43 protein-coding genes (1 of these 43 only partly in view) are annotated in these 57,115 nt (G+C 71.2%); 19 read left to right on the top strand and 24 right to left on the bottom strand.

The window, feature by feature from the left end; translation table 11 throughout:
• Positions 1-756, top strand: a 756-nt coding sequence (locus ABIA35_RS22110; RefSeq protein WP_370359146.1) for an ABC transporter permease, incomplete at its 5' end; no start/stop codon positions are given.
• 115 nt (positions 757-871) lie between these two features.
• Here ABIA35_RS22110 and ABIA35_RS22105 read toward each other — a convergent pair.
• From ABIA35_RS22105 to ABIA35_RS22095, 3 genes are all read right to left on the bottom strand, one after another.
• Positions 872-2,017: a peptidase S8 gene (locus ABIA35_RS22105; RefSeq protein ID WP_370359145.1), complete on the bottom strand. Its 1,146-nt coding sequence runs from the start codon at positions 2,015-2,017 to the stop codon at positions 872-874.
• Positions 2,018-2,436: 419 nt separating this feature from the next.
• Entirely contained in the window at positions 2,437-3,237 is an 801-nt protein-coding gene (locus ABIA35_RS22100; protein WP_370359144.1) for an MFS transporter, read from the bottom strand.
• Positions 3,238-3,256: 19 nt separating this feature from the next.
• Positions 3,257-3,946 (bottom strand): FadR/GntR family transcriptional regulator, encoded by a 690-nt coding sequence (locus ABIA35_RS22095; protein ID WP_370359143.1) that lies wholly within the window; start codon positions 3,944-3,946, stop codon positions 3,257-3,259.
• Positions 3,947-4,026: 80 nt separating this feature from the next.
• Here ABIA35_RS22095 and ABIA35_RS22090 point away from each other — a divergent pair, with 80 nt between their 5' ends.
• Positions 4,027-6,927, top strand: coding sequence for an AAA family ATPase (locus ABIA35_RS22090; RefSeq protein WP_370359142.1), 2,901 nt, complete (start codon positions 4,027-4,029; stop codon positions 6,925-6,927).
• Positions 6,928-7,031: 104 nt separating this feature from the next.
• On the opposite strand, the gene ABIA35_RS22085 is transcribed toward ABIA35_RS22090, so the two are convergent.
• The 10 genes from ABIA35_RS22085 to ABIA35_RS22040 form a co-directional block, all read right to left on the bottom strand.
• Positions 7,032-10,223 (bottom strand): BTAD domain-containing putative transcriptional regulator, encoded by a 3,192-nt coding sequence (locus tag ABIA35_RS22085; protein ID WP_370359141.1) that lies wholly within the window; start codon positions 10,221-10,223, stop codon positions 7,032-7,034.
• 134 nt (positions 10,224-10,357) lie between these two features.
• Positions 10,358-11,008 (bottom strand): flavin reductase family protein, encoded by a 651-nt coding sequence (locus tag ABIA35_RS22080; RefSeq protein ID WP_370359140.1) that lies wholly within the window; start codon positions 11,006-11,008, stop codon positions 10,358-10,360.
• A complete protein-coding gene (locus tag ABIA35_RS22075) occupies positions 11,005-13,197 on the bottom strand; it encodes a tetratricopeptide repeat protein (protein ID WP_370359139.1) in 2,193 nt (730 codons plus the stop codon). Before ABIA35_RS22075 ends, ABIA35_RS22080 begins: the two co-directional genes overlap by 4 nt.
• Positions 13,194-14,459 (bottom strand): hypothetical protein, encoded by a 1,266-nt coding sequence (locus ABIA35_RS22070; RefSeq protein ID WP_370344140.1) that lies wholly within the window; start codon positions 14,457-14,459, stop codon positions 13,194-13,196. The genes ABIA35_RS22075 and ABIA35_RS22070 overlap by 4 nt, the downstream gene beginning before the upstream one ends.
• A 393-nt stretch (positions 14,460-14,852) precedes the next feature.
• On the bottom strand, positions 14,853-15,956 hold the full coding sequence (locus tag ABIA35_RS22065) for a serine/threonine-protein kinase (RefSeq protein ID WP_370359138.1): 1,104 nt from the start codon (positions 15,954-15,956) through the stop codon (positions 14,853-14,855).
• Between the two features lie 189 nt (positions 15,957-16,145).
• Entirely contained in the window at positions 16,146-16,592 is a 447-nt protein-coding gene (locus ABIA35_RS22060; protein WP_370359137.1) for a S26 family signal peptidase, read from the bottom strand.
• Positions 16,589-18,550, bottom strand: coding sequence for an ABC transporter ATP-binding protein (locus ABIA35_RS22055; RefSeq protein ID WP_370359136.1), 1,962 nt, complete (start codon positions 18,548-18,550; stop codon positions 16,589-16,591). Before ABIA35_RS22055 ends, ABIA35_RS22060 begins: the two co-directional genes overlap by 4 nt.
• On the bottom strand, positions 18,550-19,083 hold the full coding sequence (locus tag ABIA35_RS22050; protein WP_370359135.1) for a hypothetical protein: 534 nt from the start codon (positions 19,081-19,083) through the stop codon (positions 18,550-18,552). Before ABIA35_RS22050 ends, ABIA35_RS22055 begins: the two co-directional genes overlap by 1 nt.
• A 39-nt stretch (positions 19,084-19,122) precedes the next feature.
• Positions 19,123-19,656, bottom strand: a complete 534-nt coding sequence (locus ABIA35_RS22045; RefSeq protein WP_370359134.1) for a MauE/DoxX family redox-associated membrane protein — start codon at positions 19,654-19,656, stop codon at positions 19,123-19,125.
• 60 nt (positions 19,657-19,716) lie between these two features.
• The gene (locus ABIA35_RS22040) at positions 19,717-19,962 is read right to left on the bottom strand and encodes a hypothetical protein (RefSeq protein ID WP_370359133.1); all 246 of its coding nucleotides are present in this window, start codon (positions 19,960-19,962) and stop codon (positions 19,717-19,719) included.
• Between the two features lie 207 nt (positions 19,963-20,169).
• On the opposite strand from ABIA35_RS22040, the gene ABIA35_RS22035 reads away from it, so the two are divergent.
• Genes ABIA35_RS22035 through ABIA35_RS22025 form a run of 3 tightly spaced genes read left to right on the top strand, consistent with a single transcriptional unit; the run spans position 20,170 to position 22,399 of the window.
• Positions 20,170-20,745 carry a dihydrofolate reductase family protein gene (locus ABIA35_RS22035; protein ID WP_370359132.1) on the top strand — a complete coding sequence of 192 codons (576 nt, stop codon included), beginning with the start codon at positions 20,170-20,172 and terminating at the stop codon, positions 20,743-20,745.
• 13 nt (positions 20,746-20,758) lie between these two features.
• Positions 20,759-21,115 (top strand): YciI family protein, encoded by a 357-nt coding sequence (locus ABIA35_RS22030; RefSeq protein WP_370344136.1) that lies wholly within the window; start codon positions 20,759-20,761, stop codon positions 21,113-21,115.
• Positions 21,116-22,399: an RNA polymerase sigma factor gene (locus tag ABIA35_RS22025; RefSeq protein WP_370359131.1), complete on the top strand. Its 1,284-nt coding sequence runs from the start codon at positions 21,116-21,118 to the stop codon at positions 22,397-22,399. It begins immediately after the preceding gene.
• An 86-nt stretch (positions 22,400-22,485) separates the two neighbouring features.
• On the opposite strand, the gene ABIA35_RS22020 is transcribed toward ABIA35_RS22025, so the two are convergent.
• A complete protein-coding gene (locus ABIA35_RS22020) occupies positions 22,486-24,429 on the bottom strand; it encodes a hypothetical protein (protein WP_370359130.1) in 1,944 nt (647 codons plus the stop codon).
• A 356-nt stretch (positions 24,430-24,785) separates the two neighbouring features.
• Here ABIA35_RS22020 and ABIA35_RS22015 point away from each other — a divergent pair, with 356 nt between their 5' ends.
• The 4 genes from ABIA35_RS22015 to ABIA35_RS22000 all read left to right on the top strand — a co-directional run bounded on the left by ABIA35_RS22015 (position 24,786) and on the right by ABIA35_RS22000 (position 29,729).
• Complete coding sequence (locus ABIA35_RS22015; RefSeq protein ID WP_370359129.1) at positions 24,786-26,090, top strand: lipase family protein; 1,305 nt, start codon at positions 24,786-24,788, stop codon at positions 26,088-26,090.
• Positions 26,087-27,934, top strand: a complete 1,848-nt coding sequence (locus tag ABIA35_RS22010; RefSeq protein ID WP_370359128.1) for an amidohydrolase — start codon at positions 26,087-26,089, stop codon at positions 27,932-27,934. Before ABIA35_RS22015 ends, ABIA35_RS22010 begins: the two co-directional genes overlap by 4 nt.
• Positions 27,935-28,102: 168 nt before the next feature.
• On the top strand, positions 28,103-28,789 hold the full coding sequence (locus ABIA35_RS22005) for a hypothetical protein (protein WP_370359127.1): 687 nt from the start codon (positions 28,103-28,105) through the stop codon (positions 28,787-28,789).
• A 208-nt stretch (positions 28,790-28,997) separates the two neighbouring features.
• Entirely contained in the window at positions 28,998-29,729 is a 732-nt protein-coding gene (locus ABIA35_RS22000; RefSeq protein WP_370344130.1) for a hypothetical protein, read from the top strand.
• Positions 29,730-29,806: 77 nt separating this feature from the next.
• On the opposite strand, the gene ABIA35_RS21995 is transcribed toward ABIA35_RS22000, so the two are convergent.
• Positions 29,807-30,625, bottom strand: a complete 819-nt coding sequence (locus ABIA35_RS21995; protein WP_370359126.1) for a uracil-DNA glycosylase family protein — start codon at positions 30,623-30,625, stop codon at positions 29,807-29,809.
• Positions 30,626-30,756: 131 nt separating this feature from the next.
• Between ABIA35_RS21995 and ABIA35_RS21990 the strand changes: the two genes are divergently transcribed.
• Positions 30,757-32,490, top strand: coding sequence for an amidohydrolase family protein (locus ABIA35_RS21990; RefSeq protein WP_370344128.1), 1,734 nt, complete (start codon positions 30,757-30,759; stop codon positions 32,488-32,490).
• 29 nt (positions 32,491-32,519) lie between these two features.
• Here the strand turns inward: ABIA35_RS21990 and ABIA35_RS21985 are convergent, their stop codons facing one another.
• Entirely contained in the window at positions 32,520-33,692 is a 1,173-nt protein-coding gene (locus tag ABIA35_RS21985; protein WP_370359125.1) for an NAD(P)/FAD-dependent oxidoreductase, read from the bottom strand.
• 61 nt (positions 33,693-33,753) lie between these two features.
• Positions 33,754-37,326: a cell wall-binding repeat-containing protein gene (locus ABIA35_RS21980; protein WP_370359123.1), complete on the bottom strand. Its 3,573-nt coding sequence runs from the start codon at positions 37,324-37,326 to the stop codon at positions 33,754-33,756.
• A gap of 243 nt (positions 37,327-37,569) precedes the next feature.
• Here ABIA35_RS21980 and ABIA35_RS21975 point away from each other — a divergent pair, with 243 nt between their 5' ends.
• Positions 37,570-37,974, top strand: a complete 405-nt coding sequence (locus tag ABIA35_RS21975; protein WP_370344125.1) for a hypothetical protein — start codon at positions 37,570-37,572, stop codon at positions 37,972-37,974.
• Between the two features lie 59 nt (positions 37,975-38,033).
• Positions 38,034-38,249, top strand: coding sequence for a hypothetical protein (locus tag ABIA35_RS21970; protein ID WP_370344124.1), 216 nt, complete (start codon positions 38,034-38,036; stop codon positions 38,247-38,249).
• A 94-nt stretch (positions 38,250-38,343) separates the two neighbouring features.
• On the opposite strand, the gene ABIA35_RS21965 is transcribed toward ABIA35_RS21970, so the two are convergent.
• Both ABIA35_RS21965 and ABIA35_RS21960 read right to left on the bottom strand, forming a co-directional pair.
• Positions 38,344-40,296 carry an RICIN domain-containing protein gene (locus tag ABIA35_RS21965; protein ID WP_370359122.1) on the bottom strand — a complete coding sequence of 651 codons (1,953 nt, stop codon included), beginning with the start codon at positions 40,294-40,296 and terminating at the stop codon, positions 38,344-38,346.
• Between the two features lie 169 nt (positions 40,297-40,465).
• Positions 40,466-41,494, bottom strand: a complete 1,029-nt coding sequence (locus ABIA35_RS21960) for a LacI family DNA-binding transcriptional regulator (protein ID WP_370359121.1) — start codon at positions 41,492-41,494, stop codon at positions 40,466-40,468.
• 146 nt (positions 41,495-41,640) lie between these two features.
• On the opposite strand from ABIA35_RS21960, the gene ABIA35_RS21955 reads away from it, so the two are divergent.
• Positions 41,641-43,590, top strand: coding sequence for a glycoside hydrolase family 30 beta sandwich domain-containing protein (locus tag ABIA35_RS21955; RefSeq protein WP_370359120.1), 1,950 nt, complete (start codon positions 41,641-41,643; stop codon positions 43,588-43,590).
• Between the two features lie 3 nt (positions 43,591-43,593).
• Here ABIA35_RS21955 and ABIA35_RS21950 read toward each other — a convergent pair whose 3' ends face one another.
• On the bottom strand, positions 43,594-44,244 hold the full coding sequence (locus ABIA35_RS21950) for a TetR/AcrR family transcriptional regulator (protein WP_370359119.1): 651 nt from the start codon (positions 44,242-44,244) through the stop codon (positions 43,594-43,596).
• Positions 44,245-44,326: 82 nt separating this feature from the next.
• On the opposite strand from ABIA35_RS21950, the gene ABIA35_RS21945 reads away from it, so the two are divergent.
• Positions 44,327-45,325 (top strand): zinc-binding dehydrogenase, encoded by a 999-nt coding sequence (locus tag ABIA35_RS21945; protein ID WP_370359118.1) that lies wholly within the window; start codon positions 44,327-44,329, stop codon positions 45,323-45,325.
• Here ABIA35_RS21945 and ABIA35_RS21940 read toward each other — a convergent pair.
• A complete protein-coding gene (locus ABIA35_RS21940) occupies positions 45,315-46,301 on the bottom strand; it encodes a DUF5937 family protein (protein WP_370359117.1) in 987 nt (328 codons plus the stop codon). The genes ABIA35_RS21945 and ABIA35_RS21940 overlap by 11 nt on opposite strands.
• Positions 46,302-46,412: 111 nt before the next feature.
• On the opposite strand from ABIA35_RS21940, the gene ABIA35_RS21935 reads away from it, so the two are divergent.
• Positions 46,413-47,705: an MFS transporter gene (locus tag ABIA35_RS21935; protein ID WP_370359149.1), complete on the top strand. Its 1,293-nt coding sequence runs from the start codon at positions 46,413-46,415 to the stop codon at positions 47,703-47,705.
• Here ABIA35_RS21935 and ABIA35_RS21930 read toward each other — a convergent pair.
• A complete protein-coding gene (locus tag ABIA35_RS21930) occupies positions 47,702-49,510 on the bottom strand; it encodes a glycosyltransferase family 39 protein (protein WP_370359116.1) in 1,809 nt (602 codons plus the stop codon). The two genes, ABIA35_RS21935 and ABIA35_RS21930, sit on opposite strands and share 4 nt — an antisense overlap.
• 291 nt (positions 49,511-49,801) lie before the next feature.
• Here ABIA35_RS21930 and ABIA35_RS21925 point away from each other — a divergent pair, with 291 nt between their 5' ends.
• Together ABIA35_RS21925 and ABIA35_RS21920 are read left to right on the top strand one after the other, a co-directional pair.
• Complete coding sequence (locus ABIA35_RS21925; RefSeq protein ID WP_370359115.1) at positions 49,802-51,001, top strand: NAD(P)-binding domain-containing protein; 1,200 nt, start codon at positions 49,802-49,804, stop codon at positions 50,999-51,001.
• A 145-nt stretch (positions 51,002-51,146) separates the two neighbouring features.
• Complete coding sequence (locus ABIA35_RS21920) at positions 51,147-52,394, top strand: carboxylate--amine ligase (protein WP_370359114.1); 1,248 nt, start codon at positions 51,147-51,149, stop codon at positions 52,392-52,394.
• 79 nt (positions 52,395-52,473) lie between these two features.
• Here ABIA35_RS21920 and ABIA35_RS21915 read toward each other — a convergent pair whose 3' ends face one another.
• A complete protein-coding gene (locus ABIA35_RS21915; protein WP_370359113.1) occupies positions 52,474-53,643 on the bottom strand; it encodes a glycosyltransferase family 4 protein in 1,170 nt (389 codons plus the stop codon).
• Positions 53,644-53,887: 244 nt separating this feature from the next.
• On the opposite strand from ABIA35_RS21915, the gene ABIA35_RS21910 reads away from it, so the two are divergent.
• Entirely contained in the window at positions 53,888-55,120 is a 1,233-nt protein-coding gene (locus ABIA35_RS21910) for a cellulase family glycosylhydrolase (RefSeq protein WP_370344112.1), read from the top strand.
• A complete protein-coding gene (locus ABIA35_RS21905; RefSeq protein WP_370359112.1) occupies positions 55,117-55,905 on the top strand; it encodes a glycosyltransferase in 789 nt (262 codons plus the stop codon). Before ABIA35_RS21910 ends, ABIA35_RS21905 begins: the two co-directional genes overlap by 4 nt.
• 63 nt (positions 55,906-55,968) lie before the next feature.
• Here ABIA35_RS21905 and ABIA35_RS21900 read toward each other — a convergent pair whose 3' ends face one another.
• A protein-coding gene (locus ABIA35_RS21900) for an oligosaccharide flippase family protein (RefSeq protein WP_370359111.1) crosses the window boundary here: on the bottom strand, positions 55,969-57,115 show its 3' portion. 950 nt of this gene lie beyond the right edge of the window; only the last 1,147 of its 2,097 coding nucleotides appear in the window; the start codon falls outside the window, past its right edge; the stop codon is at positions 55,969-55,971.

Genomic DNA, 57,115 nt, shown 5'->3' with positions numbered 1-57,115 from the left:
GTCTTACCGCCGATCATCGCCGTCGCGTTGATCCTGGCCGTGTGGCAGATCCTCTACGCGGCGAAGATCTGGCCGGACTGGAAGCTGCCCGGACCTTCGGAAGTCTTCTCCTCACTGAAGGACACCTTCTCCCAAGGCGATGCCATGGGAGCCGTCGGTCACAGCATCGCCCACGGCGCCGTCGGCTTCGGCGCCTCCGTCGCCATCGGCACCCCGCTCGGCATCCTGGTCAGCCGCTTCAAAACCGTACGCGCGGGCCTCGGACCCATCCTGTCCGGCCTGCAATCCCTGCCCTCAGTCGCCTGGGTCCCGCCGGCCCTGATGTTCTTCGGCCCCACCCCGGCCATGCTCTACACCGTCGTGCTACTCGGCGCGGTGCCCTCAATCTCCGTCGGTGTCATGTCCGGCCTGGACCAGGTACCGCCGCTGTACCTGCGCGTCGGCCACAACATCGGCGCCCGCGGACTGGCCTCGGTGCGGCACGTGCTCCTACCGGCTGCTCTACCCGGCTATATCGCCGGGCTGCGCCAAGGCTGGGCCTTCGCCTGGCGGTCCCTTCTGGCCTCGGAAATCATCGTCCAGTCCGCGAGCCTGGGCCACTCACTGGGATTCCTGTTGAAGAACTCCCAGGACGCCAACGACATGTCCGGCGCCTTCGCGGCGATCGTGCTCATCCTGGCCGTCGGCGTGACGGTCAACCAACTGCTCTTCGCCCCTTTGGAACGGCGCGTCCTCAAAGCCAGAGGGCTGGCTTGAACGCGGTCCCGGCCACGTGCGGTGTGGTGGCGGCACAGATGCCGCCACCACACCGCTCATCGTTCGTCAGCGATTGCCGCTTGAATCAGAACACGCTGAATCAGAACACGCTGAATCAGAACCCGCCGACGCCGTTCGGCGTGCCCAGGCCCGTCGGGCCGTCCCAGCCCGTGCGCGCGTGGCACAGCTGGGTCGGCGAGCACGAGCCGTTGGAGCCGGTCGTGACGTCGAAGAAGGTGCTCGCGGAGTCGTGGGTGTAAGGGTAGTTGTTGTTGATGCTCGCGGCGTTGCCGGCCAGGGCGTACACCGAGGCGATGACCGGCGAGGCCACCGAGGTGCCGCCGTAGACCTGCCAGCCGCTGCTGCCGTTGTACGGGGTCGAGTCGTAGACCGCGACGCCGGTGTTCGGGTCGGCCACGGCCGAGACGTCGGCCACGGCGCGCCGCGCGCAGCCGGTGTTGAAGCCGGCCTGGCCGCTCAGGGCCGGGTTGTAGGCCGAGCAGCCGGAGCCGGCGCCGGACCAGGCGGACTCGGTCCAGCCGCGTGAGTTGGAGGCGCGGGTCAGGGTGGTGCCGCCGACCGCGGTGACGTAGCGCGAGGACGCCGGGAACTCCACGCCGTAGCCGCCGTCACCGGAGCTGGCGGTGATCATGATGCCGGGGTGGTTGTAGTACGGGGCCGAGGTGTCGGCCAGGTCGCCGCCGCCGTAGCTGTTGGAGATCGTGCTGGCGTGCAGCGCCGCCGCCTCGTTCACCGCCGCGCCCAGGTTGGCGTAGGACGCCGAGGTGGCCTCGACCAGCAGGATGTGGCACTTGGGGCAGACCGCCGAGACCATGTCCAGGTCCAGCGAGATCTCCGTGGCCCAGCCGGGGTCGGTCGGCGGGTAGCTCGTGCCGCCGGTCTGGTTCACCTTCTTGAAGCAGCCGTTGGCCGTGGTGCACGCCGGCAGGCCGTACTGCGCCCGGTACACGCCGAGGTCGGCCTCGGCGGTCGGGTCGTTGTTGGCGTCGACGATGGCCACGGTCCGGCCCGCGCCGTTGGTGCCCGAGGGCAGCTTGTACGCGGACTGCAGGTCGGACGGTCCGTAGCCGGAGGGCACGAGGTCCGGGTGCAGGCCGGGCGCGGCGTGCCCGGGCACGAACATCGGGTGCGCGAAGGTGGTGGCCGCGACCGAGGCGTTCGCGTCGGCGAACGAGGGCACGGCCATGGCCAGCAGGAGCGCGGCGAGCATGGAGAGCAGGAGCCTGATACGAGCTGTCACTGAAATCCTCCGAGTGGGCGGATCTGTGGGGACGACCGGGCTGGTGGCCGGGCCGCGGTGCGGTGTGACGAGTTCGAAACGGCCGCGGACGGGCCGGGCGAGCCTGGGCTTGCTCGGGCGGCGGTCCGACACCGGTGTCGGGTGTCCGGCGGCGAGGTCGGGGGCCGCGCCGGGGCATCGCGTCCGTTTTCCGGCACGCCGGCGGGCCGGAGGACTCACGATGCTTTCCGGGCGACCCGGAGGAAACCGTCAGCGGATCGACGGTGATGTGGGGATACGCCACCCTGAGAGAAAGGGTCGGGCCCCGGTCCTCGCCCGAGCGTTGCCCGAGGCTCAAGCGATTCAGGGTTCGTATTTAAGCGGAACGTAGCAGCGCGGCCCCGGAGGGTCAATGGCATGAGTCGCGAACCCCGGTGTTGTCAGGCCCTGAGAATCCGTGGGTTGCTCACCGTTTCCCCTGGTCGCTCGGCCCGGGCGGACCGGTCTAGTCGTGCACCTGGCGGTCGCGTCCCGCTCCGTATCCGGTGCCGGGCCATGAGGACACTGAGCACCACGAGCAGCGACAGCGGCAGCGTCCAGCCCTGATCGCCGTGGTGCAGGATGCCGAGCGGGAGCGGTCCGGTGGCGGCGACCAGGTAACCGATCGACTGCGCCATGCCTGCCAGTGCCGCCGCGTCCCCGGCGCTGCCCGCGCGCTGGCTCTGGAACGTCAGCGCGAGCACCAGCGTCGTGCCGCCGCCGAGTCCCATCAGAGTGCAGGCTGCCAGGTAGGCCGACGGTGACAGCGCCAGGAGCGCGAAGCCGGCGGCGACGACGAGCGAGGCGCCCAGCGCGGCGAGCGCGGCGGCCAGCAGCCGCGACGTGCCGAACCGATGCGATGCCCGGGCGACCAGCGGAGAGGTCGCCGCGAACGTCAGCAGTGGCAGGGTGTTGAGCAGGCCGCTCCAGCCCTCGGACAGGCCGCTGCCGTGCTGGATCGTCGGCAGCAGCGCGCCGACGCCGGTGAGCGGGGTGCGCAGGTTCGCCGCGACGAGGACGATGCCGATCAGCAGGCTCGGCGCCACCGCGTGGCGGGTTCGGCGGTCGGGGCTGTTCTCGCCGCCGGGGTCGTTGCCGTGGCCACCAGGGTGATCGCGGTCCAGGGAAGCGGTCGGCGATATATGGGCCGGGACTGAAAGGTCCGTGCCCGCGCCGGTGCCCCCGTTTGTGGTCGTGCTCATGTCCATCGTTCCGTTCCCCCTAGCGGTCCGGGGGGTGGTTCCGGGTGAGCCCGACGATCGCCGCGGCGGCGCGGCGCGCCTCGTCCTCGTCGCGGGCCTCGATGGCGTCGACCAGAAGGCGGTGCTGCTCGGCGTGCTCCGCGGCGGCGCTGTCGGACCAGGGCAGGCCGCCGAGGGCCGAGGCCAGGGCGGTGCCGAGGTAGTCGTAGACCTCGATCAGCAGACTGTTCCCGCTGGCCTGCACCACGGTCCGGTGGAACGTGCCGTCCGCTCCCGCCAGCGCGGCCATGTCGTCGGGGGTGCTGGCCTTCGCCATGACCTCCGAGAGCTCCCGCAGCCGCCGGACGTCGTCCTCGCTGCGCCGGAGCGCGGCGATCCCGGAGGCGTACTCCTCCAGGACCGCACGCAGTTCGAGCACCTCGTCCCGCCGCCCCGCGCTCGCCCGCCGCACCATCACCGACTGGAGCTCGCTGGAGGCGCGCACGTATGTCCCGTCGCCGACCCGCGCTTCCAGCAGCCCCAGATGCGAGAGCGCACCCAGCGCCTCGCGCAGCGCGGACCGGCCGACGCCCAGCTGCTCGACGAGGACCTGCTCGGGCGGGATCCGCATCCCGACCGGCCACTCGCCGCTCTCGATCAGTTCGCGCAGGCTGGCCACCAGCTGCGATGCCAGGCTCGCCACGCGCTGGGGAGGTTTGATCTCGTCCATGATCTGTATGGCAGCCGAATGTCTGACATTTGGAGAAGGGAGGGTCCCAGAGTCAGACAAGGCCCCGTCATCACTTCACGATGCACGACCGATGGCGCGCCAGTGTCACCGAGGTCCGACCGATGTCAGGGTCGTGCGATTCCCGGCGGGTGCCGAGCCACGGTGGCGTGGTGACTTCACTGTCTGCTCCGAGCGCACTCGAGCCGTCCCCGCCACCGCCCCTTTTCAAGCTAGCACCGCTGCCACCACTGGGACCCGTAGAACGCGAGGCCATCCTCACTGATCTGGACGCCTTGCTGGCCGCCAGCCGCGACGCCGGCCGGATCGCCTGGGTGACCGGCGAGGCCGGGATCGGTAAGAGCACCCTGATACACCGCTTTGCCGACCGGCACCGCGGGCGGGTTCGTTTCCTGGCAGGGTGCTGCGATCCGGCGGTCGGACGCCCTCGGAGCCGGGCGCTGTGGCGGGACCTCGCCCGGCAGGCCGGTCTGGAGGCGAAGGCCGCGAAGAATCCGATGGCCCTGGCGGACGGCCTGGCCCGCTTGGCCCGGGAACACGGCGGGCTGGTGGTGGTCCTGGAGGACCTGCAATGGGCCGACGAGGCCGCCGTCGACATGCTGACCGCGATCGGGCGCCGGTTGGAGCGATGTCCGGCCCTGTTCATCATGACCTGCCGGACCGAGCAGGTGCCGCCGGGGCATCGGCTCAGTGCGATGCTTGCGGCGGTTCCGGCGCACGCGGTCACCTACCTCGCGGTGCCCCTGCTCTCGCCCTTCGCCGTGGCCGAGCTGGCGCGGGACGCCGGACGGCCGGACCCGGGCCTGTACCGGCTCAGCGGCGGGAATCCGTTGCTGGCGAACGAGATCCTCGCCTGCGGGGCCGAACCGGATGGGCCGGGTGCATCGGGCATGCCGGACGCCGCGTCCCGGCTCGGCGCGTTGGCCGCGTCCCGCATGGCCGAGCTGCGGCCGGCTGCGCGGAAGGTGGCACACCTCGTCGCTCTCGCACCGGACGGCGTGGAGCCGTGGCTGCTGGAGACGCTGGAAGCGTCGGGAGCGTTGGAACCGCTGGGGACGCTGGGGACGCTGGGGACGCTGGGGACGCTGGGGACGCTGGAGGCACTGGAGGGCGGCGACGAAGCGGCGGCGGACGAGTGCCTGGCCTCCGGGCTGCTCGTGCGCAGGGCCGGCCGGATCGACTTCCGGCACGGGATCCTGAAGCAGGTCGTCCGCGATCTGACGCCGCTGTTCACCCGCCGCGCGCTCCACCGCGACCTGCTGCGAGCTCTCGTCGCCCACCCGGACCGGCCCGGCGTCACCGCTGCCCGCCTGGTTTTCCACGCGATCGGCTGCGACGACGACGACGTGATCCGGCGCCATGCCCCGCACGCCGCCCGGGAAGCCGCCGACTGCGGGGCGTCGGAGACGGCGATCGGGCTCTACGAGGCAGCGCTCGCGCACACCGATCCGCTCGATCACGCGGGTCGCGGCGAGCTGCTGGACGCGTTGGCCGAGCAGGCCTATCTGAGCGGTCGCCTGAGGGAAGCGTGTGCGGCGGGACGCGACGCGGTCTCGGCCTGGGAGGCCGCCGACCGGGCCGACCGGGCCGACCGGGCCGGGCGGGCACTGCGTCGCCTGGCGCGTGCGCTCTGGCTGGTCGGGGACCGGCCCGCCGCGTGGGAAGCCGCCGGCCGGGCCGCCGATTTGCTTGACAGGGTTGGGAATGCGGCCGCGCTCGCGCTGGCGCATGCGGAGCTGTCGCGCCTGGAGGTGCTCGTCCCGCATCCGGCGTCGGCGCTCGAGTCCGCCAACCGGGCGATCCGGGCTGCCGAAACCGCTGACGATCCGCGAGCCGGGTCCGCCGCGTTGATAGCTCTGGGTTCTGCGAAGCTCGCGGGAGGCGAGGCCGACGGCCGGTCCGAGGTGGCTCGGGGTTGGCTGATCGCGCTGGAGCACGGGCTCGGTGACGAGGCCGGACACGCGGCCGCCATGCTGGCCGGCCATGACATCGTGCACCGTGAGCACGCAGCCGCTGCCGCAGTGCTCGACGACGCGCTGCAACCGACGGTTCTCGCCCTCGCCCCGCCGCACCACTCCGGCCAACTCCTCGCCCTGCGCTCCTGGCTCCGCCTTGAGTGGGGCGACTGGAATGGCGCGCTATGCGACGCGGAGGAATCACTCCAGCGGATCGGGTTCACCGGCCCGACCGCCGTTCCCGCGCTGAGCACCCTCGCGCGGCTCCGTGCCCGGCAGGGCTTGGCCGGTGCGAGCGAACCGGCCCACCGGGCCGTCCGGATCGCCGAGGCGGCGGGCGAGCTCCAGGCCGTCGTGCTGGCCACGGTCGCCGAAGCCGAACACTTCTGGCTCTCGGACCGGGAGACCCTGCGCGTCGACCGGCTGGTGGCGGCCTTCGGCCAGGCCTGGCGCGCCCGCCACCCGTGGTTCGCCGGCGAGCTGGCCTGGTGGCTGCGCAGGGCCGGGACGCCGGCGCCGGTCGCCAGTTGGTTCGCCGAGCCCTACCGTCTGCTGTTGGCAGGGGATTGCCAGACGGCGGCGAAAGCCTGGGCTCTCCTGGGCTGCGGCTATGAGCAGGCCGAGGCTCTTGCTTGCAGTGACCTCCCCGAGGATCTGGCACGGGCTCTGGAACTGTCCAGCGCGTTGGGCGCCGACCCTCTCGCGCGCCGGCTGCGGCGTCGGCTGCGCCGGTTCCGCGGACTGGTCGTGCAGCGCGGGCCGCGCCCGGCGTCGGTCAACCACCCGGCCGGACTGACATCGCGGCAGGCGGAGGTGCTGATGTTGTTGTCCGCGGGGCTGAGCAACGCCGCCATCGCCGAGCGCCTGAGCGTGTCGACCCGCACCGCGGAGCACCACGTGGCGGCAGTCCTGACCAAGCTGGCCGTGACTTCTCGCCGGCACGCGGCCGACGCGGCGGCCCGCCTGGGGATGCGACCGGCCGGACCGGAGAGCGTCCGCTTCGGGTAACGGTGCGACCGAATAGAACGGGCTGCAGAGAACGGGCTACAGAGAACCAGCTACAGGGAACGAGCTACAGGGAACGAGCTACAGGGAACGAGCTACAGGGCTGATCAGCCCGCTGCCAGGGCCGCCGCCAGCACGGCGGCGGCCCGGTCGGAGTCCGCGTCGTGGAACATCGCGACGGCTTGGTCCGCGTAGTCGCCGGCGACCTCGGAGTCGCCGTCGCCGCGGGCGACCGCCGCCAGGCCTTCCCAGGCCACGGCCTCCTCGTAGCGGATGCCCCGGTCCCGGCACAACGACAGGGCCCTGAGATGGCTGGCGCGGGCCGCCGCCAGGTGGCCGAGTCCGAACTGGAGCCTGCCGATGAGGTTCCAGGTGGTGCTCTCCAGAATGGGGTTGTCGCTCTGCGCGGCCACGGCCAGCGCCCGCCGCGCCCACGGCAGCGCGCCGGCGTGGTCGCCGTCGCGGTGCAGCAGGTCGGCGATCGAGCAGCACACGCCGCCCTCGACGTGCCGGGCGCCGATCCGCGCGGCCAGTTCCAGGGCGCGGTGCAGGGCGGTGCGGGCGTGGACCCCGTCGCCGAGCCTGGACCGTGCCACGCCGATGTTCGTCAGGGCTATGACTTGCAGGTAGGGGTTGGCGAGTTCCTCGCTGCGGGTCAGGGCCTGCTCGTGGTGCCACAGCGCTTCCTCGTGCTTGTGCATGCACCCCAGCAGCGAGCCGATGTTCGCCAGCGCCGCCGCCTCGTCGCGGCCCGCGCCGATCTTGCGGGCCAGTTCCAAAGCCCGCTGGTAGTGGTGCAGGGCCTTGTCGAAGTCGCCACGCATGTGGTGGACACAGCCCAGGTTGCGCAGCGTTCGGGACATCCCCTGCAGGTCGCCGAGGGCGTCGAACTCCGCCAGCGCCGCCTTCAGCGCCTCGACCGCTTCCTGATGCCGGCCCAGGGTTCGCAGCGCCAGACCGGTGTGCAGTCGGGCCGCTGCCCGCCCTCTGAGGTCCGCGGCCGCGGTGGCGTCGCGGACCGCCAATTCCAGACTGGGCAGGGCCTCCTGGGCGTAGCCGCCGTGGACCAGCAGTGAGGCGGTCGCCACGGCCAACTGGCAGGTCTGTTCCGGGTGCGGGCCCGAGGCGGTCAGGCCGATGACGGCCGTCAGGTTCGCGCGCTCGTCCCGGAGCAGGCTGACGACGTCGTCGACGGTGCGGGGCAGGCCGCCGGTGTCCGGGGCGTGTGCGGTGGGTGGGGTGTGCGCGTTGCTTGTGTTGTTCGAGTCGTTCGCAGTGTGCGCGCCGGCCGGCGTTTCCTCGGCCGGGCCCCAGATCTCGGTCCACAAGCCCGAGCCCGGGTCGGCCAGCGTCATCGCCGCCACGGCGAGCCGCCGGTAGTGCGAGCGCAGCCGGTCCAGCGCCGCCTCGCGCCGCTCCGGGCAATCCGACCGCAGCGCCTTGCTCGCCGCGTACCGCCGGATCAGGTCGGGCAGCCGGTAGCGTCCGAAACGGTCCTGGCCCAGCAGGTTCACGTCGACGAGGCGTTCCAGGCAGGCCGTGGCCCGGTCGGTCGGCAGGCCGGCCAGCGCGGCCGCGGCGGCGGCGTCGAAGTCCCGGCCGGGGTGCAGACTCAGGGCCCTGAAGACGTCCTGGTCCGGCTGGCCGAGGCGGCGGTAGGAGACCTCGAACGCGCCGGCCACGCTGCGGTCCCCGGCGACCAGTTCGGTCAGGCCGGGTCCGCCGCGCAGGCGGTCGGCCATGTCCGCCACCGACCATCCGGGCCGGTGCCGCAGCCGCGAGGCGGCGATCCGGATCGCCAGCGGCAGGCGGTCGCAGAACACGATGATGTCGGCGACGGCCGCGGGTTCGGCCTGTGTCCGGGCGTCCCCGACGATGCGCGTGAACAGCGCCACGGAATCCTGTTCGGACAGCACGTCCAGCGAGTGCGTGTCCGCGGCTTCCAGGTCGAGCAGCCGTTTGCGGCTGGTGACCAGCACCATCGAGCGGCCCGCACCGGGAATCAGGGGCCTGATCTGGCGGGCGTCCAGGGCGTCGTCCAGCACCACCAGGGCTCGGCGCTTGGCCAGCAGCGCGCGCCAGGCGGCCGTCTGCTGCGCCGGGTCGGCGGGGATCTCCGGTCCGTATCCGGCGGCGCGCAGCAGCCAGTCCAGCGCCGTGGCCGGCGGCAGCGGTCCCTGGCCCGGCGAGTGGGCGCGCAGGTCGACGAAGAACTGCCCGTCCGGGAACCGGTCGGCGACGAGGTGCGCGGCTTGCAGGGCCAGCGCTGTCTTCCCGGCGCCGGCCATGCCGTCCAGGCACACCACGCCCGCGCTGTCCGGGTCGGCGACCAGGGCCCGGGTCAGCCCTTCGAGGTCGTCCTCGCGGCCGACGAAGTCGCGGACCGGGCAGGGGAGGAAGTTGTCGCCCGGGGTGGTGCGGATCTGCTCGGTGCGGAGGTTCTGCGTGACGACGGCCTTGTGCGGTGCCGGGGCGGGGGCCGACGCGGTGGACGCTGCCGGCGCGGACGGCATCGACAGTTCCGACGCCGCGCGGCAGGGCGCGTCCAGGGACGGATCGTTGCGCAGGATCAGCTCGTGCAGCCGTCGCAGGCCGGCCCGCATGTCCAGCCCTAGATCGCCGGCCAGCTGGGCCCGGCCTCGTTCGTAGACGTCCAAGGCTTCCGCCTGCCGCCCCGACCGGTACAGCGCCAGCATCAGCTGGCCGCGGAACGGATCGCGGAACGGGTGCTCGGCGACCAGTTCACGCAGGGCCGGCACGTAATCCGGGCCGCCGCCCTGGTCCAGGCGCAGACCGACCAGCTGCTCGAGGGCGGACAGCCGCTCTTCCTCCAGCCGGGCCGCGGCCAGCCGCATCGCAGGGCCCTCCATCCCGGCCAGCGCGGACCCGCGCCACAGGCCCAGCGCGCTGTCGAACGCCGTGATCGCCTCGGCCGGGCGCTTGTCGGAGGCGGCGCGCCCGGCGACGGCGACCAGTTCCCGGAAGCGGTGGACGTCGACGTTCCGGGCGGACACGCAGGCCCGGTAGCCGTACCGGTTGCTGACCACGACCTCGCGCGCCGGGCCCAGGCGCCGTCGGAGCTCGGACACCGCGTTGTGGACCTGGCGCCGCGCCGTCGCCGGCGGGTCCTCGTCCCACAGCGCGTCGACCAGGGCCTCGACCGGCAGGACCCGGTCGGCTTCGAGCACCAGCACGGTCAGCAGCTTCTCCTGCCGCGGGCCGCCGAGGTCGATCGCCTCCCCGGCCACCTGGATCCTCGGCGGTCCCAGCAGCTCGACGCGGTATTCGTCGGTGGCCAATGTGTCCTGCACCCCCCGGTGAACGGCGACACGATCGAGAACTGGTGTTCTGTGAACCTATGGGGAACTTCTACCGTCCGCCGCTTTCACACAACCCTGAGACCCTATGCAGGGGACTAACCCTGAACGGGGTTTCAGGCCAGGGCGCCGTACGCACCGTCATGGTGGATCAGCGGCCGGCGCCCGGCCGAGGCCCGTACCGCGGTGATCCGCCCGAGCACGATCGCGTGCCCGTCGAAGTGCAGCCGCCGCACGACGGTGAGCATGATCCACGCCAGCGCCCCGTCCAGGACCGGCAACCCCTCGGCCCCGCGGCTCCACCGGATCCCCTCGGCGAACTTCGCCCCGCCGGAGACCCCGAACAACCGCGCCAGATCCGCCTGGTCGTCGGCGAGCAGATGCACCATCACCCGGTCCTCGGCGGCCAGCACCGGCCAGGACGCCGACCGCTTGCGCACCGCGAAGGACAGCACCGGCGGCTCGAAGGAGACGGTGGCCAGCGACGTCGCGGCGAAGCCGACCGGCTGGTGCACACCCGCGGTGATGACGGCGACCCCCTTGGCATGCCAGCGCAGGCCGGAGCGCACTGCTTCCCGATCGGCGGCGAAGCCGTCGGCGGCGCTGATGGTGCCGGCGGCGGCTTCACGGCTGAGGCTCGCCGCGCCAGCCGCACCAGCCCCGCCGCCGACGGCACCCAAGCCGCCGGCGGCGTCACCCGCGCGACCGACGCCGGCCCCGCCGCCCACGGCACCGCGCGGTGAATGTGCGGCGGAGGCCGTGGTCATGGCAGGCTCACGACCACCGGGGCCACGATCTCCGGGGCCTGCGAGCGGATCTCCTCCAGGAACGGCGACTCCTCGCCGTATGCCGCCAGGTGCGCCCGCCAGTCGTCCCGGGCACCGGCCGCGTCGCCGAGCGCCTGGCGGCTCACGCCGCGCCGGAAGAGCAGGTCCGGGTCGTCGCCGGCCTCGGCCAGCGCCGCGTCCAGGTCGGTCAGGGCCCGGTCGTGCTCGCCCAGGTCCTGCAAGGCGATCGCGCGGTTCGCGCGCAGCGCCGGGTCGTCGCCCAGGGCGATCGCGGCGTCCAGGTCGGCCAGCGCGTCGGCCGGGCGGCCCGCGGTGAAGGCCAGCACCGCGCGGTTCACCCACGCCACGGTCAGCTCCGGGTCGGCGTCCAGGGCCGCGGTGTAGCTGGCGAACGCGCCCTGCGAATCGTCGCAGGCCTCGAACAAAGCCCCCTGGGCCGCCAGCAGGTTCGCGTTCTCCGGCTCGACCGCCAGGCCGTGCTCGATGTCGGCGCGCGCCAGCTCCACCTCGCCCAGGCTCAGCAGCAGGTCCGACCGGTTCACCAGCGAGTCGACGTGGTCCGGCTCCAGCTCCAGCGCGTAGCCCAGGTCCTGCATCGCCTCGTCGTCCCGCTCCAGTTCGCGCAGCAGGTCGGCGCGGTTGTAGTGGGCCTCGTAGAACGGCGCGCTGAGCCGGATCGCCTCGGCGTAGTCGGCCAGCGCCCCGTCCGGGTCGCCCGACGCGCGGCGCTGCGCGGCCCGCTCGAAGTAGTAGTCGCCGTACTCCGGGTCGCGGCCGATCAGGTCGTCGTAGTCCCGCAGCGAACCGGCGTAGTCGCCGTTCGCCCCCAGCACCTGCGCGCGGTTGTAGAGCAGGACCGAGCGGTGCAGCAGCTGCTCGTCCGGGCCGCACTCGGCGTCGGTGATCTCCATCGCCTCGGTGACCAGGTCCAGGGCGCCCTGGGCGTTGCGGCTGTGCAGCTCGACCAGCGCCCGCGCGTTGCGCATGAACGCCCGGAACAGGGCCCGCAGCGTCGGGTCGGGCTGGTTCTCGGCCAGCGCCAGCGCGGTGTTGACCCAGGCCATCGCGGCCGGCTCGTCGTGGTCCTTCTTCGGCAGGAACCGGGTGTAGAGCATCGCCAGCTGGTAGGCGCCGTTCATGTGCACGATCGGGTCGATCGTGCCCTGACGCTCCTCGTGCAGGTACGCGATCGCGTCGGCACCCCGGTCCAGGTACGACAGGCACGCGCCGACCTTGTGCGTCAGCCGGTAGTACTCCTCGGGCTTGGTGTCGGCCACCAGTTCGCGCCCGCGCAGCGCCAGGTCCAGCACCGCCTCGTAGAAGCCGACCTTGAACAGCTCGTCGACCGCCACATAGCAGGCCCGCAGCCCGGCTCCCGCCGGGTCCACGCCGCGCTCGGCGTGGAAGGGGATTGCGCCGTAGCGGTATGTCTGGTCCCCGTTCTCGGCGAGGTACTCGGCGCGCGCCGTGTGGCGGCGTGCGCGCTCGTCCGCCGGAAGCGCCTCGTACGCCGCGACGGCCTCCGGCACGCGCAGGGTGCCGTCCGAGTCGATGTACTGCTGCGCCTGGTCGGCCCCGGACGCCTCCGGCCCGGGCCGCGGGGCCAGAACCCCGGAGTTGCGTTCGGCATGGGCGGCCAGCGCCCGCCCGAGCAGGTCCTCCCCGGCGGTGTCGGCCTCGGCGATCACCGTGATCACGGCCGGGTCGCAGCGGCGCAGCAGCGCGGCCGCCAGGTCGCGGTCGGTGGGGTCGGCGTGGTCCAGGTCCCGGAAGGCGATGACCAGGCCGTCGGGGTGCTCGGTGCGGGCCCACTCCATGAGCAGTTCGGCCAGGCCGTGCGCGATGCGCAGGGCGCGGGTCGCCGGGTAGAACCGGGTGCGCTCCTTGTGCGAGGCGGTGTTCGTCAGCGTCTGCGGCGCGAGCACGCCGACCTCGGCGAGCTCCGGGGCGACCGCGGCGATCTCGGTGATCCGGGCCTTGGCGATGTGCGGATGGCGCTCCAGCAATTGCGGGACGAGCTGCCGCATCAGGTCGCCGCCGCCGCTGAACGGGCCGCGCTGGCGCCGGTGGCACCACACGTCGAGCGCGGGGACCGGCAGCGGGGTGCCGGCGGCGTCGCTCAGCGGTGCCGTGCCGATCCACTGGTGCCGGGAAGGGGAAGCCGTCATGACTGTGCTCCTTGGGGTCGAAGGCTCCGGGTCCGGGCACGCCGGTCCCGCACGGACACATAGGCCAGCAGGCCGAATTCGAAGGCTGAGAAGGCGGCGAACACCGCGGCGTCGACGCGGGCCGAGGCCGCCACGCCGGAGCTGGTGAACCGGTCGTAGACCGTGGACCAGAAGCGCCACAGCGTCGGGATGCCGGCCCAGGCGAAGCTGGCCAGCGAGAACGCGTAGCCGGACAGGAAGAGCCACATGTACCAGCGCGCCACCGCCCGGTCGCGGTCGGACCACTCGTCTTCCTGGACGAGCTGTCCCCGGCGCTGGCTCCGGCGCGTGAGCAGCCGGGACAGCGCGGACAGCCCGACGCGCCGCAGGATCGCGTGCATACGGCTCTGCACCCGGAACCGGGTGGCGTTCTGCAGGTCGGTGCAGCGCAGGGCGTTGGTGAAGACGTAGTAGAGGTCTGTCTGCAGGTAGAACAGGAACTGCCAGATCAGCCGCAGCACGCAGGTGAACGCCACGGCCAGGCACAGTTTGTGGCACCAGGCGGGCACACCCGGGCGGTCCAGGCCCAGCGAGGCCAGAGTCAGGCCGGTGCACAGGACGACGTCCGACAGCATCCCGGCCAGGAACGGCAGATACCGCTTGCGGCGCGGCACGCTGAACAGCGAGTCGAGCCGGGTCTCGAACACCAGGAAGTACAGCCGCCGTCCGACGCCGAGCGTGGAGGGCAGGCCCAGACGCCGCCCGGCCAGGGCGTGCGCCGATTCGTGGACGAAGATGCAGCTCATCGCGGCGGCCAGCATCACGATCGGGACCACGGAGACGTAACTGGTGAAGAACACGTTGCGGTAGGACGGCCGCAGGTCCGGGTGGACGGCCATCGCGGCCAGCCCGCCGACGACCAGCGCGGCGTAGATCGCCCACGCGGGAGCCGAATAGACCCACTTCCCGAGCCGCTGCCAGCGCACCGGCTTGTCGGCCGGCTCCTCCGACTCGTCCTCGCCGAGCAGGAATCCCAGCTCGCCGAGCACCTCCAGGAAGTCCTCGACGTCCAGCGGCGTACCCGTGGCCTGCTCGAACCACACGGCCATGTCGGCCACCGGCATGCCGGAGGCCAGCATTCGCAGCGCCTCGGCCCCCTCCTCGGGGAACATCGCGTACGAGGCGGTGTCCGGCCGGCCGACCATCACCCCGTCGTCCTCGGGCACCATCGTGAGCCGGTGCAGGCGGAGGATGACCGGAAGATCGGGAGCACTCGTGCTCATGATGCCTGCCTTTCTGATTCAGGGGACTCATTGGACCGAGGGAAAGCGCAGGGCCGGGCGCCTTGGAAAAAGGCGCCCGGCCCCGATGTCTACTAGGCGGCGTAGCAGGTGCCGTAGTAGCAGGCCGTCGTCAGACGGATGGTGCCGGCCTTGCGGATCGACATCTTCTGCATGGTTCTACCCCTCTCCCAATGAGTGGTGAGACGCGTTCGGCGGGTGCCGGATCGCGGTAGCGCAGGGACAGGAGCTGTACTCGGTCTCGCGGCCGATCCGGCCTCGAAGAGCGCCGCCCTCCCTGAACCTCAGTTTCATCGGCGGGAGGGCGGCACGAATCGGTAGTGGGTACCCATATTGGAGCGGACGGGTCCCTATGAAGCGCGTGCGAGGATCCGATCACCAGGACACGAAGATCGCGGCCAGCACGAGCGCCAGCCCGGCGATGCCGATGCCGAGCCCGGCGCCGACGAGGACCGCCGCGCGGCGGCGCGGGGGATCCGCCGGCTGCTCTTCGAGCAGGTTCATCGGCGGATGCGGCTCTCCGGCCGCGATGGACAAGGTGGGTCTCGCTTCTTGCCTGACCGCCATCGGTTCCGAGGCCGCCACGGGTCCCGAGGTCAGCCACGGCGGCAGGTCGATGTCCCGTGAAGGGCGTCCCACCGGCTGGGCGTGCGCCCATCCGTCGGGCAGGATCAGCTCCCTGAGTTTCCAGGTGAGCTGCGCGGTACCGGGCCGAGCCGCCGGATGCTTCGCCATGGCGGCCCGGATGACCGTCAGAAGAGCGGGTAGCTCCGGGCAGTTCAGCTCCGGTGGCGGCTCGTTCACGATGCGGAACAGCAGAGCGAAGATCTCCGGGCTGTCGGCCCGGAAGAACGGCGGCTCGCCGGCCAGCAGGTGGTAGAGCGTCGAGCCGAGGGAGTAGACGTCCCCGGCCGGGGAGGGCTTGGCCCCGGCGATGGTCTCGGGGGCGACGTGGACCGGCGTGAAGGCGTTCCCGCTGGTCATCCCGGACGGGGATCCGGGCGCCACCGCGACGCCGAAGTCGGCCAGCGCCGGCTCGCCGAACCGCGATATCAGGATGTTGCTGGGCTTCACGTCGCGGTGCACGATGCCCAGGGCGTGCGCGTCGGTCAGCGCTCCGGCGATCTTCGCCCCGATGGCGGCGGCCTCGACGGCCGGCAACGGACCGGAGGCGTTCAGACGGTCCTGCAACGATCCCTGCTCGTACAGGTCGGTGGCCATGAACGGCTGCCCCGAGGCCGTGGTGCCGGCGTCCAGCGCCGTCACGACGTGCGGGTGCCCGGTCAGCCGGCCGGTCAGCCGCATCTCCCGGACGAAGCGCCGCGAGGCGGCATCGTCGAACTCCCCGGACAGCACCTTGACGGCGACGTGGCGCTCGAACCTCTCCTGCCAGGCCCGGTACACGACACTCGACCCACCGCGCCCGATCGCCACCAGGTCGCGGTATCCGGGTATCGAAGCGCTCGGCTCATCCGCCACAGATGTCTCCCCTTGTCGGCTCCGGTGCCGGGATTCCGGCGCCGTCCAGCGGGGAGCCTAGGAGCGGGTGCGGGATCTACCGCTTGGTAAAGCAGAGTTTTGACGTACTCGTGATGCAGGAAAAGGCGTGTTCGGGCGGCGAATTCTTCGGATGTCGGGCATGCGGGGTTGAATGCCATGGTCCCGAAGTCAGCAGCTTTCAGACCGGCCGAATCGGCGCACGACGACACCGCGGAAGCCGTCCGTGGTGACGTAACCGAAGTTCCGCGAGTCGAGGCTGCGCGGGTTGTCGCCGCGGACCATGAGGCGGGCGGCCGGAACTTCGGTGCTCTCGCCGACGGCCGCCCGCATGTCCGCCGGGACGCCGTCGCCGTAGATCGCGACCGCTCGCTTGACGAGCCACGGCGGGGTGTCGGGGGCCGCCCGGTAGTCGGGCGGGGTTCGGAAGACGACCACCTCGCCGCGTCCGACCGCGTCCAGCCGGGTGCGCCTGACCAGGAGCCGGTCGCCGTCGGCGAAGGTCGGGGCCATGCTGGTGCCCTCGACCTGGATCACGGTGTAGCGGTGGCGGACGACCGCCACCGCGGAACAGGCTGCCAACAGGCTGACGCCCGCGCCGATGGCTGCACGGATCACGGCGTGCCCGCCGCGGTCGAAGTCTCTGGGTGGCCCTCGGGCTCGAGCCGATACCCCTCGGCCTGGAGCTGGTAGCCCTCGGCCTGGAGCAGGAACAGCCGCGCGTAGCGCGAATCAGTGCTCAGCAATTCGTCGTGCGTCCCTTGTTCCACCACGCGGCCTTCCTCCAGTACCACGATCACGTCTGCCTCCCGCATGGCGCCGAGTCGGTGTGAGATCAGCAGGCTGGTACGTCCGGCGCGCCGCGCGGCCAGGGTCCGGTGGATCTCGTGCTCCGCCTCGGCGTCGAGTCCGGCGCTCGGCTCGTCCAATATCAGCAGGCTGGCATCATGACGCATCAGGCTGCGCGCGATCGCCACGCGCTGCCACTGGCCGCCGGACAGGGCCAGGCCGTGTTGCCGGTCCTCGTCGAAGAAGAGCCGGCTGAGCAGGGTGTCGTAGCCGTCTCGCAGCCCTGACAAGGTCCCGTCGATGCCGGCCGCCAGCGCCGCCCGCCGGATCGCGTCACGGTCCTCGATGCGGTCCACGTCGCCGACGCCGACGTTCTCCGCGGCGGTCAGGTCGTAGCGGCAGAAGTCCTGGAACGTGGCCCCGAGTGCGGCGCGCAGCTGGTCGATCGCGAGCTCGCGGACGTCGACGCCGTCCCACAGGATCCGGCCGCGGTCCGGTTCGTAGAACCGGCACAGGAGCTTGACCAAAGTGGACTTGCCCGCGCCGTTCAGGCCGACGAGTCCGACGCTCTGTCCCGCCGGGACGACCAGATTCACGCCGCGCAAGACCCACGGCGCACTGTCGTGGTACCGGAACCAGACGTCTTGGAACTCCACGCCGTGGCGCAGCGGCGTCACCTCGCCGGTGCCGGACGCCACGTCCGGCGGCGTGCCGACGACCTCCAGATAGCTGCGGAACAGCCGCATCGTCCGCCCGGCCTGCGCGGCCTGGTTGATCACCGCGGAGGAGGCGCTCTGCACGCCCGCGACGGCGGCCGTGAACAGCGTGAGCCCGCCGATCGTCACCCGGCCGGCCGCGACGCCGTGGATCACCACGATCGTGCCGAGCGCCGCGACCGCCGCGGCGAGCAGCGCCAGTCCGGACTGCAGACGCGAGCCGCGTCCCTCGACCGCCAACTCGGCGTCGGTGCTCTCCCGGAGTGCAGCGAGCATGCGCCGATGGAACAGCGGCCCGAGACCGAACAGCCGCACCTCTTTCGCCGCCGTGGCGTCGGTGAGCAGCTGCTGGAAGAAGAAACGGCGCCGCAGCGTCGCCATCGTGTCCTCGGTGACCTGCGCCCGGCGCCGCGCCAGCGCCCGCTGGGCGACGGCAGCCGGAACGGCGGTGAGGAGCAGGACCAGCGCCATCGGCGGCCACACCGCGAGCAGCGCGCCGAGGTATCCGAGCACACCGACGGTGTTGCGGACGGTCTCGGTGAGGAACGCGTCCACATCGGTGGGAGCACTCTGCGCGCCCTGCTCGGCCAGCCGCAGACGGTCCTGGAACACGGGATCCTCGAACGAACGCAGCCCCGGCAACCCCGACACCGCACGGTAGAGCTCATCCTGCGCGCGCAGAGTGACGGCCCGGCGACTGCGGCGCGCCACCTGGCTGCCGACCAGATTCAGCACCACGCCGAGCACGGTCAGCGCCGCCCCGGCGCCCACGAGCCACGTGGCCCGCCCGATGTCCAGCGCACGGCCGCGCGCGAGCTCGTCGAAGAGCAGCTTGGCGATCCATGCCCCGGCCGCAGGGAGGAGGCCCTGCAGAACGGTGACGAACACGCCGGCCGCCGCCTCCAGCGGAGCCGAGCGCCACAGCAGGGCCAGGGCGGCGCGCGCCACGTGACGGCGCGGTGCCGCGCTCGGGGCCGGAGTCGGCGCGGCTGTCGCAGGAGTCGCCGGAGCAGACGGAGCCGCCTCGCCGCTCCCGCCGCCCTCGCCGCCCGAAATGCCGGCCTCGGCCATCACACCGCCGCGCCGGCCGGCGCGAGGATCGCGTCCCAGGTTCGGCCGGTCGCCGCGATCTTTCCGCCGCCGGTGCGCAGCAGTGTCGGGAAGCTGTCCACGCCGCCGAAGGCGGTGCTGGCCGCGTCGCCCACCGCCGCGTACGCGACCCGGCCGAGACCGGCCAGTGAGGCGGCGAACTCGGCGCTCTGGGCGTCGTTGGCGCTGCCGTTCACGAAGAACACGGTGCGCTCCGGCGCCGAGCGCGGCGTGGCCCGGAAGTCGGCAAGCTGCGTCTTGCACGGCCCGCACGTCGGCGAGACGAACGCGACCACGAAGTCGTCGGCGAGTTGCTCCTCGGACAGGACCGAGTCGTCCATCGCCGCGGTCAGGAAGGAGCCGATCCGCGCGCCGGCTTCCGGCAGCGTCAGCTGCGCGGTGCCGTGTCCGGCTTCGGCGGTGCGCAGCCGGCGGATCACCGCGAACAGCAGCACCAGATTGAGGACCGTGAGCACGGTCAGGACAGCGACCAGCCCGGTGAGCACGCCGATCATCGTGAGAAACCCTTCGTCGTCAAAGGAGAACCGCGTGGATCACGCGGAGAGCAGAAAGCGCAGATCGTCCCAGCGCGTCGCCACCACTCCGGCGACCACGCCCCCGGCCACCGCCGCGACCGCCCCGCCGGCCGTGGCGGCCGCCGCCGGACCGCCTATCAGGGAGCTGCCGAACCCGAGCGCCGCGACGGCGGCCAGCGCCAGATTCCGCACGACATCGGAGACGCCCATCGCGCCCCGATCGGCGCCGAAACACAGGCAGCGCACCCGCTCGCCGCGCCGGATTGACAACCCCACGCCGACCACGAACACCGCGAGCAGCGCGAAGGCCGCGGCGAACCCCGCCGCCGTAGTCGTAGCCGTCGCCGGCCAGGCCAGAAGCAGCACGGTCGCCCCCTCGACGACCAGCAGCCCCACGACCGCCGCCGGCCGCAGCCGGGCCGGCAGCCAGCCCAGGTCGGCCAGCGACCCGGAGAACGCGCGCAGCGCCGCCGGGCTGCGCACCTTCCCGCCGAACGCGAGCAGGAACACCGCGCCGAGCAGGCCGCGGCACAACAGGTTGAGATAGATCACGTCAGATCCGTCCGGGGAACGGGGGCGGGACCAGGCAGGGTCCCGCCGCCACAGGAGCGACTAGCAGACGATCTGGGTGTGCTGGTATGCGACACCGCGGCTGCAGTAGGCGGCGCAGTTGCCGTAGCAGTTCTGCTCCCCGTAACAGACTTCCTGGTAGAAGTGCCCGTCGGCGCCGCACTTGCCGCCGCTGACCGCCACCCAGCCGCAGAACGTGCCCATGCCGTCGATGCACGCGCCGGCGCTCTCCTGCTTGAGCACCTTCGCCAGCATCCGGTCGCCGAGCGCGTTGATGAACTTGGTCATAACGCATCCCCTTCCTTTGTGGTCCGACTCTGTGATCCGATCCGATCCGATGTCGGACCGGAGGCGATCAAGCTTTCAGGGCTTGATCGCGTCGGGCTCGCGGCTGGATTGCGCCGCGGTCGCAGATCCTGTCGATTTCGCCGGGCGCCGTTCGAGGAGTAGGTGAGGGCCCACGTCGGGCCGCCTATTTCGAGACAGGAGAGAACAGTGCGCAAGCTGGTGGCGTTCGAGCACATGACGGTGGACGGCTACGCGGCCTCGGCCGAGGGGCTGGGATTCGAGTTCACCTGGCGGGCCTACAGCGAGGAGCTCAGCGCGTACGGCGACGAGCACATCCGTGCCGACGTCGACACCGCGTTGTACGGCCGCGCGACCTACCTTGGCATGCGCGACTACTGGTCGGCGGTCCCGGACGATCCCGCGGCGTCGCAGCACGAGCAGGTGCACGCCGAGTGGGTGAACGGCGTGGAGAAGATCGTGTTCTCCACGACGCTGGAATCGGCGGGCTGGACCAACGCCCGCGTCATCGGATCCGATGTGGAGGCGCAGGTGCGGGCGCTGAAGGCGGGGCCGGGCGGCACTATGCAGATCTATGCCAGCCCGAAGCTGGTGCACTCCTTCGTGGGCCTGGGCTTGATCGACGAGTTCCGGATCGTGCTGCATCCTGGAACCCTCGGCGCGGGCACGCCTCTGTTCCCCGACAAGTCCGCGCTCGACCTGGACCTGGTCGAATCGAAGGCGTTCGCGTCCGGTGCGGTCTATCTCCGCTACCGGGTCGCCTGAAAGGAGTACGGCGATGCGTTCCCTGGTTCTGGTCCGGCTCGATCCCGCGCTCGCCCCCGACGGCGGCCCGGACGAGGCGCTGATCTCCGCGATGGCCGAGCTGATCGAGGAGATGACGAAGGCCGGTGTGCTCCTGGACACCGGTGGTCTGCGGCCGGCCGAGGAGTCGACGCGGATCCAGCAGTCCAAGGGCGTGCAGACCGTGGTCGACGGCCCGTTCACCGAGTCCAAGGAGATCATCGGCGGCTACTGCCTGCTGCAGACGCGCACCGGCGAGGAGGCGGTCGAGTGGGCGTCGCGCTTCCTGCGCGTCCACGGCCCCGAATGGGAGATCGCGGTCGAGGTCCGGCAGATCGAGGAGCCCGTCTGAGTGGGCGGGCCCCGGTCGCCGGACGAGTCGGCCAGGCGCGCCGTGGAGGCGGCCTGGCGGATCGAGTGGCCCCGCCTGGTCGCCGGTCTGACTCGCGTGACCGGCGACATCTCCGCGGCCGAGGAACTCGCCCAGGACGCCTACGTGGCGGCGCTGGAGCAGTGGCCGCGCGACGGCGTGCCGCCGAATCCGGGCGGCTGGCTCATGCTCACCGCGAAACACCGCGCCATCGACCGGATCCGGCGGGACGCGGTCTTCGCCCGCAAGCTGGCGCTGCTCGGCCACGACCTGCTGACCGAGCAGCGGCAGCGGCGGCAGCAGCCCGGCCCGGACGAGACCGTGGCGCAGGACGATCCGCTCGAGGACGACCTGCTGCGGATGATTTTCACGGCCTGCCACCCGGTCCTGTCCGCTCCCGCGCGGGCCGCGCTGACGCTGCGGATGGTCGGCGGCCTCACCACGGCGGAGATCGCCCGTGCCTACCTGGTGTCGGAATCGACGGTGGCGCAACGGATCGTGCGTGCCAAGCGCACGATCGCCGCCGAGGGCCTCCCCTACCAGGTGCCCGGAGACGCTGAGCTCACCGCGCGGTTGGACTCGGTGCTGGAAGTCATCTACCTGATCTTCAACGAGGGCTACTCGGCCACCTCCGGAACCGATTGGGTGCGGGCCGAACTGTGCCAGGACGCCGTGCGGCTCGCCCGCGTCCTCGCCGGACTGCTGCCCTCCGAGCCGGATGTGCACGGGCTCGCCGCGCTGCTGGAACTCCAGGGTTCGCGTATTCGGGCCCGCAGGGCCGCCGACGGCCGGGTGGTCCTCCTCGCGGATCAGGACCGCGCGCACTGGAACGGGCTGGCCGTTCGCCGTGGCTTCGCAGCGCTGGGACGCGCCCACGCTCTGAACCGGCAGCGCGGACTGGCTCCCGGGCGCTACACCCTGCAGGCCGCCATCGCCGCCGCCCACGCCATGGCGCCGACCGTCGCCGAGACCGACTGGCGGCGCATCGCCGGGTTGTACGCCGTTCTCGCGCAACGGTTTCCGTCGCCGGTCGTGGAACTCAACCGGGCGGTCGCGGTGGCGATGCTGCACGGTCCGGCCGCCGGCCTGGAACTGGTCGACAAGGTGGATGCCCTGGACGACTACCACCTTCTGCACGCGGTACGCGGCGACTTTCTGGCCCGCCTCGGACGTGAGGACGAGGCGCGAGCGGAGTTCGTCCGTGCCGCGGAGCTGACCGGCAACGATGCCGAACGCGAGCTGCTGTTGCGGCGGGCTCAGCCGTAGCCGGTGCCGCGCCGGAAGCCTTGTCGGCCGTCGGCCAGGCCGCTTCGCGGCGGCCTGGCCTTCGTGCTCAGATGATCAGGTCCCTGTTACGGGTACGAGACGACGTCGCTCGGCCCGACGAAGGTCGAACTGACCGCCGCACCGGTGCCGTTGATGACCGACTGGATCCCGCCGGAGCCCGTGAGGAACACCGTGAGGATGTCGTGGAACTGGACTCCGGGCGTCGACGGCGCCTGGAACGCCATCGAGTTCTGGATGTCCACGCCCTGGTTGAAGAACGTGTAGCTGCCCATGCCGTAGCCCTGGAAGGTCTTGACACGGTTGCCGACCAGGAAGGCCGGATAGCCCTTCTGCGTCGGGCTCGCCATCCATGAGGCCTGGTTCGGCACCTCGTACGGGTTCTCGTTCTGGAAGAAGATCACAGTACCCTGCTGTCCGTTCCAGACGGTCTCGTTCTTCTGGAAGTGCTCGACCGCGAGCCCGTAGGCGGTGACGCCGTTCCCGTTGACCGTCAGGCCGGTGTCGGCCTGGTCGGAGGTCCAGGTGCCGGCGCCCGCGCCGTGGTCGGCGCGCCAGATCCAGACGTCGTCGAGGATCGAGTCGTTGCTGTTGTCGACGAAGGCGTCGGTCGCCGTGCCGGCCGTCGCGCCGCCGACGCGGAAGAACACGTCGTCGACGGAGATCGGGTCCGCGGCGTGGCTCACCGGGATCGGCAGCGGCGCCACGTCGAGCAGGGCCGGCGACTTGACCGGTCCGGCGTCGAAGATCAGGCCGGACAGCGTGGTGCCGCCGGTGTCCGCGACGTCCATCGTCACGTTGCCGTCGGTCGGGACCAGGGTCGGGAAGCCGAGGCCGACGATCTGCGTGTTCGGCCACAGGACGTGGATCGTGCGCGGGACGTTGTAGACGCCCGGGGTGAACAGGAGGTCGTCACCGAGCAGCAGCGCCGTGTTGATCTGCGCGACGGTGCTCGCCGCGTTCACGACGTAGAACTTGCTCAGCGGCAGCGAGGTCCCGGGGGTGGTGCCCGCGGCCCAGGTCGGCCCGCTCGAGTTCTTCTGGAGCGAGGGGACGAAGACCCGGTACTGGCCGGAGTCGTCGAGGTAGAGGTACGGGGCCTCCTTGGTGACCGGGCACGTGGCCAGGCTCGTGTAGGGTGCCGGGCCGCCGGGGTCTCCGGAGTTCGCGGCGAAGCTCTGCGCCGGAGCGCCGGGGTCCCCGCAGAAGACCTGGTTCCAGACGCCGTTGGTCCAGCCGTCGAGGCCGGTGTCGCGGGTGATGTACTGCTGCTGCGAACCGTTGATGACCGTGCCGCCGGTGAACTTCGAGTCGGCGATGAAGCCGCCGCTGGCGTAGTCCGGCGAGCCGTCGCAGTAGTCCATCAGGCTGACGTTGCCGTTGACGACGACCCGGCGCAGCGGGGCGGCCTGCGAGGCGGCCCAGAACTCGGTGTTCGCCTGGCAGCCGTTGCCGCCGGCGACGTTGATGGTCAGGTTCGTCACCGACCGCCAGAAGTTGTCGGTGGCGTTGCAGTTGGTCTGGCTGCCGAGGCACTGGTTGTAGACGTCGAGCGAGCCGTTGATGACGGTGCGGTCCGGCGTCAGGCCGAGACCGGCGACGCTGGTGTAGTAGCCGACCTGGAAGACCAGCGGATCCGCGACGGACCCGTACGTCCCCGGCTTGAACAGCAAGGCGTACCGCGCGGTGCCGAACTGGTTCGGCACCTGCTGGGCCGCGATCGTGTCGAGCGTGCTCTGGATCGACGCCTGCGCCATCGTCGGATCGAACACGATCACGTTCGGACCGAGCGCGCCGCCGGTCGGCGGAACGGATGTCGCAGGACTCTGGTGCGCGTCGATGCCGGAAGCCATGCCGGAAGCCGTGCCGGAAGCGTTTCCGGATGCGGACGCGGATGCCGAAGCGGTGAGGGCCGAGGCCGTCACCAGGCCCAGCGCCGCCGCGGCGATCGCCAGAGCCCGGCCCGCGCGCCTGACGGTGCGCGGAACGAGGAACCGTTCAGGTCTGATCACATTCCACCTTGCCTTCGTAGCGGATGCTTGTGCCTGAGAGCGCTTTCAGGGACGAGAGTGAACTCGTGTGCTGCCTGTGCTGTCAAGGGATGCTCTCTGGCTGACCCACGGGGCCGCTCCGCCGCGCGCCATGCTGGCGCCGACACCGGTGGGCAACGCCACCAGGCGCCACGATCGCGCTGCTGAGGTGTGCCGGCCCGGCCCTTGACCCGGTCGGCGGAGGTCATCAGGATCTGCGGTATCAGACCTCTGCAATATCAGAGCAATATCAGACCTCTGTGATACAGCGGTCTACCGCAGGCGCGTGTCGCTGCCCGGGCAGCGGACCCCGGCGCCGAATCCTCGGAAGGACTTCGATGGCCAACGACTTCGTGCCGCGCGAACCCCAGGTCGATTTCTACATCGAGACCGAGGAGGACATCTCCGGCCGGGCCGGAACGCTGATCCGCCACGAGCCGCTCGCCGACGGCGACGGGGCCTTCGTCGAGGGTGCGGGGGCGATGTACCGCGTCCTGTACGAGTCCACCAGCGGGACGAAGGCCCGGCTGGGGGATCCGATCGCGGTGTCGGGGCTGGTCGCGTTCCCGGAGGGTCCGGCGCCGGAGGACGGATGGCCCGTGGTCAGCTGGGCGCACGGCACGGTCGGGAGCGCCGATATCTGCGCGCCGTCCATGGACTCCCACGTGCCGGCCGGCCTGGAGGACGAGGGGCTGGGCCTTCTCCGTAAGATCAACAAGGCTCCGCACAAGCTGCTGAGGGCTCTCCTGGAGGCCGGCTGGGTCGTGGCCATGACCGACTACGAAGGACTCGGCACCCGCGGCAACCACCCCTTCCTGCTCGGCGAGTCCGAGGGGCGGGGCGTGCTCGACATCGTCCCGGCCGCGCGGCAGCTCGCGGCGCAGACCGGTCATCGGGCGTCGGCGCAGCGCTACGCGATCGTCGGGCACTCCCAGGGCGGGCAGGCCGCGCTGTTCGCGGCGCACCTGGCGAGCAGGGAGAACAACCCCTATCCCACGCAAGGCGAGCTCGCGGGCGTCGCCGCGTTGGCACCCGCCTCCAATCTCAAGGGCGGCACCCTGACGGATCCCGAAGGCTTGCTACCCGCTTACGGGCTCCCCGATCCGGTCGGCGACCTGGGCGGCTTCTACGTGCTCTTCAGTAACGGCGTCTTCGGCGGCAACCCGGACATCCCCGCGCACGAGATCTTCCAGCCGGCGGCGGAGACCAAGTACCGCGAGGACTTCGACACCAAGTCCCGCGCGGAACTGAGCTTGGACGAGTTCTGGATGGACCGGCCGCCGTTCGACGTGAAGGATCCGGAGGGCAGTCTCTTCCGCTCCCAGGTGGCGCTGCCCGGCAGCGACCGGGCCAAGGCGTGGACGGCGTACTGGGAGCAGGTGGAGCGCTTCACCCCGGACAAGCAGATCCGTGTGCCGATCCGCATCTCCCAAGCGCGCGGGGACGAGCGGGTCAAGGCGTCCAAGACCGAGAAGCTGATCGGCCAGCTCCGCAGGACCAGCGATCCGAAACTGATCACAGAGGTCTTCTACGGCGTCATGGGAACAGTGCCGGATCCCGCGTCTCTCGGTGAGCACTTCGGCCTGTTGGCCGACGAGAGCGAGATCGCCGCGATCGTCGACTGGCTCGGAGGACTGGCGTGACCGCCGCCGGGGCCGAGCCGTCCTCGGTCGCCGACAGCATCTACTTCAACGGCCGGATCATCACCATGGCCGAACCCGAGGCCGAGACCGAACCCGACGGCGACTCCGCGGCGCGCCCGGAGGCCGTGGCGGTGCGCGGGGAGACCATCGTCTTCGTCGGCGCGTTGGAGGAGGCCGAACGCGATTGGCGCGGGCCGGCGACCGTGATGCGGGATCTCGAAGACAGAACCCTGTTACCCGGCTTCATCGACCCGCACAGCCACCTGGGCGGCATCGGGTTGCAGGCGACTGTGGCCGATCTGCTGGCCGCGCCCGACGGGGACGTGCGCCGGCTCGGCGACGTCATCGAGAAGCTGTCCCGATGGCGGGACGCGAACCCGCCCTACAGCCCGACCCAGCCGCTGGGCCGCTCGCGCTGGATCATCGGCTTCGGCTACGACGACGCCATTATCGGCGGCCACCCCACCCGCGAGGACCTGGATCGCGTTAGTACCGAGCGGCCGGTGCTGGCCATCCACCAGTCGTTCCATCTCGGCGCGGTCAACTCGGTGGGCCTGCGGGAACTCGGGATCACCGCCGACACGCCGGACCCGGACGGCGGCGTCATCCGGCGCGAGGACGACCTCCCGGACTTCGGGACCCCGAGCGGGGTCCTGGAGGAGGCGGCGTTCACTCTGGCCAACACCGAGGCGTTCCGAACCGCCGCCGCGGACGGGCGCCCGGCCAATCTCAATCCCCTGATCGCCGCCGGATTCTTCAAAGCCGGCCGGGCGGTGGCCAACCGCTTCGGGTTCACCACCGTGCAGGAAGGGGGCACCACGCCGGAGATCCTGGCCGCGATGCGCTCGGCGGGCGCCTTCCCGCTCCCGCCCTGGCAGGTGGACGTGGTGGTGTACATCAGCGCCGCCGCGGTCGGGGACGCCGACCTCGCTGTCAGTCAGGACTACGCCCGCGGGCTGCGCTGCGCCGGGGTCAAGATGTTCCTCGACGGCTCACCCCAGGGCCGTACCGCGTGGCTGACCGAGCCGTACAAGGAGCCGCCGGGCGATCTGCCCGAGGACTACTGCGGCTATCCCGCGATCAAGGACTTCGACGTGGTCGTCGGGCAGGTCCGCCGCGCCTTCGCCAACGACTGGCAGGTCATCGCGCACGTCAACGGCGACGCCGCCATCGACCAGTTCATCGCCGCGATCGAAGCCGTCTGCGCGGAACGCGGCGAACCGGACGCCGCCGCCCGGCGCCCGGTGGCCATCCACGCCCAGACCGCCCGCGAGGACCAGCTGGAGGCGTTCGCCCGCCTGGGCATCATCCCTTCGTTCTTCTCCATGCACACCTTCTATTGGGGCGACTGGTATCAGGACGTCGTGCTGGGATCGCCGCGCGCAGAGAACATCTCTCCGGCGGCCACCGCGCTCGCCATGGGGCTCCGCTACACCTCCCATCACGACGCCCCGGTGGCGCTCCCGGACTCCATCAGGGTCCTGTCGAGCCAGGTGACCCGCCGTACTCGCGGCCGTGGTGAGGTCCTTGGTGAGGACCAGCGGGTTTCAGTGCGCGACGCGCTGAGGTCGTTGACGGTCAACGCCGCGTATCAGTACTTCGAGGAGCACCGCAAAGGCACCATCGAGGTCGGCAAGCAGGCCGATCTGGTCGTCCTGAACCACTGCCCGCTCGACTTCGAGGATCCGTACGCGAGCGCAGAGTGGGAGAGCCTGAAGGTCGTCGAGACGATTCGGCGCGGGGTGCGCATGCCGTTCGAGACAGCCGATGCGGTTACCGTAGGCGCTCTCGCCGCCGAGGAGTCGGAGGGACCGGTGATCGTCCCGTTCCGCCCGGCCTGTTGATCGATGACCTAGCCTTGATCCGTGTCTGTGAATGGGGGAAAGAAGAGCTTCTGGACTCGCTATGTGTGGGACCGCTCGGCTGACGTCGGCCGGCCGCGCCCCGTCCCGGTAACGAAGCCGCCGCAGACCATTACTCTGCGGCGAGTCGACCCCGCGCGGTGGGCTGCCATGTGCGGGACCATCTGCGTGCGGCTGGAGCCGCGTCTGGTCGAAGTGGGCGAACGCCTCAGCGCGTCGGAGCTGAGTCTGTGCGACGACGAGGAGCAGGTGGCGCGCGAATACAGCCTGGCGCTCGACGCCTACACTGCCGCCGGCAAGCTGTTCGACGAGGCCGCGGAGCCGGTGGAGCTGGCCGGCGTGTCGGCCCTGCTCGACATCGCGGTGCGGCACTTCGCGGTCGCGAGCGCGCGGCACGAAGGCAAGCACGCTCCGCACCGCCGCGGCCGCTGTTTCTACAACCCCTTGCACGACGCGGCCGCCCACACCGGGCCGGACGCGGCCCACAAACCGAAGAAGCGGCAACGCCGCAACTCGCCGACCGGCCGGGGACCGGCGGTCTCCATGTGCGCCGAGTGCCGCCGGCGCGCCCAGGCGAACCTGCCCCTGGACGTCCTGCCGGCGGCGGTGAGCGTGAAGGTCGGCCGCCGGACCCGGGCCCTGGTCGAGGTGCCTTACTTCGCGGTGCCCCACGACCGGTCGATCTGGTCGGCCACCGGCTACGGAAGCCTGCCGGGCAGCTCGGATGCCGAACTGGTGCGGCGGGTGATGCACGGGGAGTATCGGCGGCCCGGGAAGGACTCAGTCATCTCGATCTCGACGAAGAAGCGGGGGTGGCTGTCGGGGCGGCGCGGCTAGGCGCTCGCTCACCCGGCTCGGCAGGCCGTCGGGCGTCCGCGAGCCTACGATGCCGACATGGCCCATACTCCGCCCACCACGGCGGAGCAGACGAAACAGTGAGGCCGCGGGCCAGGCCTGCCGTCCAGGGACACCGACTGACGTCGCCCCGCCACGACTGAGCGCAGAGCCGTTCCCCTGAACGGACGCACACATCGTGGAGGAGATCATGACACGCACAGTCGGCAGACTCGGCAAACGCGCGCCGCAGTTCCCTGTCGAGGTCAGGGAAATGCCCCACTACGTGACCGAGCCGCTGCCCGCGCCCCCGGCCTCGGTCGATTACACGGCCCACGTCGCCGGCGGGTTTCCGATGGACGGGAACGACCGCTACGGCGACTGCACGATGGCCGCCGCCGCACACCTCATCCAGTCCTGGAACGCCCAGACCGGGATCCAGATGCCGGTGCCGACCGACGCCGAGGTCGTGGCCCAGTACCTCAGGTTCTCCCATGGGAAGGACGCCGGCCTGGTGGAGTCCCGGGTCCTGCAGGACTGGCTGCGCGACGGCATCTGGGGCAACAAGATCGTCGCGTACGCCCCGGTCAACGTGCACGCCCTGGATTCGCTGAAGCAGGCGGTCGCGTACTTCGGCGGCGTCTACGTCGGTATCCAGGTGCCCGCCAACGCGCAGACCCAGTTCGCCGCCGGCCAGCCGTGGACGCTGGCCGACGACTGGCAGCGTCAGTCGATCGAGGGCGGCCACGCCATTCCCGTGCTCGGCTACGACGACAAGATGCTGTACTGCGTCACCTGGGGAGCCGTGCAACCGATGGCCTGGGACTGGTGGGGCGTCTACGGCGACGAGGCCTGGGTCGTGCTGTCCCAGGAGTTCGAGAAGGCCGGGAAGATCAACGGCATCGACGTGGCGAAGCTGCAGGCGGATCTGAGCAGCGTCTGACCACAGGGAGTCAGAACTCACACCGAATCAGAACTCACACCGAATCAGAACTCACGAGGCTCAGAACCCACAAGAGCTCAGAACGGCCGCTCGTCGGCCGGAATGGTCACCGTGATCGTGGCCCGCTTGTCCGCCGCGGTCGCACCAGTCCGCGTCGCCCACGGCTCCGCCGAGCGCATCCAGGCCGGGCAGCCGGCCGGCAGGTCGCCGGCGGGGATGTCGGCCAGATCGCCCGGGGCGAGGTCGGTGCCGTAGTGGACGAGCGGGGTCGGCACGTCGGGGTGCGCGATCGCCGGATGCAGCGCGTCCAGCCCGGTGTTCCAGTTCGCCAGCATCTGCGCCATCAACGTCGCCTGCGGCGTGCCGGACGAGGCCGCGGCGCTGTCCGGGTAGGTCGGATGCAGGATGTGCTGGTAGGCGCCGGTGTATGCGCTGCCGGACGCCGTCGCGTGCCAGGTCTGGTACGCCGTGTCGGCCAGGCTGCCGAGCGCGACCACCGCCTCGATGGGGCTGTGGGCGGCGATCGCGTCCAGCCACTGGTTCCGGTACGTGGCGATCGCGGCGTCGTGGGCGTGCTTGTTCCCGCCGGTCTGCCCGTAGACCGAATACAGGTACGTATTGATCATGACATAGCTCTGAGTGATGCCGAGCTTGGCCATGAACCCCTGGAACCGGTGGCCGGCGGTCCCGATGAGGATCCGCCGCGCGATGGCCTCGTGCTGCGCCGGGTCCTGGCCGATCACCAGGAGACGGGCTGAGCCATCCAGGCGACCGCGGTGGAAGATCGGGCCCCACTCGACCCGGAAGTCCGTCGTCGGGAACACGTCCGCCCCGGGATAGGCGGCGGCCAAGGTGGCGTACGGGGCCGGGTATCCGGAATCGAAGTCCTGCACCATGGGAGCGCTCCTCTACTTCGGTGCACAGAGCCTTCGGTGCACAGTGCCCGCAAGCCCTGCCGAGATAAAGGCATTCATCCTTTAAAGCGTAGAATGAATACGGCGTGGACTCCTGCTGAGAGGGACAGGCTATGGATACCGCCACGAGTCCCCAAAACGGCCCCCGGTTCGCCCTGAGGGGGCGCGTCGTCGCCATGGACGCCGCACGCACCGTCCTGCCCGACGGCGTCGTGTACGTCGAACACGGCCTGATCACCGACGTGCGGCCGGCCGCCGACCCGCCACCCGACACGTGCCGGGACCTCACGCCGCTGGACACCGGCGCCACGCTCTACCCAGGCCTGATCGAGCTGCACAACCACCTGCCGTACAACGTCCTGCCCCTGTGGCAGGTACCGAAGAAGTACGGCGACCGCGGCCAGTGGGGAGGCGCCTCGAACCCCGCCTACCACCGCCTGGTCACCGGACCGATGACGGTGCTGGGCCAGAACGCGGCGCTGATGCCCGCGGTGGTCCGCTACGTCGAAGCCAAGGCCCTGATCAACGGCACCACGACCAGCCAGGGCATCGCGCTGTTCAGCGACGCCGGCGTGCGCCGCCTGTACCGCGGGGTGGTCCGGACGGTCGAGGCCGCCGACGACCCCGCGCTGCCGGCGGCCGAGTCCCGGATCGCCGACGTGGAGGCCGCCGACGCGCAGAAGTTCATGGCCCGGCTGGACCAGCAGCACCGGCTGCTGCTGCACCTGGCAGAGGGCGTCGACGCGGCGGCGCGGGAGCATTTCCTGGCGCTCCAGTACGAGCCCGGAAAATGGGCCATCACCGAGAACCTGGTCGGGATCCACTGCACCGGCCTGACGGCCCCCGACTTCACGGTGTTCGCGCAGCACGGCGGCTCCATGGTGTGGTCGCCGCTGTCGAATCTGCTGTTGTACGGCGGGACCGCGGACATCGCCTCCGCCAAGTCGGCCGGCGTCCCGATGGCGCTGGGCCCGGACTGGTCGGTGTCGGGAAGCAAGGGTCTGCTCGGCGAGCTGAAGGCGGCGCGGCTGGCGAGCACTGCGGCCGGCGGCGTGTTCAGCGACCAGGACCTGGTCGCCATGGCGACCTGCGACGCGGCCCGGATCCTCACCTGGGACAAGGCTCTGGGGTCCCTGGCCGCCACCATGCGGGCCGACATCACCGGGGTGGCCGGCCAGGACGGCGACCCCTACACCGCGCTGATCGACGCCACCGACGCGGACATCGATGTCGTGGTGGTCGGTGGCGCACCCCGCTACGGCACCACCGCGCTGATGCGGACCCTGATCCCGCCGGCCGACGGGACCCCGGAGACGACGGTGCCGGGCGTCCCCGCAGGCCATGCCGTCGACCTCCGCCAGGACGACCCCGACCCGGCGGTGGGCGACCTCGCTCTGGCCGACGCGGCCGCGATCGTCGGCAAGGCGCTGGCCGCGCTGAGCGGCCCGAGTCAGGGTGGCCCCATGGCCGCTGGTGAGAAGGTCATGGCGGCGGTGGCGCCGCTGTTGCCATCGCCGGCCCGGCACCGGCAGCAGCACAACGGCGCGCCGACATGGCGCCTGGCGCTGGACGAGATCGAGCCGACCGGGCAGGAACTCCGGCCACGGCTTCCGGTGCGGGGTACGCAGGGGTTCAGGCTCGGCGGGGCGGAGGCCGCGACGGCCACGGCGCCGACGCTCAGCGGGCCAGCGATACCGGCGCTGTCCGCAGACGTCACAGCGGGCCTCGAGGCGATCGTGCTCGACGGACTGACCGCGAGCACGAATCCCGGATTCCTCACTGAGCTGACCGGCGAAGCGAACCTGCCGACGGGATACGGGCGAAAGCTGTCGGGGCTACTGACATGAGGGACTGACGCTCCTCGCCGGTGATGGCTTCAGCCCACCGCCGCGACGAACTCCTCCATCGTGACCTGCCCGGCGTAGATGCCGTAGAACATGCTGATCAGATCCGGACGGGACTCGATCTTGCGGAGCACCGGCAGCAGGGCGGCGGAGTTGCCGCCCATCGCGAAGGTAAGGGTGGTCTCGAACGCCGTGGCGCTGTCGCGCTCCCGGTCAGCGGCGTGGGCCGCCGTTGCCACGTCCACGGCCTGCGGGCCCGCGGCCAGGGCTGCCGGCAGGCGGTCGGCGACCGATTGCGCCTGCGCGAACGCGTCGCCGATGCCCTGTGCGGTGACCGGGTCCTTCGCCGTCGCGGCGTCCCCGACGAGCACCCAGCCCGGCCCGGCCGACTCGCGGATGTAGTTGCCCAGATCGCCGGAGCCGGAGATGGGCCCGCTGCGGGCGTCGGCGGTGAGGTACTCGGCGACGCCCGGGGCGCTCGCGGCGACGGCGGCGAGGAAGTGCCGATCAATGTCCTGCTTCGCCTCGGCGAACCGCGCGTGCGGCCAGCCCACCAGGACGAGGTGGTCGCCGCCGTGCGTGGGATACGCCAAAACCGCCTGGCCGCCCCCGATGAAGATCTGCGTGCCGACATCCGGCAGGCCCTGCCAGTAGCCGTAGAACTGGCAGCCGAACGTGCCGGCGTCCCGGATCACCCGCGCCCCGACCTGCCGAGCCACCGCCGAGTGCCGACCGTCGGCACCGACGACCAACGCGGCCCGCTCCACAAAGGCACTGCGCCCGCCGAACTCGGCCCCGACAACCCGCCCGTCCTCCCAGACCACCCGCTGAAACGAAGCACCCTCCCGCACCTCGGCCCCCGCCGCCCCCGCCGCCTCGACGAGCATCGCGTCGAGCACCGTCCGCCGCGGCGCCAACGAGACCGCGATCCCGTCGCACGCATACGGCGCCCCCCGCAGAACCAGATCCTCACCCGCCCGGAAGCTGATGGTGTCGATAGGCGGACAACCCCCGGCCAACAACGGATCCAGCAACCCCCACGACCGCAACCGCGCCACACCCGTCGGATGCAGCAGATGCGTCGAGACCGCGTCGCTGGGAAACACCGCCCGGTCGACGAGCAGCACCCTGACACCCCGCCGCGCCAGCAGCAACGCGGTGGCGGCGCCGGCGCACCGGGCGCCGACGATGATGACGTCGTACATGTGTCAGATTCCGCATGATTCGGTGTGGATTGTCATAGGGGAACCATAGCGGCGAATCAGGCTACTGGGGCCTGCCATTCACCACCGAAGTCACCTGCCCGGCCAGGGCCGGGTTGATGACAGCGGTGCCGCCGAACAGCTCCACCGACGCCAGTTGCGGCCGGAGCGCGCTGAGCAGGTTCGCCGTCGCCTGGGGCAGCGTGGACGGCACCAGGACCAGTTCGCCGCCGGTGGCCGCGGTCAGCGCGCCGCCGGTCAGGGCGTCGGGGAAGCCGGTGCCGGTGGCTATGCCGAGCTGGTGGACGGCTCCGGCGGCCATGGCGGCTTGCACCACCTTGATGTCGGTGTCGTAGCGGGTGCTGCCTGCCAGCGGCCTGATGTAGCCCGGCAGGCCAGCCGTCGCCGTTACGGCCTGGCCGCCGATGGCCCACGCTGTTGGCGCGTTCTGGGTTGACTGCGCGACGCGGCTTGCGATGAAGGCCCGGATATCCGGTGCCAGGGTCTTGCCGTCGGTCAGGATCACCGCGGCCGGGCCGGACGCGGTCGCGGCGGCGCCGGTGGCGAACGGGCCGGCCGCCAGGGCGTCGGCGTAGTCCAGGCCGGTGGCCAGGACCACGTGCTGGGGGCTGCCGAGGCCGCGCTCGGCGATGTCCAGGGCGGTGTGATCGCGGTCGGTGCCGGCGAAGCGGTTGACGCTGTAGCCGAGGCGGGTCAGCTGGGTGACGATGGCGGGAGAAACGGCCTGGGTGCCGCCGAGGACGTCGATCTGGCCGCCGTTCGTCCCCAGGACCCGCTTGATCTCGGTGAGAGCCGCCGGGGTCAGCGAGGCCGGGTCGGTGAGCAGCAGCGGGCCGCCGACCTTGGCGGCCAGCGGCACGCCGGCCAGCGCGTCGGCGAACTGGTCGCCGCGGGCGAGGACGACGACGCGCGCGGGCGCGCGGCCGGAGGAGTCGCCGCCGGCGTTGGCCCAGTGAGACTGCGATACGGCGACGCCGGTGAGGAACCGGTTGTCGCCGGACAGCCGGGTGACGGTGGGGTTGCCCGTGGCGGGCGGCGGATTGCCGCCGGGGTTGCCCGTGGGACCTCCCGCGGCGACTCCGTTGCCGCTCATCTGGACGTACATCGCACCCTGACCGTCAGCCGGGGTGATCTCGTACTGGGCCTGCTGTGGGCCGGCCGCGGTCGGCGTGAAGGTCATGTCCACGTGGATGCTCTGGCCCGGTCCGAGGACCTGGCCCTCAGAGATCGGCAGAGCGGTGGTGAACACGCCGGTCGGCGCCTTCGCCTTCGAGATCGTGAGCGGGGCCGTTCCGGTGTTCGTCGCGTCGAAGCCCACGGTCGCCGTGGCGCCGACGGCGACGTTGCCGAAGTTCAGGGCGGAGGGCGAGATCTGCAGGTTCCCGAAGCCCGACACCGCTCCGCCGGTGAGCGGGACGTTCAGGGTGCCGCTGGTCGACACGACGGTCAGCTGATCGTTGGCCGCGCCGGCGACGGTCGGGGCGTAGGTGATCGTCGCCGAGATCGACTTGCCGACGCCGATGGTCGTGCCCTGCGACAGGCCCTGGACCGTGAACGGGGCGCTTGGCAGCGTGACGCTGTTGATCGTCTCGTCCACGGAGCCGGTGTTCCAGATCCGGACCGCCATCGTCTGCTGCGTCCCGGTCGGCTGGTCGTCCTGGAACTGCACCGGGCTCGGCGAGGCGCCGAGGCCGTTGGTCAGGCCGGTGCCGTTCAGGGACACGCCGACGCTTCCGGCGCTGGTCGCGACCGTCATGATCCCGTTCGCCGCGCCGGGGGCGGTCGGGGTGAAGGTGACATTGAGAGTGATGTGGTCGCCGGTGTTCAGCGACACCGGGGACGCCAGCGGTGAGGCGTCGACGGTGTACGGCGAGTTGTTCACCGTGGCGCCGGTGACCGTGACCGGCTTCGTCGCGGTCAGCGTCACCTGCTTCTGGGCGCCCGAACCCACCTCGACCGGCCCGAATGCCACCGGGGACGTGGTCAACGGCGTCGTCGCGGGTTTGCCGAAGCCGATGACCTTGCCCACGAGGTCGGTCTCGCGGGTGCCGACGTAGACGCGGTTTGAGTCGGTGGCGACCACCGAGTACTTGGCCGCGCGGCCGATCGGCGCCGAGAACAGTTTGTCGAGGGTGCCATGGGCGTCGGGGACCGCGGAGTACGCGTTCAGAGTCGCGTTCTCACCGGTCACGCCGCTGCCCCACGAGCCGCTCGGGCAGTCCACCACCCAGACGACGGCGCTGCCGGAGGTCGAGCCGTTCGAGGTGACGATCGGCGATCCGCTGGTGAAGCCGAAGGAGTCGGTGCTGGTGCCGGCCTGGGTCAGGGTGGGCTTGCCGTCCGCGGTCGCGCCGGCCTGCAGCGCGATCAGCGGCTGCTGGTTGCCGACCTGGTAGACATAGCCGCCGTCGCCGCCCCACACCGCCGGGTGCCCCCACAGGCCGCCGGGAAGAGGGCCGATGGTCTGCACGGCGGCGTCCGTGCCACCGGGGCCCTGCCCCATGCCGCCGAGGTTGTCGCGGTTGAGCAGGAAGATCCGGCCGTCCTTGCCCTCCTGGAACAGCACGTGCGGCACCTTGGGGGTGCCGAAGCTGTCCGGGAGCGCGGACGGACCGCCGGAGCCGAAGTCGGTGTCGTTCAGATCCAGCGTCGAGTTGTTGGACGGACTGAAGAAGTCCACTGCGGACAGCGATCGGTCCGAGCCCACCTGGAGCCGGACCACCGACTCGGCCAGGTGCCCGCTGGGACTGGTGCCCGGACCCGCCTTCGGGCTGACGCCGTTGCCGGTGGACAAGATGATGCGTCCGTCGCCGTCGGAGACCAGACCGCCTCCGGACTGCCAGATGCCCGCGCCGCTGCCGGCGTCGTTGGTCTCCGAGGTCCACATCGCGGTCTGCTGCCCCGAGGCGGCATCGACGCCGACGACATAGCCGTGCCACGGAGTGAAGTCGCAGTGCGCGCCGAACGCGGCATAGACGACGCCGTCCATGAGCAGCAACCCGGGGCGCTGCATCTCGTGGAACGCGTCGAACGGCGTCGACGGGTCGTTGCTCGGCGAGCCCTTGATGGTGACCGGCCAGCCCGACCGTTCGGCACCGGTGCCGGGGTCGATCGCGTGCATCAGCCAGCTCGCCTGGGTCGGGTCGCCGTTGGCATAGGTCTTCGACGTGAAGTAGACCGTGTTGCTGGCCGCGTCGAAGACCGGCGTGGCGGTGACGCCGATCGTGGGCCCCAGGTCCCCACAGCCGGTCGGCGGGTCGATCGACGACGACGGCCACGCCGGGCCCAGGTCGCCACGAGTCCACTGGATCGCGCCGGTCTGCGGATTCAGGCCGTAGACCTTGTTGTTCTCGGTGGCGACAACGAGCATGCCCCCGGCCACCAGAGGCTGGGCGAACACCTGGCCGTCGACCGTGGTCGAGAAGATCTGCCCGAAGCTGGGATCGGAGACGTCGGCCGGACTCAGCCCGGGCTCGTGCTGGTCCCACCCGGTGCGGGCATTGTCGACGGACACAGTGGTCTCATCGGCTTTTGCCAGCTGGGGCTGGGTGAGGCCGGTCGCGACGACGGCCGCGGTGAGGCCCAGCGCGGTTATTCGGGATCGGGGCGTCGGCATGGCTGTCGCTCTCATGGGGGCACGCCGACTGACCGGCGGTGATGTCGAATGGTCTCAGAGTCTTACAGGTCGCTTCGATGCCGAGTCAATCGCGTGGATCTGTGAAGGGGCGCTGCCAGGTTCGGCAGCGCCCCTCGGTTGCTTCGGCCGCTCTGTGCGGCTGGTCGATCAGATCCTGATCAGTTGGCGGTCAGGGTGAAGTCGTCGCAGGCTGAGGTGCCTGCTGTGGATCGGTAGCAGTAGATGTCGACGGTGGTGTTGCCGGTGGCGCCGTCATCGGATGAAAAGGCGGCTCTGAACCATGTGGAAAGCGAGTGCCTGATGAGTGGGGAATTTCGAAGTGTCTTCGATGTGCTCGACGATGTCCGTTTTCGGCGTGACTGGCTTGGGAAGGGTGGCACCCTGGACGGCATGGTGAGCTTTCTCTCCGGCTACTCGATCGCGCTCAAGATCCATGTTGCCGACGAAGATTTTGACCTCGATCCAGTCGGGGCGTTCACCAACTGGTTGAGCTGGAATTTCGGAACTGGTCTGTCTGCCGGGTGGGCGTCAGCCGTGGAACGTCTGACACACGACGGTGAATCCTCCCTCCAAGCCTTCTTCCGCTTGGTCGACGCTTTTCGAAGTGGGTCGCTGACAGAGCACTGATGTGGAACAGCAGCTATCGTCGAAGCGACGACCACCTGAACCCGTCAAGGAGACCGGACATGACATCTGTCTTCAAGCGGTTCGGCGGGGTGGCTGCCGCCACGGGCATCGCGGTCATGATGACCGCCGCGCCCTCGCACGCAGCCGTCGCCGCCGGGACCGTCGCGCCGAACGCCAGCATGGTCGAGTACGCCCTCGGGGTTTCGCCGAACGTCACCGCGGTCGAGTACGCGGCGGCTTCGCCGGACGCCACCGCGATCGAGTACGGCCTCTGATCCGCTTCCGAGCGCCGAGCGCCTTCAAAACGACCGGTGGCCCGGGCCCGATCCGATCGGGTCCGGGCCACCGGCGTGTCGTGTCGAGTTTTGGTCAGGACATCGGTACCAGCGTGAACGACTGCGCCGTGTCGCCCCCCGTGCACGTCCACTGCTGAAGCCGCGTTCCGTTCGTCGTGCCGCGGTTGGTCACGTCCAGGCACTCCGTGCCGCTGTTCCGTGCCGTGAACGTGTATGCGCTTCCGACCTGCGTCGGCAGCCACTGCTGGTTCGTGCCGCCGCCCGCCGTCCAGAGCTGGATCGGAGTGCCGTCGGAAATGGCGCCTGAGCCGCCGGTCACGTCCCAGGCCTCGGTCGGGGCGTTGCGGTTGACCACCTGGTAGTAGCCGTTGCTGGTCGGGTGGAACTGCCATTCCTGGTTTTCCTGGCCGCCGCTGCCGCAGGTCCACTGCTGGAGTGCGGTGCCGTCGGTGGTACCCCAGCCGGCGGCATCGGCGCACAGGCCGCTGTTGGTGTTCACGACCTCGTACCACTTCGTGGGGTCGATGCTGCCACCGCCGCCGCCGGAGGGAACCTGGGGCCAGGTGAACGTCGCGACCGCGCGGGCCGGCAGTGTGTAGGTGAAGGACTGGCCGTTCTCTGAGACGTTGAAGGTGTGCGAGTTGCTGGTGTCCGCGTTGAGGACGACCAGGGCGTTGGAGCCGTCCGGGTTGCGGAAGGCGACGTCCTCGAGGTTGCCGGAGCCGAAGGTGTTGGAGTCGATGCGGACGGCGCCGGGCTTCACGAACTTGCTGGCCTGGCCGAGGACGTAGTACTCCGCGTTGTACGAGGCGGTGCCGGCGTTGTTGTCGACGGTCACGGCGGCGGTGCAGGTGGTGCAGTTCATGCTGGGGCCGCCGGTGGGGTTCAGGGCGACGTTCCAGGTGGCGACGGTCTTGGCCCAGTTGCGGGTGGCGCCGATGATCAGGTTCTCGGTCTGCCAGTCGAGGCTGTCGGCGAAGGTGTTCGCCGGGTTCGAGGACTGCGAGCCCGAGCACTCCGTGAAGTACGTGTCCTTGCCCGGGTAGGCGTTGTGGACCGTGCTCTGGGCGCTGGGGTCGCCGGAGTAGCAGTGCCAGGCCGTGCCAGCCGTGTACTGGGACGCCGTCGAGTTGCCGAGGATCGTCTCGGGGAAGGAGGGGTCGTTCCAGTTGTGGTCGTAGCTGATGATCTTCGTCGCCAGTCCGGACGAGGTCAGGGCGGGCCCGAGGTTGCTCCCGATCAGGCTGGTCTCCTGGGACGCCGTGAGGGTCGAGCCGGGGTAGTTCGAGGGCGAGTACTCCGGCTCGTTCTGTGGCGTCAGCAAGGCGACCGGGACGCCGGCGGCCTGGTAGGCCTGGGCGAACTTGACCAGGTAGTTCGCGTAGACCTGGTAGTCCGAGGCGTTCAGCGAACCGCCGACCATCGACCCGCTGGATTTCATCCAGCCCGGCGGGCTCCAGGGCGTGCCCATGACGGTCAACGCGGGATTGAGCTGCAACGCCTGCTTGAGGACCGGGATGATGTAGCCGTTGTCGTGGCTGATCGAGAAGTGCGCGAGCGAGGGGTCGGTCTGGCCCGAGGGCATGTCGTCATAGCTGTACTGCGACAACGAGAAGTCCGACGCGCCGATCGGCTGTCGCAGGAAGCTCAGTCCGATGCCCTGGTTCGGGTCGAACAGCTTCGTCATGATCGACGAGCGCTGCGGTGAGTTCGCGACCAGCCATGCCGAGGAGTCGGTGAACGACGCGCCGAAGCCGGTCATGCTCTGGTAGCTCGTGCCGGGGTTGACCGTGATGGTCTGGCTGCCCGAGCCGGTGCCGGTGCCGAACGACGTACCGGCCTGCGGACTGAGCAGTTGGCTCTGATCGGCCGTGGTCTCCCACACCGACACCGCCGTCGAGGCTGCCGGGGCCGTCGTCGTCGCCGCCGCCGCGTGCGGCGCGACAAGGCTCCCGGCCGTGCCGGCGACGAGGGCGAGTGCTCCCAAGGAAGCCGCAAGGGGTCTGCTGTGCCTGCTGCTGAACATCTGCGCGTGATCCTCCTTCACCCGGTGCTGTGACAAGTCCGTGCTGTAACAAATGAAACAGCGATGTAACAGCTGTTGGCATGGAGGAAAGCAGCGGCATGACACGGTGTCAATGCTCGGAGCGAGTTCCGCAACAAGCTCGGGTGGGGCGGCGCGTGAAACGGAGGCGTTACATGGACCCGGCGGGAAGCGAGCCCGTCGAGCCCCGCACCACCAGTTCCGTGGCCAGCTCCACGTGCAGGGCGTCCACCGGCCGGCGGTCGATCAGCCGGATCAGCAGGCTGACGGCCATCCGCCCCATCTCCGCCAACGGCTGGCGGACGGTGGTGAGCATCGGGCTGGCGGCCTGGGCCAGGTCGATGTCGTCGAACCCGGTGACCGACAGGTCCGCCGGCACCCGCAGGCCCCGGTCCGCCGCGGCGGCCATGGCTCCGATGGCGGTCTTGTCGTTGAAGCAGACCAGCGCGGTGGGCGCCGCGGGCAGGTCGAGCAGTTCGCCCGCGGCCCAGTGGCCGAGCCGGACGGTCGGCTCGACCGACCTGATCAGCTCCCGATCGGGCAGGATCCCGGCGTCGGCCAGCGCCGAGGTGTGCCCGGCCAGCCGGTCCCGGGCGGCCAGCCACTCCTCGGGCCCGGCGATGACGCCGATGTGCCGGTGGCCTGCGGCGAGCAGGTGGTGCGTGGCGCTGCGCGCGCCGGCCAGATGCGCGGCCGACACCGCCGCGATGTCCCGGGGCACCTCGCCCCGGGGGTCGACGACCACGAACGGGAAGCCCTGCGCCCGCAAAGCGACCAGCTGCTCGTCGGGCTCGGGCGGCAGGATCATGATGGCGCCGGCGACCCCGCTGCGGCCGGCGAGCGTCGGCAGCACGGTCGCGGCCTGGGAGATCTCGCCCGCGTCGAGGATCAAAGTCCTGTCATGCGGCTCCAGGCTCTCGGCGATCGAGGAGACGATCAGCCCGAAGTAGTCGGTCAGCGTGTAGGGGCAGCGCAGGTAGACGGCCCCTGGCGCCTCGGGGTCCGACTCCGCGCCGGCCTGCGCGCCGAGCCGTTCGACGGTGCGCTGCACCAGGTCCCGGGTCGCCGGGGCCACGTTCGCGTGGTCGTTGAGCACCCGGGACACGGTCGCGATCGACACCCCGGTGGCCGCGGCGATGTCCCGGACGGTCGCGCGCCGGACCGGGGCCGCGTCAGCCATGCGTTACATCCCGTTTCACCCGCGCAGCATATCCACATCGTGCAGCGGCGCGGCATCCCTTGACAGGGCGGGGGAGGCGTTGGTTTCCTCAATGCGATGTTTCGCGGCTGTTACATATTGTTACATCCCCAAGAGGAGACATCCGTATGCCTCGAAGACTCTCAGCGCTGATACTGATCGGCGGGCTCGTGGTCACGGCCTGCTCGATCGTCCCGGTCGCGGCTGCCGACACCGGCCGCGCGAAGCCCGTCGCGGCCCACGTGTGGCTCACGACCCCCGACGGCGCGAACCGGCTCACCGACAAAGGAACCGTCGCCTTCGGCACGACGCCGGCCACCGCCCCGACCGTCGTGGTCGATCCGACCCTGACGTACCAGACCATGCAGGGCTTCGGCGCGGCGATCACCGATTCCTCCGCGGCGGTGCTCTCCCAACTCCCGCCCGCCGCCCGCACCGCGACGATGCGTTCGCTGTTCGACCCGGTGACCGGCGACGGCCTGGACTACCTGCGCCAGCCGATCGGCGGCTCGGACTTCGTGGCCACTACCGCCTACACCTACGACGACCTGCCGGCCGGGCAGACCGACTACGCGCAGCGCAGCTTCTCCATCGCGCACGACCAGGCGCAGATCCTGCCGCTGCTGCGGGAGGCCAAGGCCATCAACCCCCGCTTGCAGATCATCGGCACCCCGTGGAGCCCGCCGGCGTGGATGAAGACCGGCGGCTCGCTGGTCGGCGGCCGGCTCATCGACGATCCGAAGATCTACCAGGCGTACGCGCTGTACCTGCTGAAGTTCGTCGAGGCCTACAAGGCCGACGGCGTCCCCGTCGACACCATCACCGTGCAGAACGAGCCCCAGAACCGGACCCCGTCCGGCTACCCCGGCACCGACATGCCGTCGTGGCAGGAGGAGAAGGTCATCGAGGACCTCGGGCCGATGCTGCGTGAGGCACACCTGCACACCCAGATCCTGGCCTACGACCACAACTGGACCGAGCACCCCAACGACGTCGCGGCCACCCCGCCGGACGAGACCGCCGACATCGACGCCTACCCCGAGAACGTGCTGAACTCGCCGGCCGCCAAGTGGGTCTCCGGTGTCGCCTTCCACTGCTACAGCGGCGACCCGAGCGCGATGACGGCGTTCCACAACCAGTTCCCCGACAAGGCGATCTACTTCACCGAGTGCTCCGGCAGTCAGTCGAGCGACCCGGCGAACACCTTCTCCGACACCCTGAAGTGGCACACCCGGAACCTGACGATCGGCGCCACGCGCAACTGGGCCGAGACCGTCGTCACCTGGAACCTGGCGCTGGACCCGAGCGGCGGCCCGCACGTCGGCGGCTGCGGGACCTGCACCGGCGTGGTCACCGTCGGGCCCGGCGACACCGTCACGGACAACGCCGAGTACTACACCCTCGGCCACCTCGCCCGCTTCGTCCAGCCCGGGGCGGTGCGCATCGCGAGCACGTCCTTCGGGACCACCGGCTGGAACGGCCAGGTCATGGACGTCGCGTTCCGCAACCCCGACGGCGGCACCGTGCTCGTCGCGCACAACGAGAACGACAACCCGCAGACCTTCGCGGTGAAGGAAGGCGACCAGAGCTTCACCTACACGCTGCCCGGCGGCGCCCTGGCCACCTTCACCTGGAACGGCCGCCTGCCGGGTGTCAATACCCTGCGTCAGGCCGACCCGGCCGGCTGGCACGCGACCGCGAACCCGCCCGGCCCGACCGACCCCTGCTGCACCGCCGACGTGGCGGCCAACGCCGTGGACGCCGACGCCAGCACCCGCTACTCCTCGGGCGCGGCGCAGGCGGCGGGCCAGTATCTGCAGGTCGACTTCGGCAAGCGGATCCCCGCGCGTCAGGTCGTCTTCGACACCGGAGCCTCCACCGGTGACTACCCGCGCGCCTACACCGTGGCGACCAGTAGGGACGGCGTCACCTGGACGACCGCAGCCTCGGGGGCGGGTACCGGCCAGTTCACCACGGTCGACCTGAACGGGGCGCCGATCCGGTACGTCCGCTTGACCCTTACGGCAGCCGACGGGAGTTGGTGGAGCGTCGCCGATGTGCGCGCCTATACGCGCTAATCGTTAACCGGACTGCGGCGCACGAAGCACCTCCGCGACCAGCGGAGGCCGTCGCGGCAGGACGCCGTTCGCCTCGCTCGCCCGGAAGCCGTCCAGGGCGAGCGCGGCGAAGCGGCGGGCGGCGAGGGGGCGGTTGGCGGGGGCGGTGGCCGACAGGCCGCGGCAGGCCAGCAGGAACAGGCCCAGGTCGTCGAGGACGAAGTCCGGCCGCAGGTGCCCGGTGCGCTTGGCCCGGGTGGCGAGGGTGCGGATGCGGTGCAGGAGGTCCGCGCGGTGCTCGGTGAACGCGGGGGAGTGGGGGTTGGCCGCCATGAAGGCGTCGACGAAGCCCTGGTTCCCGACGTTCAGCACGCTGAGCCGCTCCACGACCGAGGCGAAGCCGCGCCACGGATCCGGGTCGGCGCATCCGTCGAGGACGATCTGGCGGCAGGCGCGCAGTTCGTCGGCGAAGACGTCGTCGATGAGGGCCTGCTTCGTCGGGAAGCGGCGATAGAGGGTCGCCGGGCCCACTTCGGCGGCGCGGGCCACCTCCCGCATCGAGGCGTCGAGGCCGCGCTCGGCGAACAGCGTGCGGGCCGCGTCCAGGATCCTGTCGCGGTTCTCGCGGGCGTCGGCCCGAAGCGGGGGCGCCTTGTGAGTCACTTCTCCGGTCATCGTTCTCACTTCCGCTAAGTGGACGCAGGCGTCCACTACGTTCGAAGCGTACCTGGTCACAGGCAAGGAGAAGGAGACTTTGATGCGCGTGGTCGTGATCGAGCGGTTCGGTGACCCGTCCGGGATGGCGGTGCGCGACAGTGCCGAACCGATGCCGGCCGCCGGGCAGGTGGCGGTGAGGACCGAGGCCATCGGGGTCGGCGGGGTCGATGCCGTGATCCGGCGCGGAACGCTCGGCGGCTGGGGCTTCACCGAGGGGCTGATCCCGGGCAGCGAGGTCGCCGGGGTGGTGACCGCGCTCGGGGAGGGGGTCGATCCGGCGTGGCTCGGGCGGCGCGTGTGGGCGTTCACCGGGACCGGCGGAGGCTACGCGGAGCTGGTCGTCGTCGGTCTCGACGCGCTCGCTGTGTTGCCCGACAAGCTCTCCTCGGTCGACGCCGTCACCCTCGGCTCCTCGGGTCCGGTCGCCCACTTCGCGCTCGCGCACGCGCACTTCACCGCGGGCGAATCAGTCCTCATACGCGGTGCCGCGGGCAGCATCGGCATCGCGGCCGTGGAACTCGCCTCCCGGGACGGCGCGAGCACTGTCGCGGTCACCACGTCGTCCGCCGAGCGCGGGCAGCGGCTTCGGGAACTGGGCGCGACGCTCGTCCTGGATCGCGCCGGACATGGTGAACACGGTGAACATGGCGAGCACGGCGAGCACGGCGAGCACGGCGACTCAGGCCCCTTCGACGTCATCATCGACATCGTCGGCGGAGCCGCCATCCCGGCCTTCATCGATCGGCTCGCACCCAACGGGCGCATGGTCGTCGTCGGCGTGGTGGCCGGTATGCCGCCCGAGGACTTCGGGATGTCCCTGGTCCGGGCCTTCCAGCAGTCGCGCTCGTTCGCGACCTTCAGCCTGGACACGATCCCGATGGCCGCGCGCAGGGCGGTCCTGGCTGAGCAGTTCGACGATGCCGCGGCCGGCCGCCTGCACCCCGTAGTGCACGAGGTGCTCGGTCTGGATCAGGCTGCTGAGGCGCACCGCCGGATGGACGAAGGCACGGTCTTCGGCCGCATCGTCCTCACACCGTAAGCGCTGAAGCGGCCAAGGCCTCCCCGATCGCCGTCCGCGCGTAGAGCACCACGCGGCCGTCCCGGGCCCGGTCCACGAGCCCGGCGCGGCGCATCACGGCCAGGTGGTCGCCGACCGCACCGGTCGCCATGCCCAGGGTGCGGGCCAGATGCGTCGTGCCGGCCGGGCTCTCCAGGGCGAGCAGAATGCGCGCGCGGCTGCGCCCGATCAAGTCGGCGAGGGCGTCCGGCTCCGGCGGTGCCGGGCTTTCCCAGAGCACTGCGATTCCCCGAGCCGGGTAGATCAGGGTCTTGGGCCACTCGCCGGAGGTGTAGGTGGCTGCGTTCGGCCAGTTGAACGCCGAGGGGACCAGGAGCAGGCCGCTGCCGGCCAGCGGGATCACCTTCTGGTCGGATCCCATGCCGGACACCTCGATGCCGTCGTCGTGCCAGCGCACCGAGGTGTGCAGGTCGGCGATGGCGGCGGCCCAGCCGGCCCGGCCCAGGACGCCCGCGCGGTGTACGACGTCGCGTTCGCAGAGCGCGCGCAGCTGGAGCCAGTCCGGCGCCATGAGCGCGCGCCACGCGTGGTCCAGCGCGTCGGCCAGGCGGGAGACCGCGTCGGGGGCGTCGAGCAGGGCCAGCACCCGGGGATCGGCGGTGGGACGTGCGGCCAGGCACGTCACGATCTCGGCCCGCGCCTGGGCCGGCGGGGTCGCCCTGATCGTCGCGAGATCGTCCTCCCAGGTCTGGGCCAGACCGGCCGGGGGAGGGGCGACGAAGTCTGCGCCGATCCACCCGGCCTGGAGCGCCAGGACCGCGTCCAGCTCGGTGTGGCGGCGAAGGCTTTCGAAGGCCGGCCGCAGCCGGGCCGCCGAGGCCACCGGCAGACGCCCGCCGCGGTCGAGGCGGCGCAGCAGCGAATCCAGCTCGAACGCCGGGGAGATGGCGAAGCGGCTGTGGAGCAGGTCCTCCGTGCCGACCTCGTAGCGGATCATGGCGACCAGGCTACGTCGGCGCGCGCCGGGTTTACGTCCAGGGGCGAATCTCTCGCTGCGGGGTGGTGGCCGGGCCAGTGTGCCCGCATGGAATCAGTGACCGCTGCCGGCATCTCCACCACCGCCGCGCCGAGCCCGCCCGGTCGGCGCACGACCTACCGGGACGTGCTCGGCCAACCCCAGTTCCGCCTTCTGTTCGCGACCCGGATCCTGGGCATCAGCGCCGAGACGCTGCGCATCACGACCCTGTCGGTCCTGATCTTCACCGCTTCGCACTCGCCGCTGCTCAGCGCGCTGGCCTTCGGGATCGGCTTCCTGCCGCAGCTGCCCGGGTCGATGCTGTTCGGGGCGCTGGCCGACCGGCTCCGGCCACGGCCGCTGCTGACCACCGGCTTCCTGTTGCAATGCGCCGCGGCGGCGGTGCTGGGAGCGGTGCGGATGCCCACGGCCGCGGCACTCGGACTGGTCGGCGCCGTCGCCGTCCTGGCCCCGGTCTTCGGCGGTGCGACGAGCCGGCTGGCCGCCGACTTCCTGGCCGGCGACGCCTATGTTCTGGGGCGCTCGCTGCTGAACATGGCCTCCTCGGGCGCGCAGTTGGCCGCCCTGGCCGTCGGCGGCGCGATGGTCGCGGCGTTGGGGACCAGCCAGGCGCTGCTGCTGGCCGCCGTGCTGAACGCCGGCTGCGCCACGGCCGTGTGGCTTCGGCTGCCCGACCGGCCGGCCCCGGGCAGCGCGCCTGGCGGTACGCAGGGTGATGCGCAGGGCAGCGCGCCTAGCAGTGCGCCGGGCAGCGTGCAGAGCGGTGCGCAAGGCCGGGCTCGGGGCGCGGTGATGGCAGCCAGCTGGTCCGGCGCCGGCCGTCTGTTGCGTGACCGTACGGTGCGCCGTCTGTACCTGGCCCAATGGCTGCCGAGCGGATTCATGGCCGGGGCCGAAGGCCTGATCGTCTCCTACGCCGGCCAGCGGGGCTTCGCCGCCGGAACCTACGGCCTGCTCATGGCCTGCGGACCCACCGGCATGCTGCTCGGCGACCTGGTCGTCGGCCGCATGGCGCGCCCCGCCACGCGGGAGGCGCTGGTGGTTCCCCTGGCCGTGTGGCTGGGGCTGCCGCTGTTGGGCCTCGCCGCCGATCCGCCGGCGTCTGTCTGCGCTCTGCTTCTGCTGGCTTCCAGCGCAGGGTTCTCCTACGCGATCGGCTTGCAGCGCCGGTTCCTCGAGGTCCTGCCGGCCGACAACCAGGGCCAGGCGTTCGGCCTGCTCAGCTCCGGAATGATGACGCTGCAAGGGATCGGGCCGGTCCTGGTGGGTGCCGTCGCCGGTCTGGCCGGGACCGGGCCGGCCATGGCCGTGGCCGGGGGAGCCACGGTGCTCACCGGGGGATGGATGGCGAGCTGGCTGCGTTAGTACCGGCACCCCGAGGCGTGCGTGGCATAGATCCACAGGCGAGTGGTCCCCGCCACTAGGAACTGCCGGTATTCCACTGTCTGCGAGAGCTGCCAGCCCGGTGCGAGTTTCCCGGTCTCCGCGACGGCGGTCACGACGTAACACGGCTGGACGTTGGTGAAGAAGCCTTCCGGCTTGTCCTCGGGCGGAGGATACCTGTTGGTCACGCCCTGGGAGGCGTGCCAGCCCACCCACTCGAGTCCGCCGTCGACCCGCATCGCGGGCGTGCCCTCGGTGGTCAGGCGGGTGTCGAGTTTCCACCGTTGTGAGTCGCCGATCAGGGCGCTGGTCATGAGCGCGAACGCCAGGACCCCGAGAGCCACGCCTGCGACGGCCCCGGCGGTCCCGCGTATCAGCCCGGACAGTCGCTCCGTGCCTGTCGCGGGCAGGCCGCGCGGCCGTCTCGGCGCTGCGACCGGCGCGGCTGTGGCGTCCGTGGCGGCCGTGGCGGGTTCCGGCCGCAGTGCTATGGCCAAGAGGCAAGGCAGCAGAGGAAGGGAATACCGGTCGAACAGGCGCTGGCCTTCGAGCAGAGCCCAGAGGGTCCCCGCCGAGTACACCAGGGCGAAGGCCCCGACGAGCCGGTCGCTGCCCAGGGCTTTGTGGACCAGCAGCCCGGCCAACAGCGCGCCGGAAACGATCGCGAGTCCGATCAGCGCCCACCAGACCGGGTTCGAGAGGACGACGCGCGAGTAGCCGTCGATCACCGTGCCGGCGTAGGACCCGCTGGGCGCCAAATAGACGCCGGTGTTGCCGGAGCCTCCCGGGAAGAACGTGTCCGTGTGGTTGTCGTGCAGGAGCATCAACGCCGCCAGCGCCGTACCCAGCGCGGTCAACCTGGCCGACAGCCGCCAGCGCATCGGCCGGGCCATCCAGAAGACGACCGGGGCGGCGACCAGCGCGATCGTGAAGTAGGAGCGCAGAATCGAGGAGGTGGTCGTGTCCATGAGCCCCGGCACCAGCTGGTACGTGGGCGGATCGTTGTTCGGAAGCGCTGTGAACCAGGCGTTGAAGGCCTCGTAGGCGACGCCGAACACGGCCGCTCCGGCCAGGACGATCCACAGCTTCAGCTTCGTGCGGGAGCGGAAGGTCCACAGCGCGTAGAGCACCACGACGGCGGGCGCGGCCAAGGACTGGTCCCGGATCGTCGTCCCCCAGTAGCCGGACAGCAGGGACAGCGCGAACAGGAGAACCGAATCGCGCTCCAGGGCCCGGCGGCCGAGGGCCAGGCACAGGAACATCGCCGCCAGCGAGGGGACGTCCGTCATGAAGGACGTGGACATCAGCCCGAAGCCGGGCCACAGAGCCAGGACGAACGTCGTGATCCCGGCGTTCCGCAGCCCGATCGAGGGACGCAGCAGGTCGTACACGGACACCAGCGCCACCACGGCGAATGCCGCGACGGACAACTGCTGGACGGACACATGGGCCGCCAGCGGTCCCAGGATGACGAACTGCCCCATCAGCGGGGACCGGTTCCAGCCGAGAAGCCTGATATGCCCGGTCCGCGCGAAGACCTGGGCGATCTTGCTGTACGACCATCCGTCGTTATGCGGGATCGAGAGGCTGCCGGTCGCCGCGGCGAGGATCACCGGGACGACGACACCGACGGCGATCGCCGCCAGGAGCCAGCGATGCGCCAGCGCGTTCGTGAGCCAACGGGGCCCGGGCCGGGCCTGGGAAGCGTGCTGCGCCGGTGCCGCTGTTCCAGACGCTGCACGCCGAGGTATCGGTACCTCGGCCAGCTCATCGCTCTGCGCGGTCATGCGCGGACTTTATCTTGCCCCGCCGGTGATCAGACACTCTGGGCATCAGCGCGTTCTTCGACGCGGGTTCTCCCGGCGGCCGGAACCGAGGGGGTGCGACCGCGCGTCTTCGTGTTGCGACGATCACAGCGCGAGATTGTGCAGGTCGGCGAAGTCGAGGACTTGATGGCCGGTATCTTCTCTCCAGACACCGCGAAGATGCCCGCATCCTGAACGCGGGCCCGGCCGGCCGATCATTCCGTCGAGCTGTGCGCGTTGGTCGTGGGGGAACAAGGGGAGAAGCGAGAAGCGATGGCAGGTACAGAGATCCTGGACACCGCAGTGGTGGGGGCCGGGCCTTATGGTCTGTCGGTGGCGGCGCACGCCACGGCGCGCGGCTCGCGCACCCGGGTGTTCGGTACCCCGATGAAGGCCTGGGCCGAGCACATGCCGATGGGCATGAAGCTCAAGTCCGAGCCGTGGGCCTCCCACCTGTCGGACCCTCGCGACAGCTTCACGCTGAGGGAGTACTGCCGGCTGGAAGGCCTGCCGTACGAGCACGGCGTGCCCACTCCCGTCGAGACGTTCGTCGACTACGGCCGCTGGTTCCAGCGGCAGGCCGTGCCGGACCTGCACGAGTGCGACGTGCGCCGGGTCGACCGGGAAGGCCGGGAGTTCACGCTGGAGCTGGCCGACGGGTCTTCGGTGCGGTCCCGTTCGGTGGTGCTGGCGGCCGGGTTCCTGCCGTTCCCACGGATGCCCGAGGCGCTCGTCGGGCTCACGGCGCCGCGAGTGCTGCACAGCAGCGCGGTGAACGACCTGGCCGCGTACGACGGCAAGCAGGTCACCGTGGTCGGCGGCGGACAGGCCGCGATCGAGATCGCCGTGCTGTTGGACGAGGCGGGCGCGGACGTGACGCTGGTGGCGCGCACGGGCGCGCTGAGGTGGAACAGCCTGCCCGGACCGCTCCCCGCCACGCTGTGGGAGCGCGTCCGCCGCCCGGAATCGGGTCTCGGGCCCGGCTACTACAACAAGGTGTTGTCCGACCTGCAGGTCGTGTTCCGGCGGATGCCGAAGGACTACCGCATGGAGGTGGTCCGCAAGACGCTCGGCCCGGAGGGCTCCTGGTGGATCCGCGACCGCTTCGAGAAGTCCTTCGACGCCGAACACGCCCGCACCGGCACCCGGATCACCGCGGCCCGGCCGCAGGGCGACCGGCTCGTGCTGGAGCTGTCCGGCGGCCGGGAGCTGGAGGTCGACCACGTGATCGCCGCGACCGGCTTCGAGGTGGAGGTCAGGAGGCTGACGGTGCTCGGCGACGAGCTGCGCGGCGCGGTCCGCGGCCTGCGGGGCCCGGACGGCCCGCCGGAGCTCGGCGCGCGCTTCGACTCCTCGGTGCCCGGGCTGCACATGGTCGGACTGGCGGCGGCCGCGACGTTCGGGCCGTCGATGCGCTTCGTGTGCGGGGCGGCGTTCGCGGCCCGTACCGTGGCGCCGCGGCTGCCCCGTTGAACAGGAACAATTCCAGGGTCTTCACGCCAGGCGAATAGCGTCGAACTATAGGATCGGGCGACCCTCGGCGACCAGGGTTTCCAGTCAGTTCGGCATTTCCTTGACGAGCGAGGGCCACCTTGGACTCACCTATAAGCTGGTTTCCATGTCAGTGAGAGCGTCGGTGGGCGCGGACACCGCTACCGACGCTGTCCTGCTCAAGCTCGACCGGAACGTCTTCCACCACGGCGGACTCGGGGTGATCCGCAGTCTGGGACGACTGGGGATCCGGGTCCACGCCATGCGCGAGGACCGGTTCGCACCGGCCGGCGCGTCCCGCTACGCGCGCCGGACGGTGTCGCCGATGCCGGACTGCGCCGCTCCCGACGACGTGCTCGACCAGCTGGACCGGCTCGCCGACCGGCTGCCGGGCCCGGCCCTGCTGGTCACCACCGACGACGCCGGCGCGATCCTGCTGGCCGAGCACGGCGACAAGCTGCGGCCCCGGTACCTGTTCCCCGCCCCGCCGGCCGACCTGCCGCGGCGGGCCGCCGGGAAGGCGACGCTCGCGGAGATCTGCCGCGTCGCCGGCGTGCCGCATCCGGCGACGACGGTTCCGGTGGACGCCGCCGAGGCCGCGGCCTTCGCCGACCTACACGGGTATCCGGTCGTCGCCAAGGTGAACCGCCCCTGGTCGGCCGACAAGTCGGTGGGGCTGCAGAGCACGACGATCGTCCGTGGCAGGGACGAGATGCTCGCCCTGGTCGAGCAGGCCCGCCGGGCGACCGGCGACGGCCCGGACACCGGCCTGCTGCTCCAGGAATACCTCGCGCCCGCACCGGCCGGCACGCGCCAGGACTGGTTCTTCCACGGCTACTTCGACGCGAGCTCGAAGTGCCTGTTCGGGCACACCGGGACCAAGGAACGCTCTTTCCCGGTCCACGCGGGCCTGACCACCTACGGCACGTGGGCGCCGAACGAGCGGCTGCGCGCGGAGGCGGTCGCGCTGCTGTCCGGGCTGGGCTACCAGGGGATCGTCGACCTCGACTACCGGTGGGATCCGCGGGACGACAGCTACCGGCTGCTGGACTTCAACCCCCGGCTGGGCGCCCAGTTCCGGCTGTTCCAGGACTCCGCCGGCATCGACGCGGTCCGGGCCATGCACCTGGACCTCACCGGGCGCGGATTCACGCCGGGGGACGCGGTGCCCGGTCGGAGCTTGTTGGTCGAGAACTACGACCCGATCGCCGCTCGGATCCTCCGGCGGGAAGGCGAACTGTCCCTGCGCTCTTGGCTGCGCTCCGCGCGCGCTGCGGACGAGGCGGCCTGGTTCGCTCGGGACGATCTCGCCCCGTTCTTCCTGGCCGGCGCCCGGACGCTGTGGCAGGCCGCGTCGAACCGGCTGCGCCGATAGCTGGGCCGAGCCGCCTGCGTCGGTAGCTGGCGAGCCGCCTGCGCCGGTAGTCGGCGACCCGCCTTCGCCGTGCCGGTAGCTACTGACGACCGCGGTCCGCGAGAAGCTGCCGGTACCAGGACTCGTAGTCGTCCAGGCACCGATCCAGACTGAACTCCTCGGCGCGCCGCGCCGAGGCCTCGCCCAATCGCGCCAGCTGCTCGGCGTCGCCGACGAGCCCGGCCAGTGCCTCGGCCAGCGCGGCCGGGTCGCCGGGGGCGACGAGCACGCCGTTGTCCGGCCCGACCAGCTCCGGCAGCGCCCCGATCCGGCTGGCGACCAGGGGCCGGCCCTGGGCCAGCGCCTCCAGGGCGGTCAGCCCGAAGATCTCCGGAGTGGTCGAGGGCACGGCCAGCAGCGCCGATCCCCGCAGGCACTCGGCGACCTCCGCCGGGCTCAGCCAGCCGCGGAACTCGACCGTGCCGGCCGCCACCAGGTCGGCGGCCCGGGCCTGCAGGCGTTCGCGGTCCGGGCCGTCGCCGACCACCACCAGCCGGGCCTTGGGCTGCGTGCGGGCCAGGATGGCGAACGCCTCCAGCAGGACGTCCGCCCCCTTCAGAGGACTGATCCGGCCCACGTAGGCCGCCTGCCACACCTCCGAGACCGGGGACGGGGCGAAGACCCGGTCCACGGCGTGCGGGATCACCCGGACCGGCACCCGGCCGGCGTCGGCCCGGACCAGCTCGGCGACGAACCGGCTCGGGGCCGCGAAGCCGTCGATCCGGCGCAGCCCGGCCAGCAGGTAGGCGGGCCGCATCAGGAAGCGCAGGTGCAGGTAGCGGGGCAGCGCGCCGAGCGGGATCCGGCCGGCGTTGTCGGCGATCTGCCAGCGCAGCAGCTTGCGGGTCCAGTCCTCGGGGCCGTGGATGGTGAGGATGCGCGCGGCGCCGCGGGTCGCGGGGAACACGGCCGGGCTGAACCCGCCGACGGTGTGCAGGTGCACGCAGTCCGGCCGGAACTCCCGCATGATCCGCCGCAGCCCGCGGTAGGCCTGGCGATGCCAGAGGAACCCGGCCAGCTTGCCGGCCGGCCCGCCGCCCACCGGGGGCAGCAGTTCGTCGGCGAACACGGTCCGGCTGCCCGAGGGCGCCTCGAGCGCCACCACCCGAACCTCGTGGCCCCGGGCGGTCTGGCCGTCCCGGAGCATGCGGACGAACTTCTCCGCGCCCCCGGCCTCGAAGCCCAGGTTGACGATGTGCAGAATTCTCACCGGTGCCGCGCAATCTTCGAGCCGAATGGTGGGGTGCGAACCGCCCGGGTTCGAGAATCGGCGCGGTGACACCGAAGACGCCGAACCATGGCACTATGAACGCTCGCAGGCGGGAGTCCGTTTCACGGGCACCCGGCGACGGCGGCGGCCTCCCGGCCGCTCCCGGTCACCGACCGGATCCGCCAAGCGACGAAGTCCGGTCGAGGGGAGCGAAGGGCAGCCGGTCACCGGCCCCGAAATCATAATGGCGAACAGCAAGCGTCGGCACTGGGCGATCATCGGGGCCGCTGCGGCCGCGGTCGTCATCGCCGCCGGCATCGCGACCGCCGTCTCCGGCGGCGACCCGGGCCAGCCCTCGGCGTTCGGCCACTCGCCGGCGGCGAGCACCGCGGCCACCACGGACGCGTCCGGTGCGACCCCGTCCCCGGGTTCCGCGTCCGGCACGGCCGCACCCGGACCGACTTCGAGCAGCACAGACACCTCGCATCTGGCTGACATGAAGTGGGGCCTGGACTACAGCGACACGCTGACGTTCGATCAGCCGGACGAGCTCAACACCGCGCTCGACGACGCCAAGAAGCTCGGGATGGACTACATCCGCGTCGACTTCGGCTGGGAGGACTACCAGTCCTTCTCCAACTACGCGCCCGACTTCTCCAAGTTCGACAGGGTCGTCGCCGCGGCGAACGCCCGCGGCCTGAAAGTGTTGGCCACCCTCGGCTTCCCGCCGCCGTGGGCACGCCGCGACGCCTGCAAGGACACCGCCGCCTGCCCGCCCGCCGACAGCGCGCGGTACGCCAACTTCCTGAAGCAGGCGGCCGCGCGCTACTCGGCCCGGGGCGTCCACTACTGGGAGGTGTGGAACGAGCCCAACCTCACGTCCTGGGCCCCGACCCCGGACGCGGCGGACTACACCAAGCTCCTGGTGACGGTGTCCTCGGCGATCCGTGCCGCGGATCCGCACGCCTTCATCCTGATGGGCGGCCTCGCGGCGACCCACCCGAGCGACGGCTCGGCGTTCATCACGCCGTACGACTTCATCACCGCGGTGGCCAAGGCCGGCGGCCTGAAGGCGATCGACGGGATCTCCTATCACCCCTACCCGGACGGAGATCCGGCGACCAGCAAGACCTTCCAGGCCATCAGCCAGTCGCCGACGAGCATCGTCGCCGCGCTGAACCAGGTCGGGGCGCCGAACATGCCGATCTGGATCACCGAGACCGGATCGGCGATCCCGGCCGCGGTCGGGGGGACTCCGGAGCAGAACAAATCGCAGGAGGCGTATCAGGTGTTGCAGGCCAAGCGCGAGGTGGACACGCTGGCCTCGTATCCGAACGTGACCTCGTTCTTCTGGTTCTCCGACCAGGACGTGCCCGCCGACCATCTGGCCTTCGGGCTGCGGCGGGCCGACGGGACCTTCCGGCCCGCGTTCTACACCCTGCAGCAGATCATCGCCAACGCGAAGAAGGCGCGATGAGCGCGGGCAGGGCGCCGCGGGTCTCGGTGCTGATCCCGTGCGCCCCGCGCCAGCAGTACCTGGAGGAGACGCTGATCTCCATCCAGAAGCAGACCTTCCAGGACTGGGAGGTCGTCCTGGTGCTGGACGGCGAGTGCGAAGAGAACCGGCGCATGGCCGCCGTGCTGCCCGAGGACCAGATCCAGATCGTCGTCACCTCGCGTCCCCGCTCGGGAATCGCGGCGGCCCGGAACGCGGGCCTGCCCGAGTGCCGCGGCGACCTGGTCGCGTTCTGCGACGGGGACGACCTGTGCGAGCCCGAGCGGCTGGCCCGCCAGGTCGCCGAGTTCGACCGCCGTCCGGGCTTGGGGATGCTCGCCACCTGGTCTCGACGCTTCAACAGCGAGACCGGTGCCGACCTCGGCCCGCGCCGCTGTCCCGCCGAATCTGACGCTTTGGCCCGCCGGCTGTTGCTGTTCAACCCCGTGACGGTGTCCACCGTGATGGCGCGGCCGGAGGTCGTGCGCGAGGCCGGGAACTTCCGCGACGCCGCGATCCAGTGCGAGGACTACGACCTCTGGCTCCGGATCCTCGGCCGGGCCGAGGTGGCCGCACTGCCGGAGGAACTGGTGCGCTATCGGGTGCACGAGGGGCAGTTCAGCCACCGCGCCAAGATCATGCCGCAGAGCGGCCTGCTGCGGCGCGAGAAGCTGGCGGCGGCGCGGCGGCTGGGCTGGAGCGTGCCGGTGGCCCGGGCCAAGCACCTGGCCTGGGTGGGCGTCCAGCTGGCGAACCGGCGCTTCTAGCACGGCCGCACGGCGCCGCCGGGACCGGGCCGGAACCGGCCTCAGCGCTCGACGAACGAGCACTCACGGTCCCGGTGGCGGCGTCCAGCGGTCGTCCGCCCCGCCCGGCTCCGGGCGCGGATCGGGAGCCTCGGGCTCTGGCCGGAAGAAGGAATCGGGGACCACGATCGGCCGCATGATCAGGGTCTGCTCCGCGTCCGCGGCCGACGGCGGCACCACCGGGCCCGCCGATCTGATCCGGTCCCGCGGCACGGCCCGCCCTTCGGCCGCCCGCTCTTCGGCCGGTCCCTGATCCGCCGGTCCCTGATCCACTGGTCCGGCCTGGCGGGGCATCGACCGGGGCCGCATGCGCAGGCCTCCGGTCCGGGCCGGCCGCCAGCTCTCCCGTCCGTACGCCCGCGGCGTGGCACTGCCCTCGTCGTCCGGGCTGTACGCGTCGAAGCGGTCGCTGCGTCCGCGTGCCTCCGGACGGTTCCACGGGAAGAACATCGGCTCGGTGATCGCCGTCGAGTCGCCGACACCGACCCACACGCTCTGCCGGGGCCGTGGACGGTCCCGTGGCACGCTGCCGGACCCCGCGGCGCCGACGCCGGCCGGCACCCCCTCCTCGTCGCGTTCGGGGCCCTCGCCGGGCTCGTAGAGGTCGTAGTCCTCGTCGGCCTCGGTCTGCGCGGCTATCTTCGCCCCCGGGACGAACGCCACCGCGAACAGTCCCGAGGCCAGGTTGCCCAGGGCCCAGGACCAGCCGATCCAGTTCAGGCCCCGGTGCGCGAAGCCCAGGGCCAGCGCCAGGGTCGCGACCATGTACACCACGTTGCTGCCCAGCAGCGGCTTCATGCGCCCCGTGATCCGCAGCGCGCTGGTGGCCCAGGTGTGGAACGCGACCGCGAGCGCGCCGAGCGCCAGGATCGTCAGCAGTCCCTGCGCGTGCCCCGGGTACTTGCTGCCGAACAGGCTCAGCAGCGGCTCGCGGACCAGGATCACGGCCGCGACGCCGGGGATCATCACCGCGGTCATGATGGTCGCGGACCGCTTCATCAGGCTGCGCAGCTGCTCGGGATCGTGGGCGCCCTCGGAGAAGAGCGCGTCGCCGATGGCGTACGAGCCGGTCGAGAGCAGAGCCGCGATCTGGGAGCCCAGGTAGTAGTAGGTGACGTCGTCGGGGCCCAGCCAGCGCAGCGTGATGACCGGCAGGGCCAGCTGCGGTATC

The organism is Catenulispora sp. MAP12-49 (assembly GCF_041262705.1).
In the GTDB taxonomy this organism is placed as follows: Bacteria; Actinomycetota; Actinomycetes; order Streptomycetales; family Catenulisporaceae; genus Catenulispora.
The sequence above is the reverse complement of the archived record's forward strand: the minus strand, read 5'-3'. Positions and strand labels throughout refer to the sequence as shown.

Excerpts from the sequence above, each read along its gene's own strand:
- ABIA35_RS22075 (WP_370359139.1), bottom strand. The coding sequence starts at position 13,197 with ATGACGGCTTCCCCTTCCCGGCACCAGTGGATCGGCACGGCACCGCTG.
- ABIA35_RS21910 (WP_370344112.1), top strand. The coding sequence starts at position 53,888 with ATGGCGAACAGCAAGCGTCGGCACTGGGCGATCATCGGGGCCGCTGCG.
- ABIA35_RS21990 (WP_370344128.1), top strand. The coding sequence starts at position 30,757 with ATGGATACCGCCACGAGTCCCCAAAACGGCCCCCGGTTCGCCCTGAGG.
- ABIA35_RS21960 (WP_370359121.1), bottom strand. The coding sequence starts at position 41,494 with ATGGCTGACGCGGCCCCGGTCCGGCGCGCGACCGTCCGGGACATCGCC.
- ABIA35_RS22015 (WP_370359129.1), top strand. The coding sequence starts at position 24,786 with ATGGCCAACGACTTCGTGCCGCGCGAACCCCAGGTCGATTTCTACATC.
- ABIA35_RS22095 (WP_370359143.1), bottom strand. The coding sequence starts at position 3,946 with ATGGACGAGATCAAACCTCCCCAGCGCGTGGCGAGCCTGGCATCGCAG.
- ABIA35_RS21965 (WP_370359122.1), bottom strand. The coding sequence starts at position 40,296 with ATGTTCAGCAGCAGGCACAGCAGACCCCTTGCGGCTTCCTTGGGAGCA.
- ABIA35_RS21925 (WP_370359115.1), top strand. The coding sequence starts at position 49,802 with ATGGCAGGTACAGAGATCCTGGACACCGCAGTGGTGGGGGCCGGGCCT.
- ABIA35_RS21945 (WP_370359118.1), top strand. The coding sequence starts at position 44,327 with ATGCGCGTGGTCGTGATCGAGCGGTTCGGTGACCCGTCCGGGATGGCG.
- ABIA35_RS21970 (WP_370344124.1), top strand. The coding sequence starts at position 38,034 with ATGACATCTGTCTTCAAGCGGTTCGGCGGGGTGGCTGCCGCCACGGGC.
- ABIA35_RS21975 (WP_370344125.1), top strand. The coding sequence starts at position 37,570 with ATGTCGACGGTGGTGTTGCCGGTGGCGCCGTCATCGGATGAAAAGGCG.
- ABIA35_RS21985 (WP_370359125.1), bottom strand. The coding sequence starts at position 33,692 with ATGTACGACGTCATCATCGTCGGCGCCCGGTGCGCCGGCGCCGCCACC.
- ABIA35_RS21955 (WP_370359120.1), top strand. The coding sequence starts at position 41,641 with ATGCCTCGAAGACTCTCAGCGCTGATACTGATCGGCGGGCTCGTGGTC.
- ABIA35_RS21995 (WP_370359126.1), bottom strand. The coding sequence starts at position 30,625 with ATGGTGCAGGACTTCGATTCCGGATACCCGGCCCCGTACGCCACCTTG.
- ABIA35_RS22030 (WP_370344136.1), top strand. The coding sequence starts at position 20,759 with ATGCGTTCCCTGGTTCTGGTCCGGCTCGATCCCGCGCTCGCCCCCGAC.
- ABIA35_RS21940 (WP_370359117.1), bottom strand. The coding sequence starts at position 46,301 with ATGATCCGCTACGAGGTCGGCACGGAGGACCTGCTCCACAGCCGCTTC.
- ABIA35_RS22070 (WP_370344140.1), bottom strand. The coding sequence starts at position 14,459 with ATGAGCACGAGTGCTCCCGATCTTCCGGTCATCCTCCGCCTGCACCGG.
- ABIA35_RS22000 (WP_370344130.1), top strand. The coding sequence starts at position 28,998 with ATGACACGCACAGTCGGCAGACTCGGCAAACGCGCGCCGCAGTTCCCT.
- ABIA35_RS22040 (WP_370359133.1), bottom strand. The coding sequence starts at position 19,962 with ATGACCAAGTTCATCAACGCGCTCGGCGACCGGATGCTGGCGAAGGTG.
- ABIA35_RS22050 (WP_370359135.1), bottom strand. The coding sequence starts at position 19,083 with ATGATCGGCGTGCTCACCGGGCTGGTCGCTGTCCTGACCGTGCTCACG.
- ABIA35_RS22080 (WP_370359140.1), bottom strand. The coding sequence starts at position 11,008 with ATGACCACGGCCTCCGCCGCACATTCACCGCGCGGTGCCGTGGGCGGC.
- ABIA35_RS22055 (WP_370359136.1), bottom strand. The coding sequence starts at position 18,550 with ATGGCCGAGGCCGGCATTTCGGGCGGCGAGGGCGGCGGGAGCGGCGAG.
- ABIA35_RS22100 (WP_370359144.1), bottom strand. The coding sequence starts at position 3,237 with ATGAGCACGACCACAAACGGGGGCACCGGCGCGGGCACGGACCTTTCA.
- ABIA35_RS22090 (WP_370359142.1), top strand. The coding sequence starts at position 4,027 with ATGCACGACCGATGGCGCGCCAGTGTCACCGAGGTCCGACCGATGTCA.
- ABIA35_RS21920 (WP_370359114.1), top strand. The coding sequence starts at position 51,147 with ATGTCAGTGAGAGCGTCGGTGGGCGCGGACACCGCTACCGACGCTGTC.
- ABIA35_RS21950 (WP_370359119.1), bottom strand. The coding sequence starts at position 44,244 with ATGACCGGAGAAGTGACTCACAAGGCGCCCCCGCTTCGGGCCGACGCC.
- ABIA35_RS22005 (WP_370359127.1), top strand. The coding sequence starts at position 28,103 with ATGTGCGGGACCATCTGCGTGCGGCTGGAGCCGCGTCTGGTCGAAGTG.
- ABIA35_RS21930 (WP_370359116.1), bottom strand. The coding sequence starts at position 49,510 with ATGACCGCGCAGAGCGATGAGCTGGCCGAGGTACCGATACCTCGGCGT.
- ABIA35_RS21980 (WP_370359123.1), bottom strand. The coding sequence starts at position 37,326 with ATGCCGACGCCCCGATCCCGAATAACCGCGCTGGGCCTCACCGCGGCC.
- ABIA35_RS21905 (WP_370359112.1), top strand. The coding sequence starts at position 55,117 with ATGAGCGCGGGCAGGGCGCCGCGGGTCTCGGTGCTGATCCCGTGCGCC.